This is a genomic window from Streptomyces malachitofuscus (genome assembly GCF_055571035.1).
In genome coordinates, this window is sequence record NZ_JBVIGA010000013.1 from 85,019 (window position 1) to 141,060 (window position 56,042).

The window sequence follows — 56,042 nt, forward strand, 5'->3', positions numbered from 1 at the left end:
GGGTGGGGAGGGGGGGGGGGGGGGGGTGTGGCGGTGTTCTCTGCCCCCCCCCCCTCCCCCCCCCCCCCCCCCCCCCCCCCCCCCCCCCCCCCCCGCACGGCTTCAGCGGCTTTCGTGCTTCAGCCGGTCCTTCGCCTCCGTGGCGATCACGGCTGCCTGGATGCGACGCTCCACGCCGAGCTTGGCCAGCAGCCGGGAGATGTGGTTCTTCACCGTCTTCTCGGCAAGGTAGAGCCTCTGGCCGATCTGGCGGTTGGTGAGGCCCTCGCCGATGAGGGCCAGGATCTCCTGCTCCCGCCCGGTCAGTCCCGGGAAGACCTCCGGCTCGGGTTCCGGCTGCTGTTCCTGACGCAGCCGGGCCATCACGCGGGCCGTGGCGCTCGGGTCGAGCAGCGACTGTCCGCCGGCCACCGTACGCACGGCGGACACCAGGTCCGAGCCCCGGATCTGCTTCAGCACGTATCCGGACGCCCCGGCCATGATCGAGTCCAGCAGGGCCTCCTCGTCGTCGAACGAGGTCAGCATCAGACAGGCCAGTTCGGGCATGCCCGAGCGCAGCTCGCGGCACACGCTCACGCCGTCCCCGTCCGGGAGCCGGACGTCGAGCACGGCCACCCGCGGGCGCAGGGCGGGGACGCGGACCAGAGCCTGCTCGGCGGTGGCGGCCTCCCCGACCACCGTGATGTCCGGCTCGTCGTTCAGCAGGTCGCGCACCCCGCGCCGGACCACCTCGTGGTCGTCCAGCAGGAAGACCCGAATCGGGTTGTCGGGGCCGAGCTGCTCGCCGTCCGCCATGTGATGCTCCTCTTCCGCACTGTCCGGATTCCCTGTCTGTCACCGAAGATCTTCGGTCATCCCGGTCCGAAGGGCCAGGGCCGCCGGGTCCACCGTCCCGGCGCCGTGTTCCGCACGCCCCCGTGCCTGGGCCGATCGGCCTTCCCTCTGAGGACGTACAGCACCTGCCGCCGCACCGCGCGGCGGCCGACGCTGGTGATGCACCGTACAGACGGAGCATGGAGGATGAGGAGCATCCGATGAAGGCAGCAGTCGTCCGGTCCTTCGGCGAGCCGCTGGTGATCGAGGACCGTCCGGACCCCGAGCCCGGCCCCGGTCAGGTCCTCCGCCTGGAGGCGTCCGGGCTGTGCCACACCGATATCCACGCCGCGCACGGTGACTGGCCGGTCAAGCCCGGCCCGCCGTTCGTACCCGGTCACGAGGGCGTCGGCATCGTCGAGGCACTCGGGGACGGAGTGACCCATCTGTCCGCCGGGCAGCGGGTGGCCGTGCCCTGGCTGGGCTGGGCCTGCGGGCGGTGCGAGCACTGTCTGTCGGGCTGGGAGACGTTGTGCGAGCAGCAGCAGAACACCGGCTACAGCGTGAACGGAGGGTACGCCGAGAAGATGCTCGCCTCCGCCGACTTCGCCGCACCGGTCCCCGACGGCATCGACCCGCGCGATGCGGCCCCGCTGACCTGCGCCGGCGTGACGACGTACAAGGCGCTGAAGGTCGCCGGCGTGCGCCCGACCCAGCTGGTGGCGATCTCCGGGGTCGGCGGCCTCGGTCATCTGGCCGTGCAGTACGCGAAGATCGCCGGAGCCACCGTCGCCGCGATCGACGTCACCGACGACAAGCTCGCACTCGCGCGTGAGCTGGGCGCGGACATCCTGATCGACGCGCGCGAGGAGGACCCCGCCGAAGTGCTCAAGCGACACGGCGGCGCCCACGCGGCGGTCGCGCTGGCCGTGAACGCACAGGCGTTCGCCGCCGTGTACGGCGGTCTCCGGCGCGGCGGCAAGCTGGTCATGGTCGCCCTTCCCGCCGGCGGCACGATCCAGGTGCCGATCTTCGAGACCGTGCTGAACGGCACGAGCGTCATCGGTTCCATCGTGGGCACCCGGCAGGACCTGCACGAGGTGTTCCAGTTGCACGCCGCCGGGCGTACCAGGGTGATCTACGAGACGCGGCCCCTCCACACCGTCAACGAGTCCATCGCCGAGGTTCTGAACGGACAGATCAAGGCCCGCATCGTCTTCGAGATGTGACCCGACAAGGCAGCCGGAAGGAAACACCGCCATGGTCCGTTACGTGTACGCGTTCACCGAGGGCGGCCGGGACATGGCCGACCTGCTCGGCGGCAAGGGCGCCAATCTGGCCGAGATGACCCGCCTGGGTCTGCCGGTGCCGCCCGGCTTCACCGTGACCACCGAGGCCTGCCGGGCCTTCCTCGGCACCGGCAGTGAGCCGGCCGGTCTGGCTCGCGAGATCTCGGATCATCTGGCCGGGCTGGAGGAGGCCGCAGGGCGGCGCCTGGGGCAGCCGGACGACCCGCTGCTGCTCTCGGTCCGCTCCGGCGCCCGCTTCTCCATGCCCGGCATGATGGAGACGATCCTCGACATCGGTCTCAACGACGACTCCGTGCGGGGCCTGGCGAAGTCCTCCGGCAACGAGCGCTTCGCCTGGGACTCCTACCGACGACTGCTGCAGATGTTCGGCAGCACCGTCATGGGCGTGGACGGCACCCTGTTCGACGAGGCCATGGCGGGCCTCAAGCAGGCCCGCGGCGCGGCCGACGACCTGGGACTGGACGCAGCCGATCTGTCCGCGCTGGTCGAGACGTACAAGGAGCTGATCCGCCGGGAGACCGGCGAGGCCTTTCCGCAGTCCCCGGCCGAGCAGCTGCAGCGCGCGGTGCTGGGCGTCTTCCATTCGTGGAACGGCGAACGCGCACGGCTGTACCGCCGCCGTGAGCACATCCCCGACGACCTCGGCACCGCGGTCAACGTGCAGATCATGGTGTTCGGCAACCTCGGCCCCGACTCCGGCAGCGGCGTCGCCTTCACCCGCGACCCGGCCACCGGCCGGACCGGTGTGTACGGCGACTACCTGGCCAACGCGCAGGGCGAGGATGTGGTCGCCGGTATCCGCAACGCACTGCCGCTGGACGAACTCCGCCGGTTGAACCCCGAGGCGTTCGACCGGCTGAGCGACCACATGGCGACGTTGGAGGCCCACTACCGCGACCTGTGCGACGTCGAGTTCACCGTGGAGCGGGGCCGGCTGTGGATGCTGCAGACCCGGGTCGGCAAACGTACCGCCGAAGCCGCCTTCACCATCGCCGCCGAGGTGGCCGACGAAGGGCTCATCACCGCCGACGAGGCGCTGGCCCGAGTCACGGGGGACGGACTCGCCCGGCTGATGTTCCCCCGGTTCGACGCCTCCGCGGTCGGTGACCCGCTCGCGCGCGGCATCCCGGCCTCCCCCGGGGCCGCCGTGGGCGCCGCGGTGTTCGACTCGGCCGAGGCGGTCCGGCGGGCCGCCGCCGGAGAGAAGGTGGTCCTCGTGCGCGAGGAGACCAACCCGGACGACCTGCCCGGCATGGTCGCCGCCACCGCCGTGCTCACCAGCCGCGGCGGTAAGACCAGTCATGCGGCCGTCGTCGCCCGCGGCATGGGCAAGGTCTGCGTGTGCGGTGCCGAGCAGATCACCGTCGACCTGCGGCGACGGCGCTTCACCGCGGGCGGCACCACGGTGGAGGAGGGCACGGTCATCTCCGTGGACGGCTCGGAAGGAGCCGTGTATCCCGGCGCGGCACCGATGAGCGACTCCGCCGTCATGAGGTACTTCGAGACCGGCGAGCACACGGACGGTCTGGTGGACGCCGTGGCCCGTGCCATGGAGCACGCCGACCGGGTGCGCCGGCTGGGAGTCAGGGCGAACGCCGACACCCCCGAGGATGCCGCCCGGGCCCGCCGGTTCGGGGCGGAGGGCATCGGCCTGTGCCGTACGGAGCACATGTTCCTCGGCGACCGGCGGCAACTGGTCGAGGCGATGATCCTCGCCCGCACCGACGCGGAGCGGACGCGCGCCCTGGACGCGCTGCTGCCGCTGCAACGGCAGGATTTCGCGAGGATTCTGGAGGCGATGGACGGTCTGCCGGTCACCATTCGTCTTCTCGACCCGCCGCTGCACGAGTTCCTGCCCGACCGCACCGAACTCGCCGTGCGCCTCGCCGCCGCCGAGGCACACGGCAGCCCGCCCAGCGAACACGACGCCGAACTGCTCGACGCCGTCAACCGCATGCACGAGGAGAACCCGATGCTGGGCCTGCGTGGTGTACGCCTCGGCCTCGTGGCACCGGGGCTGGTGGCCATGCAGGTGCGGGCGATCGCCGAGGCGGTCGTGGAACGCAGGCGGGCCGGCGGAGACCCGCGGGCGGAGATCATGGTGCCCCTGATCGACACCGTCGAGGAGCTGCGCCTGGTGCGCCAGGAGGTCGAGCGGGTACTGGCCGGCGTCTCCGCGGAGTCCGGGATGACCGTCGACTGCCCGGTCGGCACGATGATCGAGCTGCCCAGGGCCGCGCTCACCGCGGGCCGTATCGCCGGGGAGGCACAGTTCTTCTCCTTCGGCACCAACGACCTGACCCAGACCACGTGGGGATTCTCCCGCGACGACGTCGAAGCGGCGTTCTTCTCCGCCTACCTCGACAAGGGCATCTTCAAGGTGTCCCCGTTCGAGACGATCGACCGCGAGGGCGTGGGGCGCCTGGTGGAGATCGCGGTCGCCGAGGGCCGCGCCGCCCGGCCCGGCCTCAAGATCGGCGTCTGTGGCGAGCACGGCGGCGACCCGGAGTCGGTGCACTTCTTCCACGCCGCCGGGCTCGACTACGTCTCCTGTTCTCCCTTCCGCGTGCCGGTCGCCCGCCTCGAGGCGGGTCGGGCCGCACTGTCCGGGACGGAGGTCAGCGACAGCAGGTGAGGGGGAAGGAGGCCGCCGCGATCCGGCATCGCGGGCGGTGGACACGGCAGCAGGAGGAGGCAGGCGCAATGACCCGCACCGTCGGCGAGGTGATGACCAGCGAGGTGGTCGCGGTCCGCCCGGACACCTCGTTCGAGGAGTTGGCCGGGCTGTTGGAACGGCAACGCGTCAGCGGTGTACCGGTGGTGGACCACGACGACAAGGTCGTGGGAGTGGTCTCCGAGACCGACCTGACCCGCCACCGGGCAGACCGGCCCGGTGGGACCACGACGGCACAGGCCCTCATGACGGCGCCCGCCGTCACCGTCCATCCCGAACAACGCGTCGCATACGCCGCCCGTGTCATGCAACGCCGCCACATCAACCGGATCCCGGTCGTGGACGAAGAGGACCGGCTGATCGGCATCGCGACCCGGAGGGATCTGCTGCGCGTGTTCGTGCGAACGGACGAGGAGATCCGCCAGGACGTGATCGGCGATGTCCTCACCCGCGCCATGCACCTGCCGGCCGACGCGGTGGCCGTCTCGGTCCGGGACGGCATGGTCTCCCTGGAGGGACAGGTGGAGCGGCGCAGCGACATCCCTCTCGCCATCCGGCTGACCTGGCGGCTGGACGGCGTGCTCGGTGTCGTGAACAGGCTGGCCTTCCGGGCCGACGACACACACGCCCTGGGGCAGAGCCGCCAACTGCGGTGACCCGCCTCGGAATCGGCAGGAGGCCGAACGGCCCGGGAATGGGGGGACCGTCGGACCGGCGAAGGGTACCGGGCGGAACTGCTCACCCGGCGGTGCCGGCGGGACGCTTGCAGTGGAGCGGTGCCGACCCCCGCGGCGCCGCTCCCCCAAGCCGCCGGGCGCGCGGCCCACCTCTCACACGGAGGCACACACCATGGCCCGCCACAAGGACGCAAGCCCGGCCGCCGGCCCCGCCGAGGCACCGTCGGACATCGCTGTCGCCGTCGACCGGTTGGTGACCAACGGACTCAAGGCACTGGCCGACTACGAGGCCTTCGACCAGGACCAGGTCGACCACATCGTGAAGAAGGCCTCGGTCGCCGCCCTGGACCGGCACACCGTGCTGGCGCGGCTCGCCGTGGAGGAGACCGGACGCGGCGTCTTCGAGGACAAGGCCGCCAAGAACATGTTCGCGTGCGAGCACGTCACGCACAGCATGGGCCACATGAAGACGGTCGGTGTCATCGCCCGGGACGACATCGAGGACATGGTCGAGATCGCGGAACCGGTGGGTGTGGTGTGCGCCGTCACTCCCGTCACCAACCCGACCTCCACCACCCTCTTCAAGGCGCTGATGGCGCTGAAGACCCGCAACCCGGTGATCTTCGCCTTCCACCCCTCCGCGCAGCGGTGCAGCACCGAGGCGGCCCGGATCGTGCGTGACGCCGCCGTCGCGGCCGGAGCGCCCGAGGACTGCGTCCAGTGGATCGAGAGTCCTTCTGTGGAGGCGACCGGCACGCTGATGCGCCACCCGGGCGTATCTCTGATCCTCGCCACCGGAGGCAACGCCATGGTGAAGGCGGCCTACTCGGCGGGCAAGCCCGCCCTGGGGGTCGGCGCGGGGAACGTTCCCGCGTACGTGCACAAGAGCGCCAGGCTGGGACGTGCCGTCCATGACCTGGTGCTGTCCAAGTCCTTCGACAACGGCATGATCTGCGCCTCCGAACAGGCCGTCATCCTGGACGACGAGATCCACGACGCGGCGCTGGCCGAGTTCCGCACCCTCCACGCGCATCTGGCGACCGCCGAGGAGAAGGCGAAGCTGGAGACCTTCCTGTTCCCGGCGGGCAGGACGGCCGGCGGCGGCTGCGAGCCCAAGGTCAACGCGGCGGCCGTCGGGCAGAGCCCTCAGTGGATCGCCGAGAAGGCCGGCTTCACCGTGCCGGCCGGCACCTCGCTCATCCTCGTCGAAGCCGAACACGTCGGCCCCGACGAGCCGTTGACCCGCGAGAAGCTGTGCCCCGTGCTCGCCGTACTGCGCGCCGGTTCCGCGCGGCAGGGTTTCGACCTGGCCGCCGACATGGTCGCCTTCCACGGCCAGGGCCACAGCGCCGTCATCCACACCGAGGACCGCGAACTCGCGGAGGCGTACGGCAGGCGTATGAAGACGGTACGGGTCATCGTCAACGCGCCGTCCTCCCAGGGGGCGATCGGCGGCATCTACAACAACCTGCTGCCGTCGCTGACGCTCGGCTGCGGCTCGTGGGGGAGCACATCCGTGTCCAACAACGTCTCCGCCGCCCAGCTGCTCAACGTCAAGCGTGTCTCCACGCGGCGCAACAACCTGCAGTGGTTCAAGGTGCCGCCGAAGATCTACTTCGAGCCGCAGGCCCTCCGCTACCTGACGTCGATGCCGGACGTGCATCGCGTCACCGTGGTGACGGACGCGACCATGACCCGCCTCGGCTTCGTCGACCGTGTCTCACGTGTCCTCCAGCGGCGGCGGGAGCCGGTCACCCTCCAGGTCATCGACAACGTGGAGCCCGAGCCGAGCATCGACTCCGTGCAGCGCGGTGCCGACCTGATGCGGGACTTCCGCCCCGACACGATCATCGCCCTGGGCGGCGGCTCCCCCATGGACGCGGCCAAGGTGATGTGGCTGCTGTACGAGCAGCCCGGCATCGATTTCGCGGACATGCGGCAGAAGTTCTCGGACATCCGCAAGCGTGCCTTCCGCTTCCCGGTCCTGGGCGCGCGGGCCCGGCTGGTCTGCGTCCCCACGACCTCGGGCACCGGCGCGGAGGTGACGCCGTTCGCCGTCATCTCCGACCCGGCGACGGGGAAGAAGTACCCGCTGGCCGACTACGCGCTCACCCCCAGCGTGGCGATCGTCGACCCGCTGCTGACCACCGGGCTGCCCCCGGCCCTGGCCGCCGACAGCGGCTTCGACGCACTCACACACGCCATCGAGGCGTACGTGTCCGTCTACGCCAACGACTTCACCGACGGGCCGGCGCTCCACGCGATCCGGCTGATCTTCGAGAACATCGAGGCGGCGGTGAAGGACCGCGCGCGCTCGCCCGAGGCGCGGGAGAAGATGCACAACGCCGGCACCATCGCGGGCATGGCCTTCGGGAACGCCTTCCTCGGGATCGTCCACGCCATGTCGCACACGCTGGGCGCCACCTTCCACATCGCGCACGGCCGCACCAACGCCGTGCTGCTGCCGCACGTCATCCGCTACAACGGCACCGTGCCCACGAAGCTCACGGGCTGGCCCAAGTACGAGAACTACCGCGCCCCGGAGCGGTTCCAGGACATCTCCCGCACCCTGGGCCTGCCGGCCGGCACCCCCCAGGAGGGCGTGGAGTCGCTCGCCCGGGCCGTGGAGCGCCTGCGCGACGCCGTGGGCATCGAGTCCTCGTTCCAGGCCCTCGGCGTCGACGAGCGCTGCTTCCTCGACGCCCTGCCCCGGCAGGCCCTCAACGCCTACGAGGACCAGTGCGCACCCGCCAACCCGCGGATGCCGATGCTGGACGACATGCAGGAGATCATGCGGGCGGCCTACTTCGGACGCACCGAGCGGTAGGTCCCGACGGCGGTGATGTGCCCCGGCCGGACGCACCGGGGCACATCACCGGGACGGCGGACGCACGGCGAGAATGGCGAGGTCGTCGTGCCCGTCGCTGGGGTGCCGGTCGGCCAGCAGTCGGCACAGGTCGTCGAGCGGCAGGGCGCTGTGCGCGGCGGCCAGGTCGGCGAGTTCCGTCAGGCCGGCGTCCAGAGACCGCCGGCGATGCTCGACCAGGCCGTCGGTGAACATCAGGACCGTGTCCCCGGCCGCCAGCCGGTGCGTGTGGTCGGGACGGGGCCGTGCCTCGTCCACGCCGAGGGGGACACCGGGTTCGGCCTCCAGGTAACCCGCGCGCCCGTCCGCCGTCACGACGAGGGGCGGCAGATGGCCTGCGGTCGACCAGAGCAGATGCCAGCCGTCCCCCACCCGCTTGATGCGGGCCAGACAGGCGGTGGTGACCGGGGCCTCCGTGACGGCGTTCAGGGTGTGGTCGAGGCGGTGCAGGACCAGGCTGGGCGGGGTGCGACGGTCGTACAGCAGTGCGCGCAGCATGTTGCGGATCTGCGCCATGGCCGCCGCCGCGGTCAGATCGTGTCCGACCACGTCGCCGATGATGGCCGCGCAGCTCGCGTCCGGCAGCAGCAGGGCGTCGTACCAGTCGCCCCCGAGGTGGTGGCCGGAGGCAGTGGCCGGCCGGTAGACGGCGGCCGCGCCGAACGGCGCCAGGTCGGGCAGGGTGGGCAGCAGCAGCCGCTGGAAGTGCTCGGCGGAGGAACGCGTCTGCTCGAAAAGGCGGGCGTTCTCGATGGCGATGCCGGCCGCTCCGGCGAGCGCGGTCACCACCGCCTCGTCCTGGCCGTCGAACGGTTCGCCGTCACGCCGGTCGCACAGGTAGAGGTTGCCGTAGATCCGGCCGCGCACGCTGATGGCGACCCCCAGCAGTCCGCGCATCGGGGGGTGGCCCTGCGGGAAACCGACCGAGTCGGGGTGGCGGGTCAGGTCCCGCACGCGCAGGGGCTCGGGATGGTGGATGAGGTGGCCGAGCAGACCCCGGCCGTGCGGGAACTCGGAGCCGGCGAGATCCTGGTACTCCCGCTCGCTCAGGCCGAGGGGGATGAACTCCTCGAGCGCGGATCCGTCGTCGCCCAGCACCCCCAGGGCACCGTAGCGGGCGTCGACCAGTTCCATCGCCGTACTGACGATGCGCCGCAGCACGACGGGCAGTTCCAGTTCGCGGCTGACCGCCAGGACGGCGTTGAGCAGACGCTCCATCCGCCGCTGCGACCGGGCGGGATCGTCGTCCGGGTCCACCACGGCGTCCTACGCCCCTTCTGTCGTGCGGCCGGGTCCTGCGCGGTGTCGCACGCACCCACTCGGCATGCGGGTGTCGCACCCGTCGTCCCATCGTGCCCCGTCCGCCGGGGACCCGCACGCTCTGCGGGGCCTGGCCCCGGGCCCCGCAGGTGGCCGGTGACCTCACAGCGCCCGCAGGCCGTGCTCCCGGAACTGTTCGCGCACCCGCTCGACCAGGTCGGGAGCCGGGGTGGGGTTGTCCCGCAGGGGGAAGGGGATACCCAGCGCGTCGTACTTGTGGGCGCCGAGTTTGTGGAAGGGCAGGACGTCCACCCGGTCGACGTTGCCCAGCCCGGCGAGGAAGCCGCCGAGCCCGTCGACGGCGGCCGGGTCGTCGGTCCATCCGGGGACGAGGACGTAGCGGATCCACACCGGGACGCCGAGCCGGTCCAGGCGGGTGGCGAAGGAGAGGGTCGGGGCGAGGTCGCCTCCGGTCAGCCTGCGGTAGGTGCGGACGTCGAAGGACTTGATGTCCAGCAGCACCAGGTCGGTGTCGGCGAGCAGCTCGTCGCTCGCACGGGCGCCGAGGAATCCCGAGGTGTCGAGGGCGGTGTGCAGCCCGAGCTCCTTGCAGCGGCGGAAGACCGCCGCCGTGAACGCGGGCTGCAGCAGGGCCTCACCGCCGGTGAGGGTCACTCCCCCACCGGCCGTGGTGAGGAACGGCCGGTACCTCTCGATCTCGGCCATCACCTCGTCGACGGTGGTCGGCTTCCCGTCCCGCATGTGCCAGGTGTCCGGGTTGGCGCAGTACAGGCAGCGCAGGGGGCAGCCGCTGAGGAACAGGACGAACCGGGTCCCGGGACCGTCCACTCCGGTGGACAGGTCCCAGGAGTGGATCCGGCCCGTGACGGCCTCCGCCGTGGTGTTCACAGCGATCCGTGGAAGGTGCGGCCGATCACGTCGAGCTGCTGCTCGCGGGTCAGCCGGACGAAGTTGACGGCGTACCCGGACACCCGGACCGTCAGCTCCGGGTACTTCTCCGGGTGTTCCATGGCGTCCTCCAGGGTCGCCCGGTCCAGGACGTTGACGTTCATGTGGAAGCCGCCGGAGGCCGTGTACGCGTCCAGGATGCCGACCAGGTGGCCGGCCCGCTCGGCCGGATCGTGGCCCAGTCCCTCCGGGGTGATCGTGGTGGTCAGTGAGATCCCGTCGCGGGCCTGCTCGTACGGGAGCTTGGACACCGAGAGGGCGGAGGCGGCGACGCCGTGGCGGTCACGGCCGTTCATCGGGTTGGCGCCGGGGGCGAACGGGGCGCCGGCCCGGCGGCCGTCGGGGGTGTTGCCGGTGTGCTTGCCGTACACCACGTTGGAGGTGATGGTGAGCACCGACTGCGTGTGCTCCGCGTTCCGGTACGTGGGGTGCTTGCGCACCTTCTCCATGAACGACCGCACCAGCTCGACGGCGATGGTGTCCGCTCGGTCGTCGTTGTTGCCGTAGGCCGGGAAGTCGCCTTCGGTCTCGAAGTCCACGGCCAGCCCCGTCGCGTCGCGGAACACCTTGACCCGCGCGTGCTTGACGGCGGACAGGCTGTCCACGGCGACGGACAGGCCGGCGATGCCGCACGCCATGAAGCGGTGCACCGGGTAGTCGTGCAGCGCCATCTCGATGCGCTCGTAGGCGTACTTGTCGTGCATGTAGTGGATGACGTTCAGCGCGTTGACGTACGTCGCCGCCAGCCACTCCAGCATGCGGTCGTACGCGGCCGACAGCTCCGCGTGGTCCAGGTACTCACCGGTCAGCGGCGGCATCTCGGGGGTGACCTGTTCGCCGGTCATCTCGTCACGGCCGCCGTTGACCGCGTACAGCAGCGCCTTGGCCAGGTTGACGCGTGCCCCGAAGAACTGCATCTGCCTGCCGACCGCCATCGCCGAGACGCAGCAGGCGATCGCGGTGTCGTCGCCGGTGCACGGGCGCATCAGCTCGTCCGACTCGTACTGGATGGCACTGGTGTCGATGGAGACCTGTGCGCAGAACCGCTTGAAGCCCTCGGGCAGCCGCGGTGACCACAGGACGGTCAGGTTGGGCTCGGGGGCGGGGCCGAGGTTGTAGAGGGTCTGCAGGAAGCGGAAGGAGGTGCGGGTGACCAGCGTACGGCCGTCGGTTCCCATGCCGCCGATGGACTCCGTGACCCAGGTGGGGTCGCCGGAGAACAGGGTGTCGTACTCCGGTGTGCGCAGGAACCGTACGATCCGCAGCTTGATCACGAAGTCGTCGATCAGTTCCTGTGCGCGGGTCTCGTCGAGAAGGCCCTCGTCCAGGTCGCGCTGGAGGTAGACGTCCAGGAAGGTGGAGGTGCGGCCGAGGGACATCGCGGCGCCGTTCTGCTCCTTCACGGCGGCCAGGAAGCCCAGGTAGAGCCACTGCACCGCTTCGTGGGCGGTGGCGGCGGGACGGGTGACGTCGCAGCCGTACGTGGCCGCCATGCGGGCCAGTTCGCCCAGCGCCCGGATCTGTTCGGCCAGTTCCTCGCGGTCCCGGATGACGTCCGGATCGGAGGGCCGCGCGTCCAGCAGGGCCCGCTCGGCCCGCTTGGCCTCGATCAGCCGGTCCGTGCCGTACAGCGCGACCCGCCGGTAGTCGCCGATGATCCGGCCCCGGCCGTACGCGTCCGGCAGTCCGGTGATGATGCCGACCTTGCGGGCGGCCCTCATCTCCGGGGTGTAGGCGTCGAAGACGCCGTCGTTGTGGGTCTTGCGGTAGGTCCCGAAGACGCGCGTGACAAAGGGGTCCGGCTGGTAGCCGTACGCCTTGAGCCCGTTCTCCACCATCCGCAGCCCGCCGCTCGGCATGATGGCCCGCCGCAGAGGGGCGTCGGTCTGCAGGCCGACAATCAGCTCCCGGTCGCGGTCGATGTAGCCCGGCCGGTGCGAGGTGATGGTCGACGGGTTGCCCGGGTCGACGTCGAGGATGCCCCGGCGCCGCTCCTCGGGGAACAGGGCGGCCACCTTGCCCCAGACCGCGAGTGTCCTCTCGGTCGGACCGGTCAGGAACGCGGCGTCGCCCTCGTACGGCAGGTAGTTGGCCTGGATGAAGTCGCGCACGTCGATGTGCTCGCGCCAGGTGGAGCCGGCAAAGCCGCGCCAAGCCTCGTTCGACGATCGGGGTCGGGTCCTCACCGTTGCCGTCATGGCCGGTCTCTCCTTCGCTGTGCGGGGACGTCCGCAGTCGGATCTGTGGCTGTCCCCGACTGTCTGCAGTTCGATACTCGCCGTTCGCGGTGCCGGCACGGAGGGCCGGTCGGCATACGCCTGGTCCGCCAACGGTCCCCGCACGTCGGGACGTTGGGCCGGGTCGACGCGTGGGTGGGGCACAGTCGAGGGGGCACCCCCGCTTGAGCGGAGGTGCCCCGGTGCGATGTCCTGTGACCGTCAGAGGAGCCAGCGGTTGCGGCTGACGAAGGGCAGTCGCGCCCACGTCCGGCCGAGTCCCCAGGTGGCGCCGGCGCCGGCCGCGGCGAGGGCGACGAGGACGACGGCGTAGATCAGGTGGTAGTCGGCGAACGGGTTCGTCGACATGCTCGGCGAGCCGTCCGACAGATGCTTGGCCGGCGGCCATTCCGCGATCCACATGAGCGCCATCATCAGCGTGCCGGCAACCGCGGCGAGCCGCAGGCCGATACCCGCGATCAGGGCGAGGCCGATGCCGAGCAGGCCGAGCATGAACAGCCAGTCCGCCCATGCGGCACCGGCCCAGTCGTGGAACGTGGACTCCATCGGTCCGACGGCGACACCGCTGAGGAAGCCCATCGTCGGCGATCCGCCGTCGATCCACCCCTTGCCGGACGGGGTCGCGTAGCCGAAGCCGAACGTCTTGTCCAGGAACGCCCAGAGGAAGACGAACCCGGTGAGGAGACGGAGCCCGGCGAACACGTACGCGCTGGTCGCGGTGGCCACCGCGGTCGTCGACTCGGCGGTCGCGGGAGCCGTCCGGGTCCGGTGGACGGACGGGAAACGGAGTCCCGGACGCCGGTGCGGGTGATCGTGAACTGCCATGATGCTCATCCCTTCCAAGGGGTGCCGCTGGATCTGGGGGACTCTCGTTGCACCTTCAATGTCTCGCGCCGGCAACGCCCTTGAGAGGGGCTGCACGACCCGGCCAGGGGGCCGAACGTCCCCTCGTTCCGGGGCGGTTCGGCTCTCCGCGGGCGTGGTCGACACCATGGCGCGACCGGATGCCCCGTCGCACGGGGGGAGTTGATCAGGATGAACGCCCCAGCGCGTCACAGCCCCGGTGCCGGACGCACCGGGGCTCCGGCGGACGGTCGTGCCCGCGCTTCAGGCCCGTGTCAGCTCGTCGGCGTCCCGAGCCGCCCACGTCTCGATCGCGGTGGCGTCGCGGACGTCACCGCCCCTTCCGTCGCGGCGGATTCATCCGAGCGGCCCGTCCCTTCGCACGCTCCTCCAGGCAGTCGCCGGTGCAGTCCGTCGGCGACGGCCACGAGAATCGGGCCGCGTCCGTCCCACCCCCGGTGTCGTACTCGACGGGACCGATCACCCGACCCCTGGCGTCGGTCACCGGAGCCGGTACCAGGGTTTGTCGTTCGGACCATGTCGCAGGCAACTGCCAACCGGACGGGGCGTCGGCTGACGGCCAAGAACCGTGGCACGTGCGTCACTTGGGGCGTCCGACCGACCGGGCCGTGGCCCGAGGGTTGTCCGGGGGCGGGACGGGGCCGGCCGGTCCCGGCCCGGAGAGGGCCCTGCGGTCAGGCCTCGCCGTCCGGGTGCTGCGGGACGACGACGACGGGGCAGGCCGAGTGGTGCAGCAGCCCGTGAGCGACCCGGCCGAGCTGGAGGCCGAGGTGTCCCTCCCTTCGCCGGGCCCCGACGACCAGCAGGTCCGCCTGGTGCGAGGCGTCCAGGAGCACGCGACGGGCGTGGCCTTCGACGGTGCGCCGGCGCACCTCGATGTCTTCGGGGACGTCGCGCAGCGCGGTCTCCAGCATCTCGGCCGCCCGTTCCTCGTGCGCGCGCTCGGGCTGTCCCGCGAGCAGGGGATGGTCGGTGGTCTCGTGCGCGGGGCACCGCCAGGCCCGCACGGCCTCCAGGGTCACCCCGCGTCGCCGCGCCTCGTCGGCGGCGAAGCGCACGGCTGCCGACGCCTTCGGGTCCTCGCCGACTCCGACCACGATCCGCCCGTGCACGGGCGGCGTCGCCTGGTTGTCGTGGCTGCCGCGCAGCACGACCACCGGGCAGTCGGCATGAGCGGCGACGGCCAGACCGACGGAGCCGAGCAGCAGCTCGGCGACGCCGCTGCGGCCGCGGCTGCCGACGACGAGCACGGAGGCCTTGCGCCCCTCGTGCACCAGGGCGTACTCCGGCTCCTCGGGCACGACGTCGGCGGTCACCCAGAGGTCGGGATGCCGGGCACGGGCGCGCCCGGCGGCGGCGTCGACGATGTCCTGGGGCGACGGAAGCGCCGTCGGCCGGCCGATGCCCGGAGCGACGGCGCCGCCCTCGTACCGGTCCCACAGACAGGCGTACACCAGCCGCAGCGGCACTGCGCGCAGCACCGCCTCGTCGGCCGCCCAGTCGACGGCGCGCAGGCTCGACTCGGAGCCGTCCACGCCCACGACGAGGGGCTCACCGCCCTGTCGTCCGGCTCTGGCGTCCATGGTTGCCTCCCTGGGGCGGTGCGTTCAGTCGTGCGCGACGACGGCGACGGGGGCAGCGGCGTGGTGCATCACCGCGTGCGTGACAGGCCCGATGTGGGCGCCGAACGGGCTGCGGCGGATCCGGCGGCCGACGACGACCAGCGACGCCTCACGGGCGGCGTCGATGACACGGTTGGCGGCACTGCCGGAGCGGGATTCCTCGATGACCTCGACGTCCGGGTACTTCTCCCGCCAGGGGCGCAGGACCTTCGCCAGAGCGGCGGCCTCCTGCTCCTCCAGTTCGGTGCCCAGCTCGGGATCGGCCGGCAGGGCGTAGGCGTAGTACGCCGGCAGACTCCAGCCGTGGACCGCCTTCAGCGCGGTGCCACGGCGGGCCGCCTCCTCGAACGCGAACGCGATCACCGTGTCATGGGGGTGGGCGGTGTCGAGGCCGAGCACGACGGGCGGATACGGGCCGGCGACCGGCGGTGTGGCGGAGGACTCCTTCTCGTTCTCGCCGGCCGTCCGTCCGGCGCGCACGAGGACGACGGGCGTCCTGGTGTGGGCGATCACCGGCATGCCCACGGACCCGACGAGGAACCCTCCGAACCCGCTCAGTCCTCGCGAGCCGAGGACCAGCAACTCGGTGTCCTTCGCCACCTCCGGCAGCACGTCCCACGGGCGTCCGGGGACGGGCTCCAGGATCACGTCCAGGTGCGGGTGGCGGGGTCGGATCTTCGCAGCCACCTCACGGGGGATCCGCTCGCTCCAGTGCTTCTGCTTCGCGGGTGCCAGATGCACTGATTCCGCCACGGGCTCGGGGACGGGCTCCCAGACGTGTACCAGCCGCAACGGCGAACCGCGCAGTTCCGCCTCTTCGGCCGCCCACTCGGCGGCAGCACGGCTCTCGAGCGAGCCGTCGAGGCCCACAGTGACGGTGCGGGACATGACGTCCACCTCCTGAATCGGTTGTCCGATCCCACGATGACGGCGGGAGCACCTCACGGTGCAGAGACCGCAGGTCCCCGGTGTGGGGCCGATGGACCCTGCGACGGTGGGTCGGGCCGCCGGCCCTCCGGGTCATCCGCATGTCCGGGGCGCCTGCTCGGGTAGGACGTGCACAGACGTGTCCGTGGCGTCAGCACGGCGTCGAAGCCCGTCGGTCCATGTGCCCGGACGCAGCAGCACGGGACCGGCCTCGGCTTCGTGGCCGTCGGCGAGGGCGGGCCCTGGGGAGGATCCGGGCCGGGTCCTCCCCACGACACGCATGAGGTCAGCGGTGTTCCTGCGCGGTGTCGTCCGCGCTGACGCGCCCCGCCGCCGGGTGTCGCTCGTCCTCCCGTCCGGGTCGGGTGCGCAGCAGTACGGCGAGGGCGGCGGCCGCGGCGATCGCGGCCAGGCCGAGCAGCAGGGTGCGGTCGGGGATCGCGCCCGCCCACCGGGACAGCCGTTCCTCCCAGGCGAACTCCGCGTCCACCCCCATCAGGGACGGCAGGGCGGAGGTGCCGTCGAACGCCAGGAAGAGGACACCGAGCAGGATGAACATCGTGCCGCCGGCCAGTGAGGTGGTGTGCAGCGGTACCTTCCCGAGGTGGATCACCCTGCCGCGCAGCCACTGCCGGCGTCCGAGGTCGTAACGGTCCCACAGGGCGGCGAGGACGAACATCGGTACCGCCATGCCCAGGGCGTAGACGGCCAGCAGCGCTCCGCCCCGCCAGGGGTTGCCGCCCATGGCCGCGACGGTCAGGACGGCGCCGAGGATCGGCCCCGCGCAGAAGCCCGCCAGGCCGTAGACCGAGCCAAGCGCCAGCACGGAGGCCGCGGATCCCGAGCGGCGCCTGCCGGCTGCCTGCTGCAGGCGGCGCGAGCCGAATCCCCGGCCCAGTACCTGGGCGACGCCGAGCGCGATGACCAGCCAGCCGCCTGCCGTGACCAGGGTGTCCCGGTGTCCGTAGAAGAGCCGCCCGGCGAAGGAGCCGGCCACTCCCAGCGGCACCAGAGTGAGGCAGAGTCCGGCGTAGAACAGTGCCGTGCGGCCCAGGAGCCGGGTGCGGCTGGTGAAGGAGTACGCGAAGAAGGCCGGCAGCAGCAGGGCCGAGCAGGGGCTGAGGAGAGCCAGCAGACCGCCCAGGAAGGCGACCAGCACTCCAGGGTCACTCATCGTTGCCGCCTTCCTGCTGCCGTGCCTGCTCGGCAGCCTCGTCGATGATGTCGGTGAAGACGTCCGTGGGCTGGGCTCCGAGCACCGGCCGTCCGTTGATCAGGAACGCGGGGGTGCTGGTGACACCTATGCCGTAGCCCTCCTCGCTGTCCCGGGTGACCGCCTGACGGGCGGCGTCGGAGGCCATGTCCTTCTCGAACCGTGCGAGGTCCTCGACGCCGGCCTTCCGGGCCATGGCGACGAGATTGTCCTCGCTGAAGTCGCCCGCGTTGCGCCGGCGAGGCTCGGCGTAGGCCTCGTCGTGGAACTGCCAGAAGCGGTTCTGCCGTCCTGCCGCCCAGCCGGCTCGTGCGGCCTGGTCGGACTCGGCGCCGAAGACGGGGAAGTTGCGCCACTCGATGCGCAGGATGCCCTTGTCGACGTAGTCGCGGACCAGGTCCGGCTTGGTCTCGCGGGCGAACCGGCCGCAGAAGGGGCACTGGAAGTCGGAGTACTCGATCAGCACGACGGGCGCGTCCGGGCTGCCCAGGGCGAGCGGATCGTCGGCGTCCCGGCGGGCCAGGGCGAGCAGTTCCGGGTTCGCCGGTTCCTGTGCCTCGGGGGTCGACACCGTGGCGGGGGCGGCCGTACCGCCTCCGGCGGTGTCACGGCCGAGGGCGAGGGCGAGGACGGCGGTCACGACAGCGGTGGCCAGCACGATCACGGCGAGTATGCGCCGGGTGCGGCCAGGGCGCGGCCGCCGGGTCCGGGAAGACGCGGAGGGTGCGGATGTTCCGGGCATGGTGGTGCTCCGAGGGGTGTGAGGAAGAGTGAGGAGAGCGTGTGCGCGGGGAAGCGGCGAAACGTTCAGCGGCGGACGGGCACGGGGCACGCGTCGGCCGTGGAGAGCCTGCGCAGGGCCGCCTCGGCCAGCAGGACCAGTGAGACGACGGCCACCAGCGGTTGCAGCGGGGCCCAGTAGCTGAGCGCACCGGAGGTGCCCAGCAGGACCAGGACGAGCTTGTTGCAGACGGGGCAGCCCACCGCCAGCAGTGACAGCAGACCGCCGGCCGACCCGAGCCGTCCGACGGTCTTCACGGACGGATCGTCGCGGTCCGCCGGGGCTCGGGAGCCGCGCGGCCGCGTGACGAAGGTGGCCAGGACGAGGCCGGCGAGCACCGCGGTGGCGGCGAGCACGGGGTAGTTCCACCACTGGACGGGGACGGAACGGGAGAACAGGGGCGAGGGCACCACCGCGGTGGGCACGCCCACCAGCACCGTGGTCAGTGCGGCTCCGGCCGTGGCGGCGGCCCACTGCGGGGACTGCCAGGCGGCCAGCGTCGCTCCCGCCCGGCTCAAGGACCGGGAGGAGGGCATGAGAAGGACTCCGATTCGCTGAGGAGATGCAGGGACACGGCACACGGGCCGGTCTAGATCCTCAGGACGGAGAGCTGCACCAGGGTGGGTGCGGGAGGCGCTGCCCCCGGCCCCGCGTCCGTGGGGCCGGGGCCTGCCGGCGCGGCCGGTGTCCGGTGCTCCTCGCGTTCCGGCAGCGGCACGGACGGACGGGAGCCGTCGTGGGCGGAGGCGACGTCAGGGGTGGCCTGCTTGCCGCAGTGCCCGCTGCCCGACGACGCGGAGTCGGCCGTCTCGTGGGAGACGACGGCTTCCACGACGTCGAGACCGCCCTGCTCCGCAGTGGTCAGGCTTGTGACAGGTCCTGCTGCGGGCCGTACGTCAACAGCGGCGGAGGCCGGTGCGTCGCGGAGGGTTTCCGCCGCGGACTGCCCGGCCGCGCACAGGGACGAGACCAGCGCGGCGACCAGCACCAGAACGCAGCGCAGCACGAAACCCGCTCCGTGGCGCGTGGAAGGCACTGTCATCGTGAGGGCTCCGTGAGGCGATACCGCTGGCGGGAGCCCACGATAGGGCATACGGCCAGGGGTATGCGCCTGCGGGTCGTGAGGACGCCACTCGCGCCGTGCCCGCCCGGCCTGCCGCCGACATCGCCCGCGCCGGGAGCGACGGCGTCCGGGGTGGCACCCGTGGTGCATGCCGAGCCGCGGTCCGGCCGCGACCACCTCGGCCACGGGACAAGCCATGGGAGCCGACGGCGCGGGCGACCGGGGCGCCGCGCATGCCCTGACAGCGGTTCGCCTCCGCGTCGTGAGGGTCGGCGCGGAAGACCGGTCAGCGGCACCCCCTCGCAGGCCCCTTCCCGGGCAGCGGAGCGGCCTTGACGTCCCCTTTCCGCGTCAGGGAGCGGAGACCCGGAATGTGAGGCGCATCACATTCGGATACCCCCCGGGGCATAAACCGGACCCTGTTACGGTTGAGCTCAGGCATACCCCCCAGGGTATTTCTGAAGGCAAGTGAGCAGGAGTTCTCCGCATGGTTCCCGAGATCGACCAGCAGCGGTTCGCCGAGGCGCAGGCGGCAGGCGCCCTCGTCGTCGACGTCCGTAACAGCGGCGAGTACCGGGCCGGACACGTCCCCGGCGCCCGCTCGGCCCCGCTTCCCAACCTCCCCCTGATCCTCAGCGAGCTGCCCAAGGACCGTCCGGTCCACGTGATCTGCCAGAGCGGCGGCCGCAGCGCGCAGGCCACCTCCCTGCTCCGCGACCTGGGCTACGACGCCCACAGCGTCAGCGGCGGCACCGCCGCGTGGATCGACGCCGGCCGCATGGTCGCCACCGGCGACGAGCCCGGCACCCCCACCGCCCCCGCCATCTCCGAGGAGACGCGATGATCACCGTTCTGCCCGTCGAGACCCCCGGCCTGGGGGACCGCACCTACCTCGCCCACGACGGTTCGGTGGCGCTGGTGGTCGACCCCCAGCGCGACTACGACCGCGTCACCGCGCTGGCCGACGCCGCCGGAGTGCGGATCACCCACGTGTTCGAGACGCACATCCACAACGACTACGTCACCGGCGGACTGGCCCTCGCCCGCGAGGTGGGCGCGCAGTACCTGGTCAACGCCGACGACGAGGTCTCCTACGAGCGGACCCCGGTCCGCGACGACCAGGTGATCGAGGTCGGCGACACCATGCGGGTGCGGGCGATCCACACGCCCGGCCACACCCACACCCACCTGTCCTACGCGCTGGAGGCGGGCGGCGAGCAGGTCGCGGTGTTCACCGGCGGCTCCCTGCTGTACGGCACCACGGGACGGCCGGACCTGCTGGGCCCGGACCACACCGACACCCTGGTGCGGGCCCAGTGGCGTTCGGCGCACCGGCTGGCCGAGGAACTGCCGGACGAGACGGCCGTCTACCCCACCCACGGGTTCGGCTCGTTCTGCTCCGCGACCCAGGCCTCCGGTCTGTCCAGCACCATCGGCGAGGAGAAGCGCACCAACACCGCGCTCACCGCCGACGAGGAGGCCTACGTCGAGCAGCTCCTGGCGGGCCTCGACGCCTACCCGGCCTACTACGCCCACATGGGCCCGGCCAACTCCGGCGAGCCCGGCAAGCCGGACCTGTCCGCGCCGTCCGTGGCGGACCCGGCCGAGCTGCGCCGGCGGATCGACGCCGGGGAGTGGGTGGTGGACCTGCGCGACCGCACCGCCTTCGCCGCCGGGCACCTCGCCGGCAGCCTCAACTTCGGCCTCGACGGACAGTTCGTCACCTACCTGGGCTGGCTGATCCCGTGGGGCACCCCGCTCACCCTGCTCGGCGAGACCGCCGAGGACGTGGCCGAGGCCCAGCGCGAACTGGTGCGCATCGGCATCGACCGCCCGGCCGCCATGGCCACCGGCGGGCCCGGGGACTGGGCCGGCGGTGAGCCCCTGGCCTCCTACGAGCGCGCCGGCTTCGCCGACCTGAAGGCCGCTCTCGGCGGCGACGACCTCGTCGTACTGGACGTGCGCCGCGACCAGGAGCGCGCCGAGGCGCACATCCCGGGCTCGGTGCACATCCCCATCCACGAGGTGCCGGGCCGCCTCGAGGAGATCCCCGCGGGCCGCGTCTGGGTGCACTGCGCCGGCGGCTACCGCGCCGGAGTCGTCGCCGCGCTGCTCCACGCCCGCGGCCGTGACGTCGTCGCCGTCGACGACAGCTTCGACAACGCCCTCGACCTGGGGCTGTGCCCCCTCGTCTCCGACACCCCCGACACTCACGACAACCGACAGGAGATCAACGCGTGACCACCCCCACCACTCCCCGCAGCCTGACCATCGACGAACTGCGCACCCGGCTCGACTCGGCCGGCCCTCCCCGGCTGCTCGACGTGCGCACCCCCGCCGAGTACGAGGGAGCGCACATCCCCGGCTCCTACAACGTCCCGCTCGACACCCTGCGCGAACACCGCGAGGAGCTGACGAAGCATCTGGACACCGACGTGGTGCTGGTCTGCCGCTCCGGCCAGCGCGCCGGCCAGGCCGAACGCGCCCTCGCCGAGGCCGGGCTCCCCGGCCTGGCGGTCCTGTCGGGCGGCATGACGGCCTGGGAGAAGTCCGGGGCCCCGACCAACTACGGTCAGGAGCGCTGGGACATGGAGCGCCAGGTCCGCCTGGTCGCCGGGTCGCTGGTGCTGGTCGGCGCCCTGGGCAGCTTCCTCGTCCCCGGCCTGCAGGCGCTGTCCGCGTTCGTCGGCGGCGGGCTGGCCTTCGCAGCCATCAGCAACACCTGCGCCATGGGCGTGATGCTGTCGAAGATGCCGTGGAACCGCACCCCGTCCTTCGACCCGCGCAAGGCCGTCGCCCAGCTCGCCGACGGCAGGTGACCGTCATGACGCTGACGCTCGTCCTGATTCTCGCGCTGCTGGTCGGCGTCTCCCTCGGGCTGCTCGGGGGAGGCGGGTCGATCCTGACCGTGCCGCTGCTGGTCTACGTCGCGGGCATGGACGCCAAGGAGGCCATCGCCACCTCCCTGTTCGTCGTCGGCGTCACCTCCGCCGTGGGCATGATCAACCATGCCCGCGGCGGACGGGTCCGCTGGCGCACGGGCGTCCTGTTCGGAGCGGCCGGCATGGCCGGCGCCTACACCGGCGGGCTCATCGGCGGCCACATTCCCGACGTCGTCCTGCTGATCGCCTTCGCGGTCATGATGATCGTCACCGCCGCCGCCATGCTCCGGGGCCGCAAGAACGTCGACCCCGACCGGGCCCACAAGCAGCTTCCGGTGGGGCGGGTCCTGCTGGACGGGGCGGCCGTCGGCCTGGCCACCGGTCTGGTCGGCGCGGGCGGCGGCTTCCTCGTCGTCCCCGCCCTGGCCCTGCTGGGCGGCCTGCCGATGCCCGTGGCCATCGGCACCTCACTGCTGGTCATCGCGATGAAGTCCGCCGCGGGCTTCGCCGGCTACCTGTCGAGCGTCCAGATCGACTGGACCCTCACCCTGGCCGTCACCGGGTTCGCCGTCGTCGGCAGCTTCGTCGGAGCGCGGCTGGCCGGGCGCGTCCCCGCGCACGTCCTCTCCCGGCTCTTCGCCTGGTTCGTGCTGGCCATGGGCACGTTCGTCCTGGTCCAGCAGACCCCCGCCCCCATAGCGGTCCCGATCCTGGCGGCCGTCGCCTCGCTCGGCGCCGGTGCGGGAGTCTGCTACGGCTTCGTCGCCCGCTGCCCGCTGCGACGCGCCGTCCACCGGGCCTAGACACCCCCTGGCGCCCCCGGAATGCCGCTGCCCCGGCGCACCGCCCTTCGGTGCGCCGGGGCAGCGGCATTCCGTGCCGTCCGGGGAATGCCCCGCCCCGGACCGGTGTTCTTTACCCCAGGGGGTATCAAAGGTTACTAGTCCGGCCAGTCCGGTGAATCGGAAGGAATCGCATCATGAGCACCGTCGCACTCACCGCCACCGACTTCGAGAGCACGGTCACCGGCAACGACATCGTCCTCGTCGACTTCTGGGCCGCCTGGTGCGGACCGTGCCGGATGTTCGCCCCCGTCTACGAGAAGGCCTCCGAGGCCCACTCCGACATCGTCTTCGGGAAGGTCGACACCGAGGCCGAGCAGGCCCTGGCCGCCGCGGCGGACATCACCTCGATCCCCACGCTGATGGCCTTCCGTGAAGGCATCCTGGTCTTCTCCCAGCCCGGCGCCCTGCCGCCGCAGGCGCTGGACCAGTTGATCACCGCCGTCCGCGGGCTCGACATGGCCGAGGTCCGCGCCTCTCTCGCCACCCAGAGCCCCGGTCAGTGACCGCGGCCGGTCCCGGACCGGTCCCGTGAAAGGAAGAACCCATGGTCCAGCTCCCCGCCGACCAGGTGCGGTCGGCCGCCAACCGGCTCAAGCGCGCACAGGGCCAGCTCGCCGGCGTCGTGCGCATGCTGGAGGAAGGACGTGACTGCGAGGAGGTCGTCACCCAGCTCGCCGCGGTCAACCGCGCGCTGGACCGGGCCGGCTTCGCCATCGTCGCCAGCGGCCTCAAGGAGTGCCTGAGCCAGGAGGGCGGCGCCGACAGCCTCGACACCCAGAAGATGGAGAAGCTCTTCCTCTCCCTGTCCTGACCCTCCGGCCCGCGCGGATCAGGGGGCGGACAGGGCGGCGAGGGCGGCGTCCAGGCGGGCGGTGGCCTCCTCGGCGACGGGCCGGAGGGCGTCGAGGCCCGTGAGGGTGACCATGGTGCCCGGGTCGAGAGCCTGGACGAGCGTGTGGTCACCGTCGCGGCGGACGACGACGTTGCACGGCAGAAGCAGGCCGATCGAGCGGTCGGCCTCCAGGGCCCGGTGCGCGAGGGGCGGGTTGCAGGCGCCCAGGATCAGGTAGTCCTCCATGTCGTGGTCGAGCTTGGCCTTCAGGGTGGCCGTCACGTCGATTTCCGTGAGAACGCCGAATCCCTGGTCGGCCAGGGCCCGACGGACGGCCGCGACGGCGGCGGCGAAGTCGGTGGTGGCCAGGCGGACGGTGCGGTCGTAGGACACGGTGCGCTGCTCCTTCGGTGCGGAATACCTGATTCTTTTGATACCCCGCCGGGTACCCGTCGCGGGGGACGCGATGCCGGACGGGTCACCCGGGAAGGCCGCAGAAATACCCCCCTGGGTATTTCTGCTAGGGTGAACGGACCGGATACCCCCCGAGGTACACAGTCTCTTGTGGAGGAGCCGTAGCCGTGTTCTTCGTCGACACCCTGGAGTTCGAGGGTCTGGGCAACCGCAGCTATCTGGCGGGAGGCCCCCGCGGCGCGGTCGTCGTCGACCCGCCGCGCGACATCGACCAGGTGATCGCCGCCGCGGTGAAGCGCGGGGTGCGCATCGCGTACGTCGCCGAGACCCATGTGCACAACGACTACGTCAGCGGCGGCCTGGAACTGGCCCGCGTCACCGGCGCCTCCTACCTGGTGCCGGCGGCGGCCGACGTGTCCTTCGTCCGCACCCCGGTCGCCGACGGCGACACCGTCGAGGTGGACGAGCGCCTCGCCCTGCGCGCGGTCGCCACCCCCGGCCACACCCCGCACCACACCACCTACGTCCTCGAGCGGGACGGACGCGGGGTGGCGGCGTTCACCGGGGGGTCGCTGCTGATCGGCACGGTGGGCCGCCCGGACCTGGTGGAGCCCCGGCTGACGGAGGAGCTCGCCCGCGCCCAGCACGCCTCCGCGCACCGCCTGGCCGACGAGCTGGACGACGAGGTGCCGGTCCTGCCCACCCATGGCTTCGGCAGCTTCTGCTCCTCCTCCCAGGCCGAGGGGGACGCGACCACGATCGGCAAGGAACGCGCCACGAACGACGCGCTCATCCTGGACGTGGACACCTTCGTGCAGCGGGTGCTGGCCGGCCTCGACGACGTGCCCGCGTACTACGCGCACATGGGCCCGGCCAACGCCGCGGGCCCCGTGCCCGTCGACCTCACCCCGCCGGAGCCGGCCGACGCCGGACAGATCGCGCGGCGGCTGGCGGCGGGCGAATGGGTGGTGGACCTGCGCAGCCGCACGGCCTTCGCCGAGGGCCATGTGGCCGGGTCGTTCAACTTCGAGGGCGACGGCAAGCTCGCCACCTACCTGGCCTGGCTGATCCCGTGGGGCAAGCCCGTCACCCTACTCGCCGACACCCTGGAGCGGATCGCCGACGCGCAGCGGGAGCTGGCCCGGGTCGGCATCGACCGCCCGGCCGCCGCCGCCACCGGCGCCCCGACCGCCTGGATCCGCGAGGGCGAGCGGCTCGCCTCCTTTCCGCGGGCCCGCTTCGCCGACCTCGCCGAGGTGCGCGGGCGCGACGAGGAGGCGGTGGTGCTGGACGTGCGCCGCGACTCCGAACGCGCCGCGGGACACGTCGAGGGGTCGGTGCACGTCCCCATCCACGAGCTGTACGGCCGCCTCGACGAGGTGCCGTCCGGAACCGTATGGGTGCACTGCGCGAGCGGGATGCGCGCGGCGATCGCCGCCTCCCTGCTGGACGCCGCCGGACGACGGGTCGTCGCAGTCGACGACGGCTTCGACGCCGCCGGCGAGGCCGGCCTGACCGTGACCCGCCCCTGATCACCCACCCGTCCGCTCACCCAAGCCAAGGGCACCACCATGTTCCTCTTCCGCCGCGGCACCGGCCGCCTCACGCCCGACCAGGCCCGCAGCCGCACCGACGACGGCACCGCCGTGCTGCTCGACGTCCGTGAAACACCGGAGTGGAAGGCCGGGCACGCACCCGGCGCCGTCCACCTGTCCCTGACCCGGCTGCTGGCCGGAGCCGCCCTGCCGCCGGACGCCCAGGGCCGGCCGGTGGTGGCGGTCTGCCGCTCCGGGCACCGCTCGCAGCAGGCCGCGAAACTCCTGGCCTCCCGCGGCGTCGACGCCGTCGACGTCACCGGCGGCATGAACGCCTGGGCAAAGGCCGGCCTGCCGGTCGTCGACGAGCACGGACGGGGCGGCCGGATCGCGTGAGCGCACTGGTCCTGGCCCTGATCGCGGGGGCCGTGGTCGGCCTGGCGCTCGGCGCGCTCGGCGGCGGCGGCAGCGTCCTGGCCGTTCCCGCCCTGATCTACCTGCTCGGTTTCTCCCCCGCCGCGGCCACCACCGGCAGCCTCGTCATCGTCACCGTGACCTCGCTGACCGCGCTGTACGCCCACGCCCGGGCGGGAAACGTACGGTGGAGAGCCGGCGCGGCGTTCGCCGCCGCGGGCCTGCTGCCGGCCGCGCTGGCGGGAGCCGCCGCCGGACACCTGCCCCAGGCGGTCCTCACCCTCGCCTTCGCGGTGGTCGCGGCCGTCGCCGCACTGAAGATGCTGCGGCCCGGCGATCCGGCCGGCAGGGAGCCCCGCCCGGTACGGCCGGGCAGGGCCGCCGCGGCAGGGGCGGGGCTGGGCGCGCTGACCGGACTGCTGGGCGTGGGCGGCGGTTTCCTCGCCGTGCCGGCCCTGGTCACCGTCCTCGGCTTCGAGATGCGGGCCGCCGTCGGCACCAGCCTGCTGGTCATCACAGCCAACTCCCTGGCCTCGCTCGCCACCCGCTCGGACGCCGCGATTTCCCTCGACTGGGCGGTGATCGGCCCCTTCATCGCGGCCGCCGTCCTGGGCGCGTGGGACGGCAAACGCCTCGCCGCGAAGGTCTCAGGCCCCGGCCTGCAGCGCGTCTTCGCGGTGGTCCTGCTGGCCGTGGCCGCCTTCATGCTCGCCGACGCGGTGACATGAGCCGGTGCTCCGGCCGGAGCGGGTGCTCAGGCCAGCGACAGGAACAGCTTCTCCAAGCGGGCGCGCATCGCCTCCCGGTCCCCGTTCACCTGTCCGCCCTCCGCCATGCAGTGCTGCAGACCTGTCGCGATGATCGCGAAACCGGCCCGGTCCAGCGCCCGGGAGACCGCCGCGAGCTGGGTGATCACGTCCTCGCAGTCGCGCCCCTCCTCGATCATCCGGATGATTCCCGCGATTTGGCCCTGCGCCCGCCGCAGCCGGTTGAGCACGCTCTTCAGCTCTTCGGCCGCCATGTCCAGTTCCACGCATCCTCCTCCATCAATACCCCTTGGGGTATTCTAGTCCCTTCGGTGCTTCTCCCGGACGAAGAGACGAAAAGCCACCTCACCCATGTGAGCCCCCACCATGGCCATCGGTTCCGTCCAGGCGCCGAGCCCTTGAAACCTACGCCGTCAGTGCGCCGTGACCGCCGCCGGTCTCACGGAACGGACCGGTCACACCCATGTCGCCGTCCTCGGCGGCGGGCCGGCTACGTGGGCGCCCGCGGACGGCGGCCGACCCGAGCCACGGAGGACATCCGCACGTGAACGCCACGCCCACCGCGACCGGTAGGCCCGTCCGGCTCGGGCTGCGGGAGAACTGGCTCCAGTTCACCCTGCTGGTCATCGTCAACGTGTGCGTCGGCGGCCTGGTCGGCCTGGAACGCACCACCGTCCCGCTCATCGGCTCCCAGACCTTCGGCCTCACCAGCGACCTGGCCGTCTTCTCCTTCATCATCGCCTTCGGCCTCACCAAGGCGCTCACCAACCTCGCCGCCGGGGCGCTCACCGCCCGCTTCCGCCGCAAGCAGCTGCTGGTGACCGGCTGGCTGCTCGGCATCCCCGTCCCCTTCGCTCTCGCCTACGCGCCGTCCTGGGGATGGATCGTCGCCGCCAACGTCCTGCTCGGCCTGAACCAGGGCCTGACCTGGTCGATGACCGTCAACATGAAGATCGACCTGGTCGGCCCCTCCCGGCGCGGCCTGGCCACCGGCCTGAACGAGGCCGCCGGATACACCGCCGTCGGCGTCACCGCCCTGCTCACCGGCTATCTCGCCACCAGCTACGGCCTGCGCCCCGTCCCCGAACTCATCGGGATCGTCTTCGTCGCCGCCGGACTCGCCCTGGCCCTCGTCGTCCGCGACACCGCCGCCCATGTCGCCCTGGAGCTGGCCCACCACACCAAGCCGCTGCCGACGGACGAGGACACCGGCCTGAGGGCCACGTTCGCTCGTACCTCCTGGCACAACCGCTCGCTGCGCGGCGCCAGCCAGGCCGGACTGATCAACAACCTCAACGACGGCCTCACCTGGGGCGTCTTCCCCCTCCTCTTCACCGACCACGGCCTCGGACTCGCCGCCGTCGGCCTGATCAAAGGGCTCTACCCGATCCTGTGGGGACTGGGGCAGATCCCCACCGGCCACCTCGCCGACCGCATCGGCCGCAAACCCCTCATCGTCCACGGCATGCTCGTCCAAGCCATCGGCTTCGCCGTCGCTCTCGCCCTGCTCGACCGGCCGCTCCTCGCGGGCATTCTGTCCGCGGTCTTCCTCGGCCTCGGCACCGCCATGGTCTACCCCGCCCTCATCGCCTCCATCTCCGACCACGCCCACCCCGCCTGGCGGGCCAACGCCCTGGGCACGTACCGGTTCTGGCGCGACATCGGCTACGCAGCCGGCGCCCTCGTCGCCGGCATCCTCGCCGACACCCTCGGCCTGAGCGCCACCGTCATCGCCGCCGCCGTCCTCACGGCCGCCTCCGGGCTCCTCGCCGCCCGCTGGGTCACCGAGCACCGACCCACCGCCCGCTGACCGACCGGCCTGCCCCACCGCGGCCGACGACTGCGGCCGCACCGCCGCGCTCCTTTTGAGACCATCCCCCTCGCCCGCACCCGTCACAGCGGTCGAACCGAACACCGGGCCCATCGGACCTCATGGAGGGCCGACCAGCCCTCGCGCGGCTGCCGCGCACCGGCTATGCCGGAAGGAGGCGAGGGGGTGCGCCTCCCCCTCGGCCTCGGCCTCGGGCCCGGTCAACCGGGCGAGGCAGGTGACCAGGGAGTACAGAATGTCCGAGAAGCAACCACACCGGCGAACGGGAGCCGGCCTGCTCCCCTTCGTGACAGCTTCCGCAGCGCTGGCGTTCTACACGCTGCGGTGCCGGCCGAGGCTGCTCACCTGGGGTGCGACGCAGGACGAAACCGCTCGCGCGTACCCCGGCGACGAGCTGGTGCCCGACCCCGACGGCACCTCGACGATGGCCACCGACCTTCCGGCGCCGCCCGAGCAGGTCTGGCCCTGGCTGGCACAGATGGGGTACGACCGCGGAGGCTGGTACAGCTGGGACTGGCTGGACCACTACGGACACCCCAGCGCGGACCGCATCGCGCCCGAGTGGCAGAAGCTGGAGGAGGGCCAACGTCTCAAGGCATCTCGTGACGCAAAGTACTGGTTCACCGTGGCGCTGCTGGAGCCGAACCGGACTCTGGTGCTTCGCTCGGGCCTGGACCTCTCCCGAGGACGGTCCTTCGACCCGCGGACCGAGCCTCTGCCACGGGCGCGGCTGGACGGGATCTGGGGCTTCCACCTGCGACCCGCGCCCTTCGGTGAGACGCGCCTGGTGGTCCGCACGCGCGGTCGGGGCCACCCCCGGTGGCTCACTCGGCCTTTCGACCTGACGCTCGGCGAACCCGCACACTTCGTCATGCAGACCCGCCAGTTCCACAACCTGCGCACCCGGGTCGGCACGGAGACGTGACCCCGTGATACCGGGGCCTCGGCCCCATCCGGCGTCTCCGCGACCCGCCGTGCCCGGCGCAGCAGGACCCTGACATCCGTCTGCCGCACCGGCGCACGATCCGACGGCCACCCGCCTCTTCACACACACCGGACGCGGGCACCGGATGGCGCCCACAGGGCCGTCCGTGTACCCGCATGGCCCTGTGGGGCGGGCCGTACGCCCCATGGCACCAGGACGTCGCCGGGGTGAGTCTGGAGGGAGCGAGAACGCTTTGGACACGGGAGGCGCAGTGGGTGGTTCGGTGATCGTCGGCGTGGACGGGTCGGCGTCGGGTCTCGCGGCGGTGGAGGCGGCCGCGCGGGAGGCCCGGCTGCGGAAGGCCGCCCTGAAGGTGGTGCACGCCTTCCTCTGGCCCGCCATGCATGTACCCCTGGGCCCGTCGCCTCTGGGGCCGCCGGAGGGCGGGATGCAGAGCATGGTCGATCGTCTGGTGGCGGAGGCGGTGGAGCGTGCCCGGGCCACGGCGCCGGAGGTGGAGGTGTCGCACGCCGTGGTGACGGGAGAGCCGTTGACGGTGCTGGAGGCGCAGTCGCGTGCCGCCGATCTGGTGGTCGTCGGATCCCGAGGGATGGGCGGGTTCGTCGGGCTCATGGTGGGTTCGACGGCGGTACATCTCGCGGCGCACGCCCGCTGCCCCGTGCTCGTCGTGCGCGAAGAAGCGCCCGTGGACGGTCCGGTCGTGGTGGGCGTCGATGGCTCCCCCGCCGGGGACGAGGCGGTGGAGTTCGCCTTCCAGGAGGCCGAGCTGCACGGGACCACCCTGATCGCGCTGCACGCCTGGACCACGTGGAACGCGCCGCTGCCCGCCCCTCAGGATCCGACCGAGCCGTACGCGAACCCGGCCGAGGCGCTCGGCCAGGAGGAGGCACGTCTGCTCTCGGAGGCACTGGCCGGGCACCGGGAACGGCACCCGGATGTCGCCGTGGAGCACGAGACGGTGCACGGTCCCACCCGCGAGGCACTGATCGAGGCGAGCCGGACGGCCCGGCTGGTGGTGGTCGGGGCACGGGGGCGCGGCGGCTTCGCCGGGCTGCTGCTGGGATCGGTCAGCCAGGCCCTGCTGCATCACGCGCACTGCCCGGTAGCCGTGGTGCGGGGCACGGCCGCCCGTCACTGACGACGGCCGCCCCGACCGGGTGGCGGCCCCTGCTCGTCGCGCTCCCGCCGTCCGTCCACCCGCCTCGGCGAGGGCGGGGCCGGACGAGGAAGCGCGGGTCCCTGCGTCCCTGGCCCCGCCCCGTGAACCGGCGGACCATGGACACGAGGTGAGGAGCTGCACCCGGTCGGGGGCCGCCCCCCGGCCGCCCCGTCGCGAACCGCCGACCGGTGAGGAATGCCATGATCCACGCCAACCCCGCCGACGACACCCGCCGGGCCGGCTCGCAGAAGCCGGTGCCGGGGCCTGCCACGGCACCGGCGGGGCCGTCCTGGCCGGAACCCGTCCTCCTGGCTGTCACGGCCTCGTCGCTCGTCGCGGGGGGTGTCCTCCGGCTGCTGGGCCACAGCGATGCCGCCGACGTGTGCTGGGCACTGGGCACGGCCTTCGCCGTCGTGCCCGCGATCGGCTGGGTGGTGGCCGCGCTGCGCCGCGGCCACGCGGGGGTGGATCTCATCGCGGTCCTGGCCCTCGGCGGCACCCTGGCCGTCGGGGAGTATCTCGCCGGGGCCCTGATCGGCCTGATGCTGGCCACCGGGCGCGCACTGGAGGCCGCCGCGCAGCGGCGCGCCTCCCACGACCTGCGTGCGCTGCTGGCGCACACGCCCCGCACCGCCCGTCGGCGCACCGGCAACGAGGTCCGCCCCGTTCCCGTCTCCGAGGTCGCCGTGGGGGACGTTCTCGTCGTCGGCGCGGGCGAGGTCGTCCCCGTCGACGGGCAGGTGGCGGGCCCGGCGGCCGTGCTGGACGAGTCGGTGCTCACGGGCGAGTCGGCACCCGTGGAACGGAAGCCCGGACAGACGGTGCGCAGCGGCGTCGTGAACGCGGACGGGGCCTTCGACCTGCGGGCCACGGCGACCGAGCAGGACAGCACCTACGCCGGGATCGTGCGCCTCGCCCGGCAGGCGGGCGCGGAAGCGGCCCCCGTCGTCCGCCTGGCCGACCGCTACGCGGCCTGGTTCCTGCCCCTCTCGGTTGCGGTGGCGGGGCTGGCCTGGCTGCTGAGCGGCTCCGCGGTGCGGGCCGTGGCGGTGCTGGTGGTCGCCACCCCCTGCCCGCTGCTGCTCGCCGCCCCGGTGGCGATCGTCTCCGGTCTGTCCCGGGCGTCCCGGCTGGGTGTGGTGGTCCGGGACGGCGGCGCGCTGGAGCGCCTGGGGCGGGCCCGCACGCTACTGCTCGACAAGACCGGCACCCTCACCGGCGGGCGCCCGCGCGTGGTCGACGTGACCGCGGCCCCCGGCTGGAAACCCGCCGAGGTGCTGCGGATGGCGGCCACGGTGGACCAGTATTCGCCGCACGTCCTCGCCCGCGCCATCGTCGACGCGGCCCGTGAGCGTGGGCTGGAGCCGTCGATGGCGACGGATGTGTCGGAGGAGGCCGGCCGGGGCGCGTACGGCGTGGTCGACGGCCGCAGGACGGCCGTGGGGCGTCTTGAGCCCACGGCAGTGGTCCCCGAATGGGCGCGGGCCGCGGAGAACCGGGCACTGTTGGACGGCGCCGCCGTCGCCTGGCTCACCGTCGACGGTGTTCCCGCGGGAGCCGTCATGCTGCGTGATCCTCTGCGCCACGACGCGCCGCGCGCCCTGAGACGGCTGCGCACGGCCGGCATCGACCGCATCGTGATGCTCACCGGTGACCGGCCCGAACCGGCCCGCGAGATCGCGGCCGTGCTGGGCCTCGACGGCGTGCGGGCCGAGCTGACCCCGGCCGACAAGGTGGCCGCGGTCCGCACGGAACGCGGGCGCGCCGTCACCGTCATGGTCGGCGACGGTGTGAACGACGCGCCCGCGCTCGCCGCCGCGGATGTCGGCGTGGCGATGGGCGCGCGGGGTTCCACCGCCTCTTCCGAGGCCGCGGACATCGTCCTGACCACCGACCGCGTGGACCGGCTGGCCGACGCCACGTCGATCGCCGTGCGGTCGCGCCGCATCGCCGTGCAGAGCGCTCTGGGCGGCATGCTCCTGTCGCTGGTGGCCATGGGCGCCGCCGCCGTGGGGCTGCTGCCCCCGGCCGTCGGCGCGCTGCTTCAGGAGGGCATCGACGTGGCGGTCATCCTCAACGCACTGCGCGCCCTGCGCGTGGACCAGGGCGCCCGGCCGGCCCTCGAACCCGCCGCCGAGGCCCTGATCCACCGCTTCGCGGCCGAGCACGAGGATCTGCAGGACGTGCTGCAGGCCGTGCGTGACGCCGCGGCCCGGCTCTCGGATCCCGGCGGGGACGGGCAGGCCCTGGAAGCGGTGCGCGAGGTGAACCGGCTGCTCACCGAGCGGCTGCTGCCGCACGAGTCCGCTGAGGAACATCAGCTCTATCCGGCGCTCGAACCGGTGCTCGGCGGGCCGGAGGCGACGGCGACCATGAGCCGCGCCCACGCCGAGATCGAGCGGCTCGCCGGGCGGGTGACCACCCACCTGGCGCTCGCCGACGCACAGGGCGCGCTGGAGCCTGAGCAGCTCGAGGACCTGCGTGCCTGTCTCTACGGTCTGCACACCGTGCTGCGGCTGCACTTCACGCAGGAGGAGGAGAACTACTTCTCCCTTGCGCCCTGACCGCCCCGTCAGCCGCGCTTCAGCTCGCGGCCGATTCCCGCGGCCCATGCCTCGATCCGGCCGAAGTCGCGGAAGTCCCCGCCCTTTCCGTTGCGCAGGATCATCCGGGCGACCCAGCCCTTCGCGCCCTCGCGCAGGCAGCCGCCGAAGGTGACGTGGTCCCGAGCGTCGAGGCGGACCACTGCCTTCTGCACCCAGGGCACGGGTGGTATGTCCCGCTCCGCCGCGGAGGCGTCGAGCGGCCCGCTGCTGAAGAGCCACAGCGGACGTCCGGCCAGCTCCTTGCCGTGGCGGCGGACGAAACGGCGGGCGTCCCGGTGCCAGCGACCGGCGTACAGTCCGCCGCCGACCACGACCGCGTCGTAGGACGCGGCACTCGCGACGGACCCGGCAGCCCGAGCCTCGGCGGCAAGCCCTTCGTCGCGCAGGGCTCCGGCGACCGCCTCGGCGATCTCCGCCGTCGATCCGTTCGTCGTCCCGTAGGCGACCAGCACGTTCTTCGCCACGACGGTCCGCCTCCTCTCACGGCCCCCGCGGCACGGAGGCGTTCGACTGTCATCGGGCGCGGGCGGGTCGGTGTGGGGCCCACGTCGACGTTCTCATCATGGCGCGCGGTCAGTCCGTCGGCAGCTGGAGCATGCAGGTCTCTCCGGGAGCGACGGTGACGGCCCGGTCGGACAGGACCACGCGGACCGGCGACTCCTCCGAATCCGGTACCGCGAGTTCCAACTGCCCGCTGTGCAGGCGCAGGCCGATCCCCCAGTGGCCCCGGTAGCTCAGGGCGAACCCGTACTCCGACAGGGCCGGCAGCGGCACCGGATCCAGCGACAGGGCGTCCCCGCGGGGCGTCAGTCCCGTCAGGCCCCGTTGGACCAGATCGAGCGTGCCGGCCATGGCCCCCAGATGGATGCCCTCCCCCGTCGTACCGCCCTGGATGTCGGCGACGTCCGCCTCCAGGGCCTCGTGGAGGTACTGCCACGCCTCGGCCCGCCTCACCCGGGCGAGAACCCAGCCGTGCACCAGTTCACTGAGGGTGGAGCCGTGACTGGTGCGGCGCAGGTAGTAGTCGACGGTTCTGCTCCAGATCTCCTCGTCCAGGTGGTGACCGAGGCGGCGGAACAGGCTCTGCAGCTCCGTCGGCGGGAAGAGGTAGCCGAGCATGAGGACATCCGCCTGCTTGGACGCCTTGTAGCGGTTGACCGTGTCGCCCTCGGCCTCCAGGATCCGGTCCAGCCGCCGGATGCTGTCGTAGCGCGCCCGGTAGGCGTCCCAGTCCAGCTCGGCCAGGTCGTCGTACCCCTCGAACTGGCTGATGACGCCCTGGTGGTACGGCACGTACAGCCGCCGGGAGACCTCCTCCCACTTCGGTAGTTCGTCTCCGTCCAGCCGGACACGCTCGAACAGTTCCTGTCGGCGCCAGGCGGGAAGGCGGCGCAGGAGCTCCAGGGCGCGGGCGACGACCCAGGCGGCGGTGACGTTGGTGTAGGTGTTGTCGTTCAGTCCCGGCCGGTCGGCGTCCGGATAGCCGTCGTGGTATTCGTCGGGGCCGACGACCCCCCGGATGCGGTAGCGGCCCGTCGCGGGATCGAAGACCGCACTGTCGGTCCAGAACCGGGCGATCTGCACCAGCATCTCCGCACCCTTGGTGTGCAGGAACTCGGTGTCGCCGGTGGCCTCGTAGTACTGCCACACGTTGTACGCGACCGCCGAGCCGACATGGTGCTGGAGCCGGGAGTTGTCCGGAAGCCAGCGGCCCGAGCGGGGGTTGAGATGCAGCGCCTGGGTCTCCTCACGGCCGTCGCTGCCGCTCTGCCACGGGTACATCGCCCCGGCCCGTCCGATGGCGGCGGCGGACCGGCAGGCCCGGTCCAGGCGTCGGTGCCGGTAGGCCAGCAGGGCCCGGGACACCTCGGGGAAGTGCAGGTTCAGATAGGGCAGGACGAAGAGCTCGTCCCAGAACACATGCCCCCGGTACGCCTCGCCGTGGAGCCCCCGGGCCGGCACACCCACGTCGAGGTCCGCCGTGTGCGGGGACAGTGTCTGCAGTACGTGGAAGAGGTGCAGCCGCAGGATGCGGCCCGCCTGGCCCGGGATGCGGATGTCCGCACGCCGCCATATCCGCCCCCAGGCGGCGGTGTGCGAGTCCAACAGGTCGGAGTAGTCCGGGGCCGCGGTCACACGGTCGACTGCCGCGCCAAGAGGGTCGCCGATCGCGGCGTCGCGTGAGGTGTGCAGCGCCACTGTCTTCTCCACCTCGACGGGCCGGTCCGGAGCGAGCGGGATCACCAGGCGGTGGACCGCGCGGCGCCGGTTCGGGAGCAGCCGCGAAAGAGAGGGGGGCGGCCCCACGACGACGGTCCGCGCTGCCATGGCGATCCCGATGCCGGACGTGCTGGTCCGGCAGCACAGCCAGGCCGTCCCGGGCTCCTGTGCACCGGTGCGCACCTGTGTCAGATGGTGCCGTTCGAGGGTCCGGTAGCGGTGGACGTTGGCGTTCATCACGTCGCCGTCCAGGGCGGATTCGACCTCGACGTCCCCCGACCAGTTCTCGGCGGTGAGGACCGTCCGCAGCACCGCCAGATGGGGGTTCGCCATGTGCACCAGGCGGATCTGTTCGACCCGGAGCACTCGCGCGGTCCCGTCCCGGTAGCGCGACGTCCGGGTGAGCACGGCCCGGCGCAGGTCCAGGACCTGCCGGTGGCCGAGCAGGGCGGTGGAGTCCGGGGTGAGCCACGGGCCCCAGGTCCCGCCCTGCGGCCGTACGCGGAATCGGAGCGGCAGCCAGTTCGGGAGGTTGACCATGTCCTCGTTGACGACGTGGCGCCCGGCCACGGTCGACTCGAGGCGGTTGTAGCACCCGGCCCGGTAGGTACCCGGGCAGTGCACCAGGCCGGCCCTGACCTCGGGGAACGCGCCGCGGGTGGCGAAGCAGCCGTTGCCGAGCGTGCACAGCGCCTCCCGCAGACGCTCGGCGGCGGGATCGTACCCTTCGTACTCCCAGGTCCACTCCGACATCGGCCGCCCCTGTCCTTGTCCCCACCGAATCGTGCGAGAGCCGGGGTCAGACGCGTTGCGGAACGACGGCGACCGGGCAGGGGGCGTGGTGCAGCAAGGTGTGGGCGACCCTGCCGAGCTGGAGGCCGGGATGGCCGTGCCGACGCAGGGCTCCGACGACGATCAGGTCGGCGTCGGCCGACGCCTCCAGGAGGACCTGACGGGGAGGGCCTTCGACCGGTGCGCGGGTCACGTCGACGTCCGGTTGTTCCTGCACCGCCTGGAGCAACGCCTCGTCGAGGGTGGCCGACGCGCGTTCCTGCTGCGCGGGCGTGCCGTCGTCCGCGGTCCGGTCGGCCGCGTCCCCGGATGCCGGGCGGCGCCAGGCCCGCACGGCGTGGAGGGTCGCGCCGCGTACTCCGGCCTCGCGCAGGGCGAACCGCACAGCCCCCAGACACTGGGGCAGATCACCGACCCCGACCACCACACGTCCGAAGGCTCCGTGCCGGTTCCGCTCCCCACCGCGGACCACGACGACCGGGCAGGCCGCCCGGGAGGCCACCCCGAGCCCCACCGACCCCAGCGTCAGCCCGGCCAGCTCGCCCCGACCCCGGGACCCCACGACCAGCGACCGGGCGTCGTGCCCGGCCGACAGCAGTGCCGACACCGGGTCCTCGGGGAGCACATCGCTCGACACCTTGACCTCCGGACGGCGCAAGCGGGCGCGCTCCGCTCCGGAGGCGATGATGTGCTGGGCGAGGACCTCGCCGGGGGGTCGTTCCCGGGAGAAGGACGGGACTCGGCCTTCGTACCGTTCCCACAGTGAGGCATGGACCAGCCGCAGGGGCCACCCGTGCCGCGCCGCCTCGTCCACCGCCCAGTCCAGCGCCGCGAGGCTGGAGTCCGAGCCGTCGACCCCCACCACCAGCGGACCTTCCATGGCCGCCACCCGCCTTCCGCTCCTGCCGCTCATGAGAGTCCCTGCAACAACCGTCGCACTGCCTGCGGCCCGCCGCGACCGCCGCACGACTCGGCTTCCGCCCTCCCTCCCGGTCCACGGGAGAGTGCCGGCTCACATCTGGGGGACGACCGCGACCGGACAGGGCGCGTGGTGCAGCATCGCGTGACTGGTCAGCCCCAACTGCAGCCCCATGTGTCCCTTGCGCCGACGCGCGCCGACTACCAGGAGGTCCGCCTCCGACGCCGCTTCCAACAGCGCCTGGCGGGCCGGTCCCTCGACCACGCGCCGGCTGACGGATGCGTCGCCGTACCGCTCGGCAGGGTCGCACAGGGCATCGTCGAGTACCTGTGCCGGCGGACGTCGGCGGGTCTCCAGGGCGTACCCCGTGGACGCCCGGGGCGCCGCGTGAGCACCGGCCGATGTGCTCCAGGCGTGCACTGCCACCAGCCGGCAATGCCGGGCACGGGCTTCGCGGAGCGCGAACCGGAGTGCTGTGCCGCTGGCCTCCCCCGCCTCGACACCGACGACGATGCTCCGGAACCGGGCGCCCCGGTGTTCGGCCGTTCCGCGCACCACGACCACCGGGCAGTCCGCCCGTGCCGCCACGGCCAGACCGACCGAGCCCAGGAGCATCCCGGACAGACCCCCGAGCCCCCGTGAACCCACCACCAGTGCGAAGGCGTTGCGCCCCCGGTCGATCAGGGCGGAGGCGGCATCCCCGTGCCGCACTTCGGTGGACAGCGGGACGGTGGGAGCGGTCTCCTCGACACGTCCTGTGGCGGCGCCGAGGACATCGGCCGTCTCCTCGCCCCGTCCCGCCGCATACAGCAGATGGAGCGGCACCGCGTGCAGTGTCGCCTCCTGCGCCGCCCAATCCACCGCTTCCAAACTCGCCTCGGACCCGTCGATCCCGACCACCAGGGGAATGGTCACCGCCCGCACCGCCTCTCGTGCCCGGTTCCGGATCCCTCGCCGCCTGCCCTCACTTCCAGCTTCGTACGGGGCGGTGTCCGCCGCCATGCCGTGGGAGAGGCGTCGGGACGATCGGCCCGGTTCGATGCAGCGCTCAGTGGTGCCGCCCTGGGCGGCCGCACCGATACTGGGATCAGATCATCGGTGAAGCCGTTCCCGGTGACCGGTCGCTCGACGCCCGTGCCCCACCCGATTCGCCGACAGCATCAGGGCGAACGCCCGCCGGGTGCTGCGGGGCCGCCCCGGCTCGACCAGCGTGGCCGGGAACCCCGGAGCCACCGGTGCCGTGGTGACAGCGGCCCTCGTCCGCCCGTCGGTGCGGCCGGCCGGTGGGTCTCCCCACAGCAAGCGGTCCCTCGGCGGCGGACACGACACAAGGAGGTGCTCCTCATGGACGTCCTCGTCGGTTACGCGACCGCCCACGGCTCCACCCGGACGATCGCCGAGCGGATGGCCGCCGTACTGAGCCGTGCGGGCCTGACGGCCGAGGCCAGGCCCCTGGAGGAAGTCGAGGACGCCGACGCGTACCGCGTGTTCGTCCTCGGCAGCGCCGTGCACGGGCAGAGCTGGCTTCCTCCGGCCAGGAAGTTCGTACGGGACAACCTGGAGGTGCTGGGCTCCCGGCCCGTGTGGATCTTCAGCGTGGGGATGCCGGCCGCACTGCGCGGTCCGTGGCGCCGTCTGGCTCCCAAGGAGCGGCAGGCCGTCGAGAACGGCCTGCCGCCGGATCTGCGGTACCGCGGTCACGGCCTGTTCTCCGGGGTCGTCGGACGCGACCAGCTCCCTCGCTCCGGCCGCGTCTTCTTCCGCCTGGTGGGCGGACGCTTCGGCGACTTCCGGGACTGGGAGGCCGTCGACGGCTGGGCGGCGGGCATAGCCGGGGAACTCCGCCCCGGTCCCTGAGGTCGGCCCGTCCCGTCTCTCACGGGGCAGAAGTCAGGCCTGGACCTTCTGCGAAGTCTCAGCCACCGCCTCGCCGGAGGAACACCGGACGTCCAGCTCGACGTCCGGTGCCTGCGCCAGTGTGTTGGTGACCGTGCAGTGGGAGACCACCGCGCGCAGCGCGGCCAGCCGCCGGGGTGGCAGGGAGGGCGCCTGTACCGTCAGGGCGAGACCCGCGACCCGGGCGGGCCGGTCGTCCGCCATGCGGTACTCGGCTCGGACCGACAGGCCCTCGCGTGCCACACCGTGACGGTCGAGAAAGCGCCCCGCGTAGTGCGCCGCGCACGAGGCGACCGCTGCCACGAAGAGCTCCACCGGGGTGGGGGCGGTGTCCTTCCCCCCGTCGGTCAACGGCTGGTCGACCGTCAGGACGTGGCCGCGGACCCGTATCTCGAAGGCGTCCCCCGCGATCGGCGTCACCTCGGCCGCTCCCGGCGGGCCCGCGGGCTCCCGCTCCACGACAGCCGCCTGGTACAGCAGCAACCCGGCCAGGCGTCGCGCTTCCTCGGCCGTCAGGGACGCCCACATCTCGCCTTCGTCGTACGGTGCACAGGAGGTGTCGACGACGACGCGCCCCATGGATGCCGGGAGTCCCGACGGGGCGAAACGGGTGACGCCGATGGTGCGACCGCAGCGCGTTTCCACTTTCATCTCGGCTCCTAGCCGGCTCGTTCCACCGTGTGAAGACCGGACACTTCAAGTAGACGCCGCGACGCCCTGGCTGCCCAGGTCCGTCAGGCCCTGCCACGCGGCAAAGGTCCCTTTCCGCCGTATGCGGGCAGAGACCGTTGGCCCTCGTTTGAAATGCTGTCCACGGCCCACTCTGGCTTAAGCACCCGCGGACAAGGGTGAGCGGTGCCGATAGCGATCCGCTGGAGGTGTTCACCATGCCGGTCGACGGACGCAAGCCGATCGTGGTCGGTGTCGATCCCGATCCGGACAGACTGGCGGCTGTCACCTGGGCCGCCGACGAGGCGGACCGGCGCCGTCTCCCCCTGACACTCGTGTACACGCAGGGCCTGCCGGTTCCCGGCTTCCGTCTGGAAGGCAGCCCTCCGTCGTGGGAGAAGTGGCGGGACGACCTGCACACGGAGGGCGACGACGTGCTCCGGCGCGTGGTCTCTTTCGTCGAGTCGCGCCGTCCCGGGGTGGACACCTCGGCCGTACTGGCCGAGGGGCACCCGGCATGGGTTCTGGCCGAGCACTCGCGCGACGCCGCGCAGGTCGTGGTCGGTTCCTGGCATCTCGGTACCGCACAGGAGCTGTTCGGCTCCGCCGCCGTCGCGCTGCCGCTGACCGCCCACGCCGCCTGTCCGGTGGTCGTGGTGCGGGAGGCGGAGCACACCGCCCAGCGGCCGCCGTACTTCGTCGTCGGCGTCGACGGCAGCCCGCACTCGGCCGCGGCCGTCGACCTCGCGTTCGAAGAGGCTTCACTGCGAGGTGCCTCCCTGCGCGCGCTGTACGTCTGGCACCCTCCGGTGCTCGGGGTGCTGGACGAGGATGCGGCGGTGCAGGAGTGCCGTCGGCTGCTGTCGGAGACGGTGGCCGGGCGCGGTGCCGCTCATCCCGGGGTGGACTTGCACCATGAGGTGGTCAAGGGGCACCCGGTGCAGGAGCTGATGACGGCTTCCGCCCACGCACTCGGCCTCGTGGTGGGTACGCGGGGGCTCGGCGGGTTTCGCGGCATGCTGCTCGGGTCCGTGAGTCAGGGTTGCCTTCACCATGCGCGCTGCCCGGTCGTCGTCGTGCCGCACGAGCGGGAGCGGTAGCAGGGTCCCGAGGAAGTGTTGCCATGGATCAGCCGGTGGTGGTGGGGGTGGACGGGTCCCCGTCGAGCCTGGACGCGGTGGAGACCGCTGCCCGTGAGGCCGCGCTCCGGGGCACGGGGCTGCGGCTGGTGCACGCCTTCGGACGCCGGTCCCCGCATGTTCCGCACGCCGGCCCGCCGTGGAACCCGGCCGGGACAGGGATACGCGAACTGGTCGACGGCACCCTCGCGGAGGCCGAGCGGCGGGCCCGCGACTCGGTTCCCGGAGTCGAGATCGACCGGGACGTCGTGCTGGGCGAGCCGACGACCGTCCTCGTGATCGCATCACGCACGGCCGCGCTGGCCGTGGTCGGCAGCCACGGCCGAGGCGCCGTCGGCGGCCTGCTGCTCGGCTCGACCGCCGGGCATCTCGCGGCCCACGGCCGCTGCCCGGTGCTGGTCGCGCGGGGACGGCGGGCCCCGGGCGGTCCGGTGCTGCTGGCGGTCGACGACGCGCCCTCGTCGGCACCGGCCGTCCACTTCGCCTTTGCCGAGGCGCGTCTTCGCGGCGTGGGTCTCGCCGCGGTGCACGTGTGCGCGCCCGGCAGCGCGGACGCCTACGACGGACCGGCGGACCCCCCTTTCGTGACGTACGACAGGGGCCACCTGCGGGACCATGCGGAGCACGTGATCGAGGCGGCGCTGGCCGGGGACGAGCAGAAGCACCGGGACGTCAGGGTGCAGCACCGCCCCGTCGTCGGCCGGGTACGCCACACGCTCATCCGGGCGAGTGAGGACGCAGGGCTTCTCGTGGTCGGTGCGCGGGGCCGGGGCGGGTTCACGGGTCTGCTCCTGGGGTCGGTGAGTCAGACCGTCCTGCGTCATGCGCGATGTCCGGTCGCGGTCGTCCGGGACGGCCCGGAGTGAACTCCGGCCGCCGACGCACGGCTTCGGTGGGCGAGCGCAGGGCGTGTTCCAGGATGCGGTTCTCGAGTCGCCGATGCGGACGGGCGGCCGGACAATGGGCGTATGGCGCGGAACACCGCACACGCGTACGGTCCGGCTACCGTGACGGTCAAGGGACGTGATGTCAGGCTGCGCACCATCGGCTTCGTGCTGCTCGCCGGCCTGGCCATCTGGTTCATAGCCGCCAACACGGAGTCGGTCACCATCAGACTCTGGGTCCCGACCGTCACGCTCCCGCTGTGGAGCGTGCTCACGGTCACGCTCCTCGTGGGCGTGGCCCTCGGCCTGCTCATGGCCCACCGGCGCGCCCGCCGGTGACCACCCGCCGAAGCGGCTCGGGGGTGACGTTCACCGCCAACCGGCCGGTCCGCGCATGCTCGGGTGGTCGGTGAGCCGGTCCCTACGACCTGCGGTCCCGCTCCGGACGCCGCCTTCTGCCGAGTGCGGACAGGGGCAGCCTTCCGCTCGACGTCACCGCCAGGGACATCGACCCCGTGGACCACATCCCTCGGCCGTTGCCGAGCACCTGCCGCGTCTCACCAGCCGTGTCGGCCCGTACCACGACCGGACGCGTCGCCCGCACCACGACCTCGAGTGCGACCGACGCCCTTCCCGACTGCGGCTGCCGCCGCCTCACGGACGTGATCCCGGCCGACGTGCGACCGGCGCAGTGCTCCGCGACCCTGGAAACCGAGGGCAGCGCCGCGAGGAGCACCTATGGACTGGGAAACGATCCACAAGGACACCGGAACCGTTGTTCCGCCCCGTCTCGCCGACTACGAAGAGGCCCGGTCGGCATTCACCTGGGATCAGGCGCGCGACGCTCTGGCCGGGCTGCCCGGCGGCGGGCTCAACATCGCGCACGAAGCGGTGGACCGGCACGCGGTCTCCGGGCGTGCGGACAAGGTCGCGCTGCGGTGCATCGCACGGGACGACGCCGTCACCGACGTCACGTACGGCGAGCTGGCCCGGCGTACATCCCGCTTCGCGAACGTGCTGAGGAGCCTGGGCATCGGCCGAGGGGACCGTGTGTTCACCCTGCTCGGCCGGTGTCCGGAGCTTTTCACGACGGTCCTGGGCACGCTGAAGAACACCAGCGTGCTCTGCCCTCTCTTCTCGGCTTTCGGCCCCGATCCCGTGGAGCAGCGACTGCGGCTCGGGGACGCACGGGTCCTGGTGACGACGGCGGCGCTCTACCGGAAGAAGGTGGCCGCCCGCCGGGACGCGCTGCCCGGTCTGGAGCACGTCCTGATCGTCGGGCCCGGTGCCGGGGAACTGCCCGGCACGCTCGCCTGGGAGGAGGCGACGAGCACCGCGGAGGAGGCCTTCACCATCCCCTCGACCTCGGGCGAGGACATGGCCCTGCTGCACTTCACCAGCGGCACCACCGGCAGCCCCAAGGGCGCCGTGCATGTCCACGAGGCAGTGGTCGCCCACCATGCCACGGCCGCGTACGCGCTGGACCTGCACCCCGGGGACGTGTACTGGTGCACCGCCGACCCGGGCTGGGTCACGGGCATGTCCTACGGCATCGTCGCCCCGCTGGCGCACGGCGTGACGGTGGTCGTCGACGAGGGCGACTACGACGCCCGCCGCTGGTACCGGATCCTCGGGGAGCAGCGGGTCACCGTCTGGTACACGGCGCCCACCGCGCTCCGCATGCTCATGCGTGCGACACCGCGGCAGGGCCCGTACGACCTGCCGCGCTCCTACGACCTCTCGGCGCTGCGTTTCGTCGCCTCCGTCGGAGAGCCTCTCAACCCCGAGGCCGTGCTGTGGGGCCGGGACGTGCTGGGCCTGCCCGTGCACGACAACTGGTGGCAGACGGAGACCGGTTGCATCATGATCGCGAACTACGCGGCCTGCGACATCCGGCCCGGCTCCATGGGACGCCCGCTGCCCGGCGTCGAAGCCACCGTGCTCAGGACCGGCGAGGACGGCCGCGCGCTGGTCACGGGTGGCCGGGTCACCGAGGTGGAGGGCCCCGATGAGGAGGGGGAGCTGGCGCTGCGGCCGGGCTGGCCGTCGATGTTCCGCGGCTATCTCCACGACAAGGAGCGCTACGACGCGGCCTTCGCCGACGGCTGGTACCTGACGGGCGACCTGGTACGCCGGGACGCGGACGGCTGGTACTGGTTCGTGGGGCGTGCCGACGACGTGATCAAGTCGGCCGGGCATCTGATCGGCCCGTTCGAGGTGGAGAGCGCGCTGATGGAGCATCCGGCGGTCGCGGAGGCGGGGGTGATCGGACGGCCGGACTCCGTGGCCGGGAACGTCGTCAAGGCCTTCGTGTCGCTGCGTCCCGGTGTCGAGCCCTCCGCCGAGCTGGAACGTGAACTGCTGGGCTTCGCCCGCCGCCGGCTGGGCCCGGCCGTCGCGCCCAGGGAGATGGCGTTCGACCAGAACCTGCCCAGAACCCGCAGCGGCAAGGTCATGCGCCGGTTGCTGCGTGCGCGGGAACTCGGCTTGCCCGCCGGCGACGTGTCGACTCTGGAGGGATCCGCATGAGCGCGGCCCGCCCCACCGCCCGTCCCCGCAAGGACGCGACGCCCCCGAAGCCCGGCCGAAGGACCACGACGGCCGGGCGGCAGGAGGGCATCGAACCGCCACGGACCGGCCGGTCGCACGCCGGGCACCGGACGGACCTGCTGGAGGGCATGCTGCGCATCCGGCGTTTCGAGGAGCGGTGCGTGGAGTTGTACAGCGCCGCGAAGATCCGTGGCTTCGTCCACCTCTACATCGGTGAGGAGGCCGTCGCCGTCGGCGTCAACGAGGCACTGACCCCCGAGGACGCGGTCGTCTCCACCTACCGCGAACACGGCCACGCACTGGCGCGCGGCCTCACGGCCGAGGCCGTCATGGCGGAGATGTTCGGGAAGGCGACCGGCTGCAGCGGCGGACGGGGCGGGTCCATGCACCTGTTCGACGCGCGTCGCCGCTTCTACGGCGGCAGCGCGATCGTCGCCGGCGGGCTCCCCCTGGCCGCCGGACTGGCCCTGGCCGACCGGATGCGCGGGCTGCCCCGCGTCACCTGCTGCTTCTTCGGCGACGGTGCCTTCGCCGAGGGCGCGTTCCATGAGACGGCCAACCTCGCGGCCCTGTGGAACCTCCCGCTGCTGCTGGTCTGTGAGAACAACCTGTACGCCATGGGCACCGCGCTCGCCCGGGAGCACGCGCAGACCGATCTGGCGATGCGCGCCGCCTCGTACGGCATGCCCGCCTGGGCGGTGGACGGCATGGATGTCGAAGCCGTCGAGCAGGCCGCCCGGCGGGCCGTCGAGGGCATCAGGGCGGGCACCGGACCGCATTTCCTGGAACTGCGCACCTACAGGTTCCGCGCCCACTCCATGTACGACCCCGACCGATACCGCGACAAAGCGGAGGTCGAGCGGTGGAAGTCCCGTGACCCGATCGGCCGGCTGACGGACCACCTGCGCGACAACCGCGAGCTGGACGACAAGGAGCTCTCCCGGATCGAGCGACGGATCGCCGAAGAGATCGACCACGCCGTGGAAGCGGCCGAGCAGGCCCCCGAGGAGCCGGTCGAGGATCTGCTCCGCCACGTCACCTCAGAGCGGCCCCCAGGGAAGTGATCCGATCGTGAGCACCCGCGGGACGACGTCGACGAGCACGACGTACCGGGAAGCGATGCGCGAGGCGCTGCGGGAGGCGATGCGCTCCGACGACCGGGTCTTCCTCATGGGCGAGGACGTGGGCCGGTACGGCGGTTGCTTCGGTGTCAGCCTCGGTCTGCTGGAGGAGTTCGGTCCCGACCGCGTACGCGACACCCCGCTCTCGGAGTCCGCGTTCGTGGGCGCCGGTATCGGTGCCGCCCTCGCCGGCATGCGGCCCGTCGTCGAGATCATGACCGTCAACTTCAGCCTGCTGGCCCTCGACCAGATCCTGAACAACGCCGCCACACTGCTGCACATGTCGGGTGGCCAGCTGCCCGTCCCCCTGGTCATCCGGATGACGACCGGCGCGGGACGGCAGCTCGCGGCGCAGCACTCGCACAGCCTCGAAGGCTTCTACACCCACATTCCCGGAATGCGCGTCCTCGCCCCGGCCACGATCGAGGACGCGCGCCACATGCTGTCCCCCGCGCTCGCCGATCCCGACCCCGTCGTGATCTTCGAGCACGGCACGCTCTACAACGCCTCCGGCGAGCCGGCTCCGCCGACCACCGCCGTGGACCTGGACCACGCGGCGATCCGCAGGCCCGGTACCGACGTCTCCCTCATCACGTACGGCGGTTCGCTGCCCAAAGTGCTCGCGGCGGCTCACCGGCTGGCCGACGAGGGCATCGACGCCGAGGTGATCGACCTGCGCACGCTGCGGCCGCTCGACGGCGCGACGATCGCCGCGTCCGTGGCCCGTACCCATCGTGCGGTGGTCGTCGACGAGGCGTGGCGTACGGGAAGTCCGGCCGCGGAGGTGTCCGCTCGCATCGCCGAGGAGTCGTTCTACGATCTGGACGCCCCCGTCGAGCGGGTGTGCAGCGCCGAGGTGCCCATTCCGTACGCCCGGCAGTTGGAGGAGGCCGCACTGCCGCAGACCGCCGACATCGTCGCAGCCGCACACCGGGTGGTGGACTGACCATGGGCGAGTTCACCATGCCGTCACTCGGCGCCGACATGGACGAGGGCACGCTCGTGGAGTGGCTCGTGGAGCCCGGCGCCGCCATCCGCAGGGGCGATCCGGTCGCGGTCGTCGAAACCGCCAAGTCCACGATCGAGGTGGAGTGCTTCGAGAGCGGGACCATGGGACAGCCGCTCGTGCGGCCGGGTACGACGGTACCGGTGGGGACGCCGCTCGCACTGATCGAGACGGGGGCCGAAGCACGCGGGGAGGGCGGGAAGGCCCGCCGGCCGCGGAGGGAGCCGCAGGGGGAACCCGAGGGTCCGCCCGCCTTTGAGCGCACTGGGCCCACCGTGGCCTCCGAGCCCGTCCGGGCCGGTGCGCCGGTGGTGTCCGGGGCGCGGGGTCGCGGCCACGTCGAGGCAGGCCCCTTGATCCGGCGCCTCGCGGAACAGGGTGGCGTCGATCTGGAGGCCCTCCCGGGCTCCGGGCCGGCCGGGCGGGTCACCCGTGCCGACATCGAGCGGGCGACGGCAGCGGCCGGCACCCGGCCCCGGCGTGCGCGGGCCACCCCCCTCGCCCGTCGACGCGCCGCCGAACTGGGCGTCGACCTGTCCGCGGTGACCGGCACCGGGAGGGACGCGGCCATTCGCGCCGAGGACGTGAGCAGGGCGGCCGCCGGACCCGCCGGCGCTCCCCCGCCTCCGCCCCGGACCGACGCCGTGGTGCATGCCTCCCACCCTCCCGAGGGCCGGGCGCCGGACATGCGCCGGGCGATCGCACGGCTCATGACCCGCGCCAACCGGGAGATCCCGCAGTACTACCTGTCCACCACCGTGGACATGTCGGTTTCCATGGACTGGCTGCACGACCACAACCGGCGCAGTCCGATGTCCGAACGGCTGCTTCCGGCGGTCCTGCTGCTGAAGGCGGCCGCCCTCGCGGCCCGTGAGGTGCCCGAGCTGAACGGTTTCTGGGTCGACGACCGCTTCGCCGCGGGTGAGGGCGTCCATGTGGGCGTGGCGGTCTCCCTGCGCGGCGGAGGACTCGTCGCTCCGGTCCTGCACAGGGCGGACACCCTGGATCTGCCCGCGTTGATGACCACCCTCAAAGATCTGGTCACCCGCGCTCGCACGGGCAGGCTGCGCGGTTCCGAGGTGTCCGGCGCCACCCTCACGGTCACCAACCTGGGCGACCAGGGAGTGGAGACCGTGTTCGGCGTCATCCATCCGCCGCAGGTGGCTCTCCTCGGCTTCGGACGCATCGTCGACCGGCCCTGGGCCGTCGGCGGGCTGCTGGGCGTACGGCCCGTCGTCACCGTCACCCTCTCGGCGGACCACCGCGCGACGGACGGCGCCGTCGGGGCCCGGTGTCTCACAGCGGTCGACCGTCTCCTGCAGAACCCGGAGGAACTGTGAACCGGACCGACGCACTGAACGTGGTCAAGGAGTCGATCACCCAGGTCGTCCCCGACGCCGACCTGGACACGCTGGGCCCCGACGACATGTTCCGGGAGGCGCTCGAGATGGACTCGCTGGACTTCCTGTCCTACATCGAGATCCTCGGCGAACGTACCGGAGTGCGCATCGAGGACGCGGACACACCACGGCTCACCACGCTGTCCGGCAGTGCGGACTTCCTCGTCGCCCATGGGCCGTGAGAGGCGACCCCGTCGCCGGCCGCGGACCGGGTGACCGGCTACCGCGACGGTTCCGGCATCTCGCGGAGGAGCACGACCTTGAGGGCACCGGTGTCCGGTCCGTGAGCGAAGACCTCGTAGGCGTCCTCCATGCGCTGGAGAGGGAACCGGTGGGTGACGAGCGGGAAGACCGTGAGCCGTCCGAAGGCCAGGAGGTCGAGCAGCCACGGCGTGGAGGAGGTGTCGACCTGGCCCGTGCTGATCGTGACGTTCTTGCGCCACAGCGCCTCGAGATGGAGGGTGGCGGGTTTGCCGTGCATGCCGATGTTGGCGATGTGCCCGCCGGCCCGCACCACGCGGGTCGCGAGGACGAAGCTGTCCGGATCGCCCGCGGCCTCGATGACGACGTCGGCGCCGGGCCCCTCGGACAGGTCGGAGACCATTCTCCCGGGCAGTTCGGCGGCATGGGCGCCCATACGGGTGGCGGATGCCAGCCGGGACGGCGACAGGTCCACCGCGATGACCCGCCGGGGCGAGTACAGGCGGGCGAGAACCACCGCGGCGAGGCCCACCGGACCCGCGCCCACCACGACGACGGTGTCACCCGGGCCCACATGTCCGTTGCGCACCCCGACCTCATAGGCGGTCGGGAGGAGTTCGGCGAGCAGGACCGCCTCGTCGAGCGGGAGGTACGGGGGCCGGCGGTGTGTGGAGGAGTCGGCGAAGGGGACGCGGACCAGCTCGGCCTGCGTCCCGTTGATCTCCCGGCCCAGGATCCATCCGCCGCCGCCCCGGCACTGTCCGTACATGGCGTCGCGGCAGGGAGGGCAGTTCCCGCAGGCCGACACGGAGGAGACGATCACCTGGTGTCCGGGGCGCCTGGTGCGCACCCCCCGGCCGACCTCCACCACCTCGCCCACGGCCTCGTGCCCGAGGACCGTTCCCGGCTTCACCTCGGGGAGGTCGCCCCGCCGGATGTGCAGATCGCTCCCGCAGACGGTGGTCGCGTCGACGCGTACGATCGCGTCGGTGTCCGCCTCGATCACGGGATCGGGAACCGTGTCCCACGAGGTCCGCCCGGGGCCGTGATGGACGAGTCCGCGCATGGCCGCTCCCTCGCTCGCCGTCTCCTCACCACCGTCACCCGCCAGAGACTCCCGGGCAACACGGGGGTGCCCGCACTGCTCCCCGTCGTGTCAGTCCGGCAGCATGTAAGGGCGGCGGAAGACCGGCGCCGGGGCCGTGCGCCACGGGTGTACGGCCGCCAACGCCTGGGAGACCGCCGCTTCCAGGGGGCCGCCGGTGTCGATCGCGACGGCCTCGGGCCACGGCGGCTCCTCGGCCGCCATGGCGGCGGCCACGGCGCTGTCCGCATCGGATACCGACGTACCCGCGGTGCGGGAGCCGAGGCGGGCCTCGGCCACTTCGCCGGGGACCCGGCAGTGCAGGGCCACCAGATCCGCACCGGTGCGTTCGGCGGTGCGCAGGGCCGCTTCGCGCTGCCCCTCGTGGGACCAGGTTGCGTCCAGGACGACGGACTCCCCCGAGGACAGGAGGGCGGCCGCACGGTCGAGCAGTTCGGCGTACGTCCTGGCGGTCCACTCCTGGGTGTACAGACCTTCGCCGTAGCGGGCCGCAGCGGACTGCTCCACGGGGATGCCGGCCAGTTCCTTGCGGAGGCGGTCGCTGCTGAGCAGGGTCACCCCGAGGCGGTCCGCCAGGGCTCCGGCGAGCGTGGACTTCCCGCTGCCCGGCAGCCCGCCCACCAGGGTCAGACCGACGGCGGAGGCGCGCAGGTGCCGCAGGGTCGCCGTGACGAGCCGCCGGGCCGCCGCCCCGGCACCGGGTGCGCCCTGGCGTGACTGGATCAGGGAGACCTTGGCGCGGACGAACGCCCGGTAGGCCACGTAGTGGTGCCACAGCGAGGGGGGCGCGGGGTCGCCGGAGTACTCGCTGTACCGGGTGAGGAAGTACGCGGCGGATTCCGGGGAGCCGAGCTGCTCCAGGTCCATGGCGAGGAAAGCGGCGTCGTCCAGGCCGTCGACGTGTCGAAGGCGGTCGTCGAACTCCAGACAGTCCAGGATGCGGGGGCCGTCGTCGAGGCAGAAGACGTCCTCGGCCAGCAGGTCGCCGTGGCCGTCGACGACGCGTCCCTCCCGGATCCGTGTGTCGAACAGTTGCTCACGGCCCGCGAGGTACCGGCGCACCAGCCGCTCCACCTCGTCGACGCCGTCGGGCAGGGGGATCTCGTCGGCCAGGGCACGGACCTGAGCGAAGCTCGCCTCCCACCTGGACGACAGCGCGTCGCGGCTTCCCTGCGCGTCCACCTCCGGGCCTCGGGGAGCGTCCGCGTGGCGTGCGGCGAGCTGACGCGCCACGGATCGCAGGACGTCGTCCACGGCGGCCCCTTCCCGTACCAGCCGGGACAGGCGGCGGTCCGCCGGCATGCGGCGCATCACGACGAGCGGCTCGGCGTCGTCCGTGTGCGGCAGGCGGATCTCTCCCAGGCCCAGGTAGACGTCCGCGGCGAAGCGGCGGTTGAGGGCGACCTCCCGTTCGCAGGCGGCCCTGCGGGCCGTCACCGCCGTGTAGTTGAGGAACTTCAGATCGACCGGCTTCTTGATCTTGTAGGCGTGGTGGCCGAAGAGGAGCACGATCGCGGTGTGCGTCTCGTGCAACTCCGCGCGGGGGAACGTGACACCGTCGCCGGGTCCGGTGCCCGAACGGAGCACGGACGCGTCGGTCCGGTGCGCGCCTGCTGACGCTCGCCTCCGGTCGTCCGGCTCAGTCATGGGAGACAACCGCGACGGGACAGCGTGCGTGGTGGATGGCGGCCTGGGCGACGGGCCCCAGTCGGGGTGCCGGAACGCGGTGGTGCCTGCGCCGGCCGACGACGAGCAGCCCGGCGTTCGTGGCGAACCGCAGGACCGCGCGGGCGGGACTCTGCAGCCCGATGCCGTCGGCCACGTCCACCCGCGGGTACTTCTCGCGCCAGGGGTGGAGGGCCCGGTCCAGCTCCTTCCGCGCGGCCTGGCTGATGTCGTCGGCGACCTCGTGGTCCACCCCCCAGGGCACGTACGCATGGACGGGCAGGCTCTGTCCGTGCACGGCCCGCAGCGGCACCTTCCGTGCCGCTGCCGTGGCGAAGGCGAACGCGAGCAGGTCGTCGCAGGGGCCGTGCAGTTTCAGCGCGACCACGACCTCCCCCGTTTCCCCGGGCTCGGTCCCCGGAGCTTCCGTACGGCTCCCGGCGCGGACCAGGACGACCGGCTGCTCGGCATGTGCCGCGACCGACATGCTGATGTCGCCGAGGAAGTAGCTCTCGACGAGCTCCAGCCCGCGCGAGCCGAGCACGGTCATGGAGGACTCCGACGCCGCGTGCAGCAGTGCTTCCTGCGCCTCGTCCGCCACCAGACTGCCGACGATGGCGAGACCCGGATGGAGCCTCTGCAGTTCCGACTGCGCGTTGTGCACCAGCCGCTTCGCCCAGTAGTTCTGGTCCATCTCGGAGGGAGTCCTGGCCGGTTCCGGCGCCAGCAGGGGCCACGCGTGCAGCAGGCGCAGCGTGAAGTTGCGGCGCTCGGCCTCGTCCGCGGCCCACCGAGCGGCGGAAAGACTCTCGGGTGAGCCGTCGAGACCGACGGTGATCACTGGCTCCATGGCACCTGCCTCCCTCTCGTAAGAAGCCGGAAAGGTGATGACCCGGTAAGCCTCTCCGGAAGCGCCGTACGCCGTGCGGTGCCTGCCACCACTCATTCGACAGTTACCGCAAACCCTTCCGCCGTGCACGCGGACACCACGCGGTCGCGGCGGGTGGTGGAGGGGCCGCAGCGAGGTCTGAAGGACCGTCCGTCGGGGACCTTCGGCCCAGTGACCCGGGCCCGCCGCTGTTCGACGGTGGGAAGTGAAGCGACCAGCGTGATGTGCTGGAGGCCCGACGATGAGTACCCGGAGTTCACCGTACGCGCCCGGTCCGCGCAGGCACGGGACGCCCAAGGGGCACAACCCCCTGATCCGTACGTCGGACCGGGTCGAGTTGTGGCTGCGTCGCGTACTGATGGTCGTGCTGGTCGTCGGACTTCCGGTGGCAGGTCTCGTCGTCGGCAGGACGACGTACGAGTCGTCGATACGCACGGTGCAGACCCAGTCCGCGGAGCGGCAGCAGGTCGAGGCACAGGTGATGTCGATCACCGAGAACGTCGGCCGGGCGACGAAGGAACAGGCAGTGGTCCGCTGGACCGACGACAGCGGCGCGGTGCGGACGTCGAGCGCCCGCCTGAAGCCGGGCATGACCGAGGGCGCCTCGGTGCGACTCTGGGTGGACCGGCAAGGGACCGTCACCGGTCCCCCGCTGACGAAGAACCAGGCCCTGGCGAACGGCTGGTTCGCCGGAGGCTTCACGGTCATCGGTGTGACGGCCGGTGTCTTCCTGACGCGGGCGGGCGTGCGCATCGCGCTGGACCGCAGGAGGTACGCGCAGTGGGACGCCGAATGGGGTCTGGTGGAGCCCGAGTGGGCCGGCCGGTTCCGCCGGTGACACCTGGCAGTCGGAGCGCGATGGAGGAGGTGGCCCGATGTCCGAGGCGATGACCACCGATCTGTACGAAGTGACGATGGCCATGTCCTATCTGCGGGAGGACATGACCGGTCCGGCGACATTCAGCCTTTTCGTCCGCGATCTGCCGGCGGAGCGGGGCTTCCTGGTTGCGGCGGGGCTGGAATCGGCCCTGGATTACCTGTCCGGGCTGCATGTGGGCCCGGAGGACGTCAGCGCCTTCGCCGCCGCTCTCCACCGACCACCGCGGGATCTGGAGCCCCTGCTCGGACTGCGGTTCACCGGCAGCGTGCGGGCGGTGCCGGAAGGACGGATCGTGCTCGCGGGCGAGCCCTTGCTGGAGGTGACCGCGCCGCTTCCGCAGGCACAGCTGGTCGAGACGTACGTGCTCAACCAGGTGAGTCATCAGACGATGATCGCCTCGAAGGCCGCACGCTGTGTGCTCGCTGCGGCAGGACATCCGGTGGTGGACTTCTCCCTGCGACGGACCCACGGCGTGCAGGCCGGGTTCCAGGCCGCCCGGCTCGGCGCGATGACCGGTTTCGCGGGGACCAGCAACGTGGCCGCGGCCACGTCCCTGGACCTGCCCGCCGTCGGCACGATGGCCCACTCGTACGTGGAGGCGTTCGAAGACGAGGAGGAGGCGTTCCGCGCGTTCGCCCGGACCCACCCCGGCCCCGTGACCTTCCTGGTGGACACCTACGACACCGAGGAGGGCGTCCGCGTCGCGGCACGTGTCCTGCGGGACCTGGACCGCGGACCCGGCTGTGCCGTACGCCTGGACAGCGGTGATCTGGGAGCCCTGGCGGTACGCACCCGGTACCTGCTCGACGAAGCGGGCCTGCCCGACGTGCGGATCACAGCCAGCGGAGGGCTCGACGAGTACGCCGTGGACGACCTGGTCCGCTCCGGAGCACCGGTCGACGTCTACGCGGTCGGCACCCGGGTCGGCGTCTCGGCCGACGCGCCGTTCCTGGACTCCGCGTACAAAATGGTGGAGTACGAAGGGCGACCGGTCATGAAACTCTCGTCGGCGAAGGTGACGGCGCCCGGGCGGAAGCAGGTGTTTCGTCGGGCCGGTGGTGCCGACGTGATCGGGCTGGCCGACGAACGGCCACCGCGCGACGGCGAACCGCTGCTGGAAACGGTCATGCGGAACGGGCAGCGCACCGACAGCGGGCCGACGCTTCGGGAGTGCCGGGAGAGGTTCGCCGCCGACCTGACCGCACTGCCGCCGGCCGCCCGCATGATCCGCGCCCCTGTCCCCCCTCGTGCGACGGCCTCCGAGGAACTCGGCGCGCTCACCGAACGGGTCCGGCGGCACATCACCGAACGGACGGGGGCCTCAGCGGCGCGGCGGGCGGTGTCCGGTCGCCCCGGCGCGGGGTCCTACAGGTCCGTCCCGAGCTGAGGAGGACAGCAATGTCGCACACCCTGGAATGGAAGGCTCGCCTCTACCTCTTCGAGGAAGAGGGCGTCACGAAGGCCCGAGCGGTGATCGACACCGGGACCACGGTCCTCACCGGGCACGGCACCGCACGCCGGAACCCGGCCGACGTGGATGTCCCGGAGATCGGCGACGAGCTGGCCGCGGGCAGGGCCGTGCAGGATCTGGGCCGGCAACTGCTGGACATCGCCGAACGCGATGTCCAGGGCGTGGGTATCACGCGACCGGATCCCGGTCCGGCCGTCGGGTGGCCGATGTGACCACGATCTGCGCCTCGGCCGGTGCACCGAACAAGGAGGAATGACCGATGACACTTCCCGTCCACCACAACAGGGGTTCGGTCTCCGGATGGGACCCGTATCGGGAGCTCGAGGAGCTGCGCACCCGGATGGACCAGCTCATGCGCTCCACCTTCCCCTTCCCCGGCAGCGGATTCCCCCGGGCCGAGTCGGCGGCGTGGGCGCCGTTGGCCGATGTCGAGGACACGGAGGAGGCCTACCTGTGGGAGCTCGAGGTTCCCGGCGTCGACAAGGACCGGATCACCGTGGAGGTCGCAGAGGGCGAGCTCGACGTCCACGGCGAGATCGAGGAGAAGGAGCGTACGGGCGTGCTCCGCAGGCAGACCCGGCATGTCGGGGAGTTCGACTACCGCACGAGTCTGCCTCCGAACGCCGACACCGAGAGCATCACCGCGGAGTTGGCCAACGGAGTCCTCACCGTGCGCGTCCCCAAGGCCGAGAAGGCCAAGCCGCACCGCATCGAAGTCACCAGCTGAGGGGCGTTCGGGGGACAGCACCTCGATGAGGAAAGGTAACGATCATGCGAGCTCACCTGGGCGATCAACTCGTCGTCGAGAGCCCGGCGACCGGGGGTAACAGGCGCGACGGCGAGATCGTCGGGCTGCACCACGAGGACGGCACACCCCCCTACGACGTGCGCTGGTCGGACACGCTCGACGTGACGCTCGTCTTTCCCGGCCCCGACGCCCACATCAAGCACCTCGGACACGAGGCCGCGACCGATGCCGGCGCACCCTCGCCCGGCAGGTCGCCCAACCCGGGCGACATAGGCCGGCGGGTCGCCACCGAACGCGAACGGCAGGGTCTGACCCGGGAGGAGACGGCCCGCCGCGCCCGGATGACACCGGACTATCTCGCCTACCTCGAGGAGCACCCCGGCGATCCCAGCCTCGCCACCCTCGTCCGACTGGCCGCGGCACTGAACACCAGCGTCCAGGCACTGCGCGGTGGTGGTGCCGACCTGCCGCCCGGCCGGGGCGCGGCCCTGCTGCACCCCCGACTCCGGGACCTCGAACCGGAGGAGTGCCGGACTCTGCTCTCCACCCACGGGGTGGGACGCATCGCGGTCGCCACAGCCGAAGGCCCCGCGGTGGTGCCGGTCAACTACGAGGTCGTCGACGACGCGATCGCCTTCCGGACCGCTCCCGGTTCCGTGCCCGCGGCCGCCGTGGGCACGGAGGTCGCCTTCGAGGTCGACCATCTGGACGAGGCCATGAGCCGGGGGTGGAGCGTGCTCGCCGTAGGCCCCGCACAGGCGGTCACCGAGCCCGACGACGTACGGCGCCTGAGCGGACACGCCCACACCGCGCCGTGGGCCGGAGGCGAGCGCGAGATGTGGGTGTCGATCCGGCCCGCACAGCTCACGGGACGCCGCATCATCGCGGCCGGGGAGTGAGCCGGAGGTCGTGCTGTGCACCGGCGAGCGCTGCGCTACGAGGATGACGAACTCCGTGCGCGACGCGGCCGGCGCCCCTCG

Annotated in this window: 52 protein-coding genes; 31 read left to right on the forward strand and 21 right to left on the reverse strand. The window is 72.3% G+C overall.

Annotated elements, in window-relative coordinates:
* Positions 1-102: 102 nt before the first annotated feature.
* Positions 103-795, reverse strand: coding sequence for a response regulator (locus ACZ44S_RS20075; protein ID WP_466930854.1), 693 nt, complete (start codon positions 793-795; stop codon positions 103-105).
* A 239-nt stretch (positions 796-1,034) separates the two neighbouring features.
* Here ACZ44S_RS20075 and adhP point away from each other — a divergent pair, with 239 nt between their 5' ends.
* The 4 genes from adhP to adhE all read left to right on the forward strand — a co-directional run bounded on the left by adhP (position 1,035) and on the right by adhE (position 8,301).
* Positions 1,035-2,042, forward strand: a complete 1,008-nt coding sequence (gene adhP, locus ACZ44S_RS20080; RefSeq protein WP_466930857.1) for an alcohol dehydrogenase AdhP — start codon at positions 1,035-1,037, stop codon at positions 2,040-2,042.
* Between the two features lie 31 nt (positions 2,043-2,073).
* Positions 2,074-4,758, forward strand: a complete 2,685-nt coding sequence (gene ppdK, locus ACZ44S_RS20085) for a pyruvate, phosphate dikinase (RefSeq protein WP_466930859.1) — start codon at positions 2,074-2,076, stop codon at positions 4,756-4,758.
* A gap of 68 nt (positions 4,759-4,826) precedes the next feature.
* Complete coding sequence (locus ACZ44S_RS20090; protein WP_466930862.1) at positions 4,827-5,453, forward strand: CBS domain-containing protein; 627 nt, start codon at positions 4,827-4,829, stop codon at positions 5,451-5,453.
* A 193-nt stretch (positions 5,454-5,646) separates the two neighbouring features.
* Positions 5,647-8,301 carry a bifunctional acetaldehyde-CoA/alcohol dehydrogenase gene (gene adhE, locus ACZ44S_RS20095; protein WP_466930865.1) on the forward strand — a complete coding sequence of 885 codons (2,655 nt, stop codon included), beginning with the start codon at positions 5,647-5,649 and terminating at the stop codon, positions 8,299-8,301.
* A gap of 45 nt (positions 8,302-8,346) precedes the next feature.
* On the opposite strand, the gene ACZ44S_RS20100 is transcribed toward adhE, so the two are convergent.
* The 10 genes from ACZ44S_RS20100 to ACZ44S_RS20145 form a co-directional block, all read right to left on the reverse strand.
* Entirely contained in the window at positions 8,347-9,558 is a 1,212-nt protein-coding gene (locus tag ACZ44S_RS20100) for a PP2C family protein-serine/threonine phosphatase (RefSeq protein ID WP_466931156.1), read from the reverse strand.
* Positions 9,559-9,762: 204 nt separating this feature from the next.
* Positions 9,763-10,509, reverse strand: coding sequence for a pyruvate formate-lyase-activating protein (pflA, locus tag ACZ44S_RS20105; RefSeq protein ID WP_466930868.1), 747 nt, complete (start codon positions 10,507-10,509; stop codon positions 9,763-9,765).
* Positions 10,506-12,767, reverse strand: a complete 2,262-nt coding sequence (gene pflB / locus ACZ44S_RS20110) for a formate C-acetyltransferase (RefSeq protein ID WP_466930871.1) — start codon at positions 12,765-12,767, stop codon at positions 10,506-10,508. The genes pflA and pflB overlap by 4 nt, the downstream gene beginning before the upstream one ends.
* 240 nt (positions 12,768-13,007) lie before the next feature.
* Complete coding sequence (locus ACZ44S_RS20115) at positions 13,008-13,631, reverse strand: hypothetical protein (RefSeq protein ID WP_466930874.1); 624 nt, start codon at positions 13,629-13,631, stop codon at positions 13,008-13,010.
* A gap of 713 nt (positions 13,632-14,344) precedes the next feature.
* Positions 14,345-15,253, reverse strand: a complete 909-nt coding sequence (locus ACZ44S_RS20120) for a universal stress protein (protein WP_466930877.1) — start codon at positions 15,251-15,253, stop codon at positions 14,345-14,347.
* A gap of 24 nt (positions 15,254-15,277) precedes the next feature.
* Positions 15,278-16,180: a universal stress protein gene (locus tag ACZ44S_RS20125; protein ID WP_466930880.1), complete on the reverse strand. Its 903-nt coding sequence runs from the start codon at positions 16,178-16,180 to the stop codon at positions 15,278-15,280.
* A 325-nt stretch (positions 16,181-16,505) separates the two neighbouring features.
* Complete coding sequence (locus tag ACZ44S_RS20130) at positions 16,506-17,393, reverse strand: cytochrome c biogenesis CcdA family protein (RefSeq protein WP_466930883.1); 888 nt, start codon at positions 17,391-17,393, stop codon at positions 16,506-16,508.
* The gene (locus tag ACZ44S_RS20135) at positions 17,386-18,174 is read right to left on the reverse strand and encodes a DsbA family protein (RefSeq protein WP_466930886.1); all 789 of its coding nucleotides are present in this window, start codon (positions 18,172-18,174) and stop codon (positions 17,386-17,388) included. Before ACZ44S_RS20135 ends, ACZ44S_RS20130 begins: the two co-directional genes overlap by 8 nt.
* 65 nt (positions 18,175-18,239) lie before the next feature.
* Positions 18,240-18,749, reverse strand: a complete 510-nt coding sequence (locus tag ACZ44S_RS20140) for a hypothetical protein (RefSeq protein ID WP_466930889.1) — start codon at positions 18,747-18,749, stop codon at positions 18,240-18,242.
* A 53-nt stretch (positions 18,750-18,802) separates the two neighbouring features.
* Entirely contained in the window at positions 18,803-19,255 is a 453-nt protein-coding gene (locus tag ACZ44S_RS20145; RefSeq protein ID WP_466930892.1) for a hypothetical protein, read from the reverse strand.
* A gap of 508 nt (positions 19,256-19,763) precedes the next feature.
* Between ACZ44S_RS20145 and ACZ44S_RS20150 the strand changes: the two genes are divergently transcribed.
* The 6 genes from ACZ44S_RS20150 (at position 19,764) to ACZ44S_RS20175 (ending at position 23,814) form a co-directional block, all read left to right on the forward strand.
* Entirely contained in the window at positions 19,764-20,120 is a 357-nt protein-coding gene (locus tag ACZ44S_RS20150; protein ID WP_466930895.1) for a rhodanese-like domain-containing protein, read from the forward strand.
* The gene (locus tag ACZ44S_RS20155) at positions 20,117-21,517 is read left to right on the forward strand and encodes an MBL fold metallo-hydrolase (RefSeq protein ID WP_466930898.1); all 1,401 of its coding nucleotides are present in this window, start codon (positions 20,117-20,119) and stop codon (positions 21,515-21,517) included. Before ACZ44S_RS20150 ends, ACZ44S_RS20155 begins: the two co-directional genes overlap by 4 nt.
* Positions 21,514-22,095: a rhodanese-like domain-containing protein gene (locus tag ACZ44S_RS20160; protein ID WP_466930901.1), complete on the forward strand. Its 582-nt coding sequence runs from the start codon at positions 21,514-21,516 to the stop codon at positions 22,093-22,095. Before ACZ44S_RS20155 ends, ACZ44S_RS20160 begins: the two co-directional genes overlap by 4 nt.
* Before the next feature lie 5 nt (positions 22,096-22,100).
* Complete coding sequence (locus tag ACZ44S_RS20165; protein ID WP_466930904.1) at positions 22,101-22,961, forward strand: sulfite exporter TauE/SafE family protein; 861 nt, start codon at positions 22,101-22,103, stop codon at positions 22,959-22,961.
* Positions 22,962-23,137: 176 nt separating this feature from the next.
* The gene (gene trxA, locus ACZ44S_RS20170) at positions 23,138-23,506 is read left to right on the forward strand and encodes a thioredoxin (RefSeq protein WP_466930907.1); all 369 of its coding nucleotides are present in this window, start codon (positions 23,138-23,140) and stop codon (positions 23,504-23,506) included.
* A gap of 41 nt (positions 23,507-23,547) precedes the next feature.
* The gene (locus ACZ44S_RS20175; RefSeq protein ID WP_037938242.1) at positions 23,548-23,814 is read left to right on the forward strand and encodes a metal-sensitive transcriptional regulator; all 267 of its coding nucleotides are present in this window, start codon (positions 23,548-23,550) and stop codon (positions 23,812-23,814) included.
* 18 nt (positions 23,815-23,832) lie between these two features.
* Here ACZ44S_RS20175 and ACZ44S_RS20180 read toward each other — a convergent pair whose 3' ends face one another.
* Positions 23,833-24,228: a DUF302 domain-containing protein gene (locus ACZ44S_RS20180; RefSeq protein ID WP_466930910.1), complete on the reverse strand. Its 396-nt coding sequence runs from the start codon at positions 24,226-24,228 to the stop codon at positions 23,833-23,835.
* 188 nt (positions 24,229-24,416) lie between these two features.
* Between ACZ44S_RS20180 and ACZ44S_RS20185 the strand changes: the two genes are divergently transcribed.
* Genes ACZ44S_RS20185 through ACZ44S_RS20195 form a run of 3 tightly spaced genes read left to right on the forward strand, consistent with a single transcriptional unit; the run spans position 24,417 to position 26,926 of the window.
* Positions 24,417-25,781 carry an MBL fold metallo-hydrolase gene (locus tag ACZ44S_RS20185; RefSeq protein WP_466930913.1) on the forward strand — a complete coding sequence of 455 codons (1,365 nt, stop codon included), beginning with the start codon at positions 24,417-24,419 and terminating at the stop codon, positions 25,779-25,781.
* A 39-nt stretch (positions 25,782-25,820) separates the two neighbouring features.
* The gene (locus ACZ44S_RS20190; protein WP_466930916.1) at positions 25,821-26,180 is read left to right on the forward strand and encodes a rhodanese-like domain-containing protein; all 360 of its coding nucleotides are present in this window, start codon (positions 25,821-25,823) and stop codon (positions 26,178-26,180) included.
* Positions 26,177-26,926 carry a sulfite exporter TauE/SafE family protein gene (locus ACZ44S_RS20195; protein ID WP_466930919.1) on the forward strand — a complete coding sequence of 250 codons (750 nt, stop codon included), beginning with the start codon at positions 26,177-26,179 and terminating at the stop codon, positions 26,924-26,926. Before ACZ44S_RS20190 ends, ACZ44S_RS20195 begins: the two co-directional genes overlap by 4 nt.
* A gap of 26 nt (positions 26,927-26,952) precedes the next feature.
* Here ACZ44S_RS20195 and ACZ44S_RS20200 read toward each other — a convergent pair whose 3' ends face one another.
* Positions 26,953-27,231, reverse strand: a complete 279-nt coding sequence (locus tag ACZ44S_RS20200) for a metal-sensitive transcriptional regulator (protein WP_466930922.1) — start codon at positions 27,229-27,231, stop codon at positions 26,953-26,955.
* Positions 27,232-27,509: 278 nt separating this feature from the next.
* On the opposite strand from ACZ44S_RS20200, the gene ACZ44S_RS20205 reads away from it, so the two are divergent.
* The 4 genes from ACZ44S_RS20205 (at position 27,510) to ACZ44S_RS20220 (ending at position 33,465) form a co-directional block, all read left to right on the forward strand.
* Entirely contained in the window at positions 27,510-28,775 is a 1,266-nt protein-coding gene (locus tag ACZ44S_RS20205) for an MFS transporter (protein WP_466930924.1), read from the forward strand.
* Positions 28,776-29,082: 307 nt separating this feature from the next.
* Entirely contained in the window at positions 29,083-29,721 is a 639-nt protein-coding gene (locus tag ACZ44S_RS20210; protein WP_466930927.1) for a hypothetical protein, read from the forward strand.
* 271 nt (positions 29,722-29,992) lie between these two features.
* Complete coding sequence (locus ACZ44S_RS20215; protein WP_466930929.1) at positions 29,993-30,880, forward strand: universal stress protein; 888 nt, start codon at positions 29,993-29,995, stop codon at positions 30,878-30,880.
* 221 nt (positions 30,881-31,101) lie between these two features.
* Entirely contained in the window at positions 31,102-33,465 is a 2,364-nt protein-coding gene (locus ACZ44S_RS20220) for a heavy metal translocating P-type ATPase (protein WP_466930932.1), read from the forward strand.
* Positions 33,466-33,473: 8 nt separating this feature from the next.
* Here the strand turns inward: ACZ44S_RS20220 and ACZ44S_RS20225 are convergent, their stop codons facing one another.
* The 4 genes from ACZ44S_RS20225 to ACZ44S_RS20240 all read right to left on the reverse strand — a co-directional run bounded on the left by ACZ44S_RS20225 (position 33,474) and on the right by ACZ44S_RS20240 (position 38,353).
* Positions 33,474-33,971, reverse strand: a complete 498-nt coding sequence (locus tag ACZ44S_RS20225) for a flavodoxin domain-containing protein (protein WP_466930933.1) — start codon at positions 33,969-33,971, stop codon at positions 33,474-33,476.
* 109 nt (positions 33,972-34,080) lie between these two features.
* A complete protein-coding gene (locus tag ACZ44S_RS20230) occupies positions 34,081-36,480 on the reverse strand; it encodes a glycoside hydrolase family 65 protein (RefSeq protein ID WP_466930935.1) in 2,400 nt (799 codons plus the stop codon).
* A 46-nt stretch (positions 36,481-36,526) separates the two neighbouring features.
* The gene (locus ACZ44S_RS20235; protein ID WP_466931158.1) at positions 36,527-37,399 is read right to left on the reverse strand and encodes a universal stress protein; all 873 of its coding nucleotides are present in this window, start codon (positions 37,397-37,399) and stop codon (positions 36,527-36,529) included.
* Positions 37,400-37,531: 132 nt separating this feature from the next.
* Positions 37,532-38,353 (reverse strand): universal stress protein, encoded by an 822-nt coding sequence (locus ACZ44S_RS20240; protein ID WP_466930937.1) that lies wholly within the window; start codon positions 38,351-38,353, stop codon positions 37,532-37,534.
* Between the two features lie 429 nt (positions 38,354-38,782).
* Here ACZ44S_RS20240 and ACZ44S_RS20245 point away from each other — a divergent pair, with 429 nt between their 5' ends.
* Complete coding sequence (locus ACZ44S_RS20245; RefSeq protein ID WP_466930939.1) at positions 38,783-39,295, forward strand: flavodoxin domain-containing protein; 513 nt, start codon at positions 38,783-38,785, stop codon at positions 39,293-39,295.
* A gap of 33 nt (positions 39,296-39,328) precedes the next feature.
* Here ACZ44S_RS20245 and ACZ44S_RS20250 read toward each other — a convergent pair whose 3' ends face one another.
* Entirely contained in the window at positions 39,329-39,985 is a 657-nt protein-coding gene (locus ACZ44S_RS20250; RefSeq protein WP_466930942.1) for an OsmC family protein, read from the reverse strand.
* A 236-nt stretch (positions 39,986-40,221) separates the two neighbouring features.
* On the opposite strand from ACZ44S_RS20250, the gene ACZ44S_RS20255 reads away from it, so the two are divergent.
* From ACZ44S_RS20255 to ACZ44S_RS20290, 8 genes are all read left to right on the forward strand, one after another.
* Positions 40,222-41,103, forward strand: a complete 882-nt coding sequence (locus ACZ44S_RS20255) for a universal stress protein (protein WP_466931160.1) — start codon at positions 40,222-40,224, stop codon at positions 41,101-41,103.
* Positions 41,104-41,126: 23 nt separating this feature from the next.
* Positions 41,127-42,008 carry a universal stress protein gene (locus ACZ44S_RS20260; RefSeq protein WP_466930944.1) on the forward strand — a complete coding sequence of 294 codons (882 nt, stop codon included), beginning with the start codon at positions 41,127-41,129 and terminating at the stop codon, positions 42,006-42,008.
* A gap of 102 nt (positions 42,009-42,110) precedes the next feature.
* On the forward strand, positions 42,111-42,365 hold the full coding sequence (locus ACZ44S_RS20265) for a lipopolysaccharide assembly protein LapA domain-containing protein (protein WP_466930946.1): 255 nt from the start codon (positions 42,111-42,113) through the stop codon (positions 42,363-42,365).
* A 399-nt stretch (positions 42,366-42,764) separates the two neighbouring features.
* Positions 42,765-44,555, forward strand: a complete 1,791-nt coding sequence (gene acsA / locus ACZ44S_RS20270) for an acetate--CoA ligase (RefSeq protein ID WP_466930948.1) — start codon at positions 42,765-42,767, stop codon at positions 44,553-44,555.
* Positions 44,552-45,640, forward strand: coding sequence for a pyruvate dehydrogenase (acetyl-transferring) E1 component subunit alpha (pdhA, locus tag ACZ44S_RS20275; RefSeq protein WP_466930950.1), 1,089 nt, complete (start codon positions 44,552-44,554; stop codon positions 45,638-45,640). Before acsA ends, pdhA begins: the two co-directional genes overlap by 4 nt.
* A 55-nt stretch (positions 45,641-45,695) precedes the next feature.
* On the forward strand, positions 45,696-46,643 hold the full coding sequence (locus ACZ44S_RS20280; protein WP_466931162.1) for an alpha-ketoacid dehydrogenase subunit beta: 948 nt from the start codon (positions 45,696-45,698) through the stop codon (positions 46,641-46,643).
* A gap of 2 nt (positions 46,644-46,645) precedes the next feature.
* Positions 46,646-48,043 carry a dihydrolipoamide acetyltransferase family protein gene (locus ACZ44S_RS20285; RefSeq protein WP_466930952.1) on the forward strand — a complete coding sequence of 466 codons (1,398 nt, stop codon included), beginning with the start codon at positions 46,646-46,648 and terminating at the stop codon, positions 48,041-48,043.
* Complete coding sequence (locus tag ACZ44S_RS20290; protein WP_466930955.1) at positions 48,040-48,285, forward strand: acyl carrier protein; 246 nt, start codon at positions 48,040-48,042, stop codon at positions 48,283-48,285. Before ACZ44S_RS20285 ends, ACZ44S_RS20290 begins: the two co-directional genes overlap by 4 nt.
* Positions 48,286-48,323: 38 nt before the next feature.
* On the opposite strand, the gene ACZ44S_RS20295 is transcribed toward ACZ44S_RS20290, so the two are convergent.
* The 3 genes from ACZ44S_RS20295 to ACZ44S_RS20305 all read right to left on the reverse strand — a co-directional run bounded on the left by ACZ44S_RS20295 (position 48,324) and on the right by ACZ44S_RS20305 (position 51,924).
* Entirely contained in the window at positions 48,324-49,370 is a 1,047-nt protein-coding gene (locus tag ACZ44S_RS20295) for an alcohol dehydrogenase catalytic domain-containing protein (protein ID WP_466930957.1), read from the reverse strand.
* Positions 49,371-49,460: 90 nt separating this feature from the next.
* On the reverse strand, positions 49,461-50,942 hold the full coding sequence (locus tag ACZ44S_RS20300; protein ID WP_466931164.1) for a bifunctional aminoglycoside phosphotransferase/ATP-binding protein: 1,482 nt from the start codon (positions 50,940-50,942) through the stop codon (positions 49,461-49,463).
* A 106-nt stretch (positions 50,943-51,048) separates the two neighbouring features.
* On the reverse strand, positions 51,049-51,924 hold the full coding sequence (locus tag ACZ44S_RS20305; RefSeq protein WP_466930960.1) for a universal stress protein: 876 nt from the start codon (positions 51,922-51,924) through the stop codon (positions 51,049-51,051).
* 280 nt (positions 51,925-52,204) lie between these two features.
* Here ACZ44S_RS20305 and ACZ44S_RS20310 point away from each other — a divergent pair, with 280 nt between their 5' ends.
* Genes ACZ44S_RS20310 through ACZ44S_RS20330 form a run of 5 tightly spaced genes read left to right on the forward strand, consistent with a single transcriptional unit; the run spans position 52,205 to position 55,961 of the window.
* Positions 52,205-52,801, forward strand: a complete 597-nt coding sequence (locus ACZ44S_RS20310) for an Rv1733c family protein (RefSeq protein WP_466930962.1) — start codon at positions 52,205-52,207, stop codon at positions 52,799-52,801.
* A 37-nt stretch (positions 52,802-52,838) separates the two neighbouring features.
* Positions 52,839-54,230, forward strand: a complete 1,392-nt coding sequence (locus ACZ44S_RS20315; protein WP_466930964.1) for a nicotinate phosphoribosyltransferase — start codon at positions 52,839-52,841, stop codon at positions 54,228-54,230.
* 11 nt (positions 54,231-54,241) lie between these two features.
* The gene (locus ACZ44S_RS20320) at positions 54,242-54,526 is read left to right on the forward strand and encodes a DUF1876 domain-containing protein (RefSeq protein ID WP_466930967.1); all 285 of its coding nucleotides are present in this window, start codon (positions 54,242-54,244) and stop codon (positions 54,524-54,526) included.
* A 47-nt stretch (positions 54,527-54,573) separates the two neighbouring features.
* Positions 54,574-55,041: an Hsp20 family protein gene (locus ACZ44S_RS20325; protein ID WP_466930969.1), complete on the forward strand. Its 468-nt coding sequence runs from the start codon at positions 54,574-54,576 to the stop codon at positions 55,039-55,041.
* A gap of 44 nt (positions 55,042-55,085) precedes the next feature.
* Entirely contained in the window at positions 55,086-55,961 is an 876-nt protein-coding gene (locus ACZ44S_RS20330; RefSeq protein WP_466930972.1) for a pyridoxamine 5'-phosphate oxidase family protein, read from the forward strand.
* Positions 55,962-56,042: the final 81 nt, after the last annotated feature.

Excerpts from the sequence above, each read along its gene's own strand:
- ACZ44S_RS20075 (WP_466930854.1), bottom strand. The coding sequence starts at position 795 with ATGGCGGACGGCGAGCAGCTCGGCCCCGACAACCCGATTCGGGTCTTC.
- adhP (WP_466930857.1), top strand. The coding sequence starts at position 1,035 with ATGAAGGCAGCAGTCGTCCGGTCCTTCGGCGAGCCGCTGGTGATCGAG.
- ppdK (WP_466930859.1), top strand. The coding sequence starts at position 2,074 with ATGGTCCGTTACGTGTACGCGTTCACCGAGGGCGGCCGGGACATGGCC.
- ACZ44S_RS20090 (WP_466930862.1), top strand. The coding sequence starts at position 4,827 with ATGACCCGCACCGTCGGCGAGGTGATGACCAGCGAGGTGGTCGCGGTC.
- adhE (WP_466930865.1), top strand. The coding sequence starts at position 5,647 with ATGGCCCGCCACAAGGACGCAAGCCCGGCCGCCGGCCCCGCCGAGGCA.
- ACZ44S_RS20100 (WP_466931156.1), bottom strand. The coding sequence starts at position 9,558 with ATGGAGCGTCTGCTCAACGCCGTCCTGGCGGTCAGCCGCGAACTGGAA.
- pflB (WP_466930871.1), bottom strand. The coding sequence starts at position 12,767 with ATGACGGCAACGGTGAGGACCCGACCCCGATCGTCGAACGAGGCTTGG.
- ACZ44S_RS20115 (WP_466930874.1), bottom strand. The coding sequence starts at position 13,631 with ATGGCAGTTCACGATCACCCGCACCGGCGTCCGGGACTCCGTTTCCCG.
- ACZ44S_RS20120 (WP_466930877.1), bottom strand. The coding sequence starts at position 15,253 with ATGGACGCCAGAGCCGGACGACAGGGCGGTGAGCCCCTCGTCGTGGGC.
- ACZ44S_RS20125 (WP_466930880.1), bottom strand. The coding sequence starts at position 16,180 with ATGTCCCGCACCGTCACTGTGGGCCTCGACGGCTCGCTCGAGAGCCGT.
- ACZ44S_RS20130 (WP_466930883.1), bottom strand. The coding sequence starts at position 17,393 with ATGAGTGACCCTGGAGTGCTGGTCGCCTTCCTGGGCGGTCTGCTGGCT.
- ACZ44S_RS20135 (WP_466930886.1), bottom strand. The coding sequence starts at position 18,174 with ATGCCCGGAACATCCGCACCCTCCGCGTCTTCCCGGACCCGGCGGCCG.
- ACZ44S_RS20140 (WP_466930889.1), bottom strand. The coding sequence starts at position 18,749 with ATGCCCTCCTCCCGGTCCTTGAGCCGGGCGGGAGCGACGCTGGCCGCC.
- ACZ44S_RS20145 (WP_466930892.1), bottom strand. The coding sequence starts at position 19,255 with ATGACAGTGCCTTCCACGCGCCACGGAGCGGGTTTCGTGCTGCGCTGC.
- ACZ44S_RS20150 (WP_466930895.1), top strand. The coding sequence starts at position 19,764 with ATGGTTCCCGAGATCGACCAGCAGCGGTTCGCCGAGGCGCAGGCGGCA.
- ACZ44S_RS20155 (WP_466930898.1), top strand. The coding sequence starts at position 20,117 with ATGATCACCGTTCTGCCCGTCGAGACCCCCGGCCTGGGGGACCGCACC.
- ACZ44S_RS20165 (WP_466930904.1), top strand. The coding sequence starts at position 22,101 with ATGACGCTGACGCTCGTCCTGATTCTCGCGCTGCTGGTCGGCGTCTCC.
- trxA (WP_466930907.1), top strand. The coding sequence starts at position 23,138 with ATGAGCACCGTCGCACTCACCGCCACCGACTTCGAGAGCACGGTCACC.
- ACZ44S_RS20175 (WP_037938242.1), top strand. The coding sequence starts at position 23,548 with ATGGTCCAGCTCCCCGCCGACCAGGTGCGGTCGGCCGCCAACCGGCTC.
- ACZ44S_RS20190 (WP_466930916.1), top strand. The coding sequence starts at position 25,821 with ATGTTCCTCTTCCGCCGCGGCACCGGCCGCCTCACGCCCGACCAGGCC.
- ACZ44S_RS20220 (WP_466930932.1), top strand. The coding sequence starts at position 31,102 with ATGATCCACGCCAACCCCGCCGACGACACCCGCCGGGCCGGCTCGCAG.
- ACZ44S_RS20230 (WP_466930935.1), bottom strand. The coding sequence starts at position 36,480 with ATGTCGGAGTGGACCTGGGAGTACGAAGGGTACGATCCCGCCGCCGAG.
- ACZ44S_RS20235 (WP_466931158.1), bottom strand. The coding sequence starts at position 37,399 with ATGGAAGGTCCGCTGGTGGTGGGGGTCGACGGCTCGGACTCCAGCCTC.
- ACZ44S_RS20245 (WP_466930939.1), top strand. The coding sequence starts at position 38,783 with ATGGACGTCCTCGTCGGTTACGCGACCGCCCACGGCTCCACCCGGACG.
- ACZ44S_RS20250 (WP_466930942.1), bottom strand. The coding sequence starts at position 39,985 with ATGAAAGTGGAAACGCGCTGCGGTCGCACCATCGGCGTCACCCGTTTC.
- ACZ44S_RS20255 (WP_466931160.1), top strand. The coding sequence starts at position 40,222 with ATGCCGGTCGACGGACGCAAGCCGATCGTGGTCGGTGTCGATCCCGAT.
- ACZ44S_RS20260 (WP_466930944.1), top strand. The coding sequence starts at position 41,127 with ATGGATCAGCCGGTGGTGGTGGGGGTGGACGGGTCCCCGTCGAGCCTG.
- ACZ44S_RS20265 (WP_466930946.1), top strand. The coding sequence starts at position 42,111 with ATGGCGCGGAACACCGCACACGCGTACGGTCCGGCTACCGTGACGGTC.
- acsA (WP_466930948.1), top strand. The coding sequence starts at position 42,765 with ATGGACTGGGAAACGATCCACAAGGACACCGGAACCGTTGTTCCGCCC.
- pdhA (WP_466930950.1), top strand. The coding sequence starts at position 44,552 with ATGAGCGCGGCCCGCCCCACCGCCCGTCCCCGCAAGGACGCGACGCCC.
- ACZ44S_RS20280 (WP_466931162.1), top strand. The coding sequence starts at position 45,696 with ATGCGCGAGGCGCTGCGGGAGGCGATGCGCTCCGACGACCGGGTCTTC.
- ACZ44S_RS20285 (WP_466930952.1), top strand. The coding sequence starts at position 46,646 with ATGGGCGAGTTCACCATGCCGTCACTCGGCGCCGACATGGACGAGGGC.
- ACZ44S_RS20295 (WP_466930957.1), bottom strand. The coding sequence starts at position 49,370 with ATGCGCGGACTCGTCCATCACGGCCCCGGGCGGACCTCGTGGGACACG.
- ACZ44S_RS20305 (WP_466930960.1), bottom strand. The coding sequence starts at position 51,924 with ATGGAGCCAGTGATCACCGTCGGTCTCGACGGCTCACCCGAGAGTCTT.
- ACZ44S_RS20310 (WP_466930962.1), top strand. The coding sequence starts at position 52,205 with ATGAGTACCCGGAGTTCACCGTACGCGCCCGGTCCGCGCAGGCACGGG.
- ACZ44S_RS20315 (WP_466930964.1), top strand. The coding sequence starts at position 52,839 with ATGTCCGAGGCGATGACCACCGATCTGTACGAAGTGACGATGGCCATG.
- ACZ44S_RS20320 (WP_466930967.1), top strand. The coding sequence starts at position 54,242 with ATGTCGCACACCCTGGAATGGAAGGCTCGCCTCTACCTCTTCGAGGAA.
- ACZ44S_RS20325 (WP_466930969.1), top strand. The coding sequence starts at position 54,574 with ATGACACTTCCCGTCCACCACAACAGGGGTTCGGTCTCCGGATGGGAC.
- ACZ44S_RS20330 (WP_466930972.1), top strand. The coding sequence starts at position 55,086 with ATGCGAGCTCACCTGGGCGATCAACTCGTCGTCGAGAGCCCGGCGACC.